The organism is Methanobacteriaceae archaeon, from assembly GCA_030656015.1.
Lineage (GTDB): Archaea > Methanobacteriota > Methanobacteria > Methanobacteriales > Methanobacteriaceae > UBA349.
Genome location: JAUSNX010000004.1, coordinates 115,344 through 173,014, shown reverse-complemented (window position 1 = coordinate 173,014; position 57,671 = coordinate 115,344). Strand labels below are relative to the sequence as shown.

Here is a 57,671-nt window from a genome sequence, read left to right as displayed (position 1 = left end):
CAGGAACTCCTAAAACAATGGTTTCTACTATTCCACCCACAGAATTTCCTTCTTTTTTTGTATCAAGTATAAGTTTTTCCATCTTTTGGGCCGCTGCATTATCTGCACAGCGAACAGGATTGGTTTGTGAATATTCTTCAATTAGATTTAAGTTAACAGTATCTGCGGTTATTTTTCCTACTTGAGTTACATGGCCCACAACTTTAATGTCCAGTGTCTCTAAAATCTTTTTGGCCACTGCACCACCAATTACATGGCCTATGGTGTTTCTACCACTTCCTCTGCCACCGCCTCGGTAATCATAAGTTCCATAACGACTAATCCAGCAGTAGTCGCCATGCCCTGGTCGTGGCTTATTTTTCAAATTGGCATAAGCAGATGAATCAGCGTCTTTATTATAAACTACAGCAGTAATCGGTGTTCCATCAGTTTTACCTTCAAATATGCCTGAAAGAACCTCTACTTTGTCAGTTTCCCCACGGGATGTGGTAAGCTGGCTTGTCCCGGGCCTTCTCTTGTTTAATTCAATTTGAATATCGTTTTCACTTAACTCCAGTCCTGCGGGGCATCCATCTACTACTGCACCCAGAGCCCGCCCATGGCTAGAACCAAATGTAGTAACAGCGAACATTTTTCCAGTGGTGTTTCCCATATACTCACGTCCATAATAGTTAATTGGTGATTTAGATTAATTTTACTCAATTAATACTTGTTAGTCATGTATTTTAAGTAATATGTTTTAATTTAAATAATTAAATTATTTTATATTTAATACAAGTTAGATTTTATTAATTAAGCTTTAATTAATTTATTGAATTTTTTGATTTGAATTAATTAGAGGAAATCTTGTATTTGAACAAATTCAGATTAAGAATAGTAAATTCATAAGCTAATCTTTAAAATAATCTTCCTTAATAATAGAATATAATGCTTTATTATAAATTTTACCAGATTTTATAACGCTATTTCGCATTATACCTTCTAAAATAAATCCATTTTTTTCTAAAACTTTTCTAGAAGCAATATTGTGGCCAAAAGGTGTGGAAAATATTCTTTCCAGCTTTAAATTATCGAACCCATATTTTAAAAGTCCTTTTAATGCAGAAGAAGTGATTCCCTGGCTCCAGTATTCCTCAGCTATCCAGTAACCTGCTTCGGCAGATATTCTCTCAATATCTCTTCCAACTTCTAGACCTACTCCTCCCACGACCTCATTATTTATTGTTATTGCAAAATTATGGGTTTTATTACTCATTTTGGAGAGTTTCAACCATTCTTCTCCTTTCTTCATGGTGTAAGGGTTGGGAAATGAATCACGCATATTATTGGATATTTTAGGATTATTGGCATACTTAACTAAATTCGGGAGATCAGAACGTTGCCATTTTCGCAATATGCATTTTTCACACTCAATTATCATTTCTAAAATTCCTCTTTTAATTTTTTTAATATTCTAATATTTTCTTAATAAATTAAATTATTTAGTAAATTCATTTATTTAATTAAATTTTATAAATGGATATAGTTTATATAATGTTTTTTAGAAGTTATATTATGATAAAAAGACCAGGTAGACAACTGATGGATATCTATGAGAAATTATTCTCTCTCTATGGTCCACAGGGTTGGTGGCCTTTAATGGGTTTTCAGGGCGATAATCCTACTAAAACTGGATCTATAAAAGGATATCATCCTGAAGATTATGATTTGCCTCAAACTGATAATCAGAGATTCGAAATCATGTTAGGTGCCATTTTGACCCAGAATACCGCATGGACTTCTGCAGAAAAGGCTCTAAAAAACCTCTATGAATTAAGAGCCATCAATCCAGAAAAAATAATTAATATTGATTTGAATGATCTAAAAGAGGCCATTCGATGTGCAGGATTTTTAAATCAAAAATCGGTTTATATTCAAGAAGTTGCAAAATTTTTCATAGGTCTAAATGGTGCTGTTCCAATTAGAAAAGAGATATTAACTGTAAAAGGGGTGGGGGAGGAAACAGCGGATTCAATTCTTCTCTATGCCTATAAACAACCTGAATTTGTGGTCGATGCCTACACAAAGAGAATATTTTATCATCTGGGCCTTATTGGGGAGAATGCCAAATATCATGAGGTCAAGAAATTATTTGAATCTAATTTGCCTTGTGATGTCCCGATTTTCCAGGAATATCATGCTCTTATTGTGGAGCATGCTAAAAGATATTATCAGAAAAAGCCTTATGGTGTGGATAATCCTTTAATGGAATTAAGGAAATAATTAATTAAATAAATTGAATATTTACTAATTAGTTTTTTTACTTAATTATAAATTGAATAAATTACTTAAAACATTTTATATCCAATTTTAATTAATTTGCTTTATTAATCAGGTGATTTAAAATGGAATTCCCCATTACTAGAATGCGTCGTTTGAGAAAAAGTCCACAGATAAGAAATATTCTACGAGAAACAACTCTTAGAAAAGAGAACTTCATTTATCCTATGTTTGTAAAGGAAGACCTCAAAAAAGGCCAAGTAGAGCCTATTAAAACTATGCCTGGGGAAAACAGATTTTCTTTAAGTAGTGCCGTACAGGAAGCCAAACTTCTGGAAGAGAAAGGCCTATCATCCATACTATTATTTGGAATGCCTTCTAAAAAGGACCAGTATGGGACATCGGCCTTTGAGGAGAATGGAATTGTTCAAAGAGCTGTAAGGGAGATTAAGGAAGAGACGAATCTAGTGGTTATGACTGATGTCTGTCTTTGCCAGTACACTACTCATGGGCACTGTGGAATTATTGAAAATGACCATATACTCAATGATGAATCTCTGGAAAACCTGGCCCGGACTGCCTTATCTCATGCAGAGGCAGGAGCTGATGTGGTGGCCCCTTCAGACATGATGGATGGTAGAGTGGAGGCTATAAGAGATTTACTTGATATTAACGAGTTTCAAGATACAATTATCATGTCTTATGCAGCCAAATACGCATCTGCTTTTTATGCACCATTTAGGGAAGCAGTTTCCTCTGCTCCATCATTCGGTGATAGAAAAACATATCAAATGGATCCATCAAATGCACTGGAAGCATTAAGGGAAGCTGAACTTGATTTAATGGAAGGGGCAGATATATTAATGGTTAAACCTGCTTTGTCCTATTTGGACATTATAAAATCAGTTAAAGACGAATTTAATGTTCCAACAGCAGCTTATAGTGTTAGTGGTGAGTATTCCATGCTTAAAGCAGGGATTGAAGCCGGATATCTAACTGAAGATGCAATATTTGAGTCCATACTCTCTATTAAGCGTGCGGGGGCTGATTTAATAATTTCTAACTTTACTCCACACTTTTTAGAAATTTTAAAAAAATAAGTACTAATAATAAATATATTATCAATTAATTAGTAATTTAAATTGATTTAATTGACGAATATTAAGGTGAATATTAATTATTTCAAAATAATTTATTAAATGGATTAATACATTTATAATAATCTTTAAATAACCAAAAAACGAGTGATAACTATGGATCCAGATTATATTGCTAAATCCGCCCAGATTGCTTCGGTTCTGGAAGTTAGTGGCCATCCTAAACCAGGTAATGTTCACCGAACCCAGGATTTCCATGACATGGTATTTGAAGATTTTCTTATTAGTGGTGTGGTTATTGGGGATGTAATGCGTAAAGCTGCTTTAAGAGGTCAAAAGGCCAATGAAAATCTTGATTTTTCCCATATAAAACTGGGGGAATTGATACTAGATGCTGTGAAGGAAACAAATAAATGGGTGGATAATAACACTAATTTGGGAATTATAATGATGTTAACACCACTATCTGCTGCTGCAGCCATGAATGATGATTTTTTCCATCTTAGAACCAATTTTACCAAAATAATGGCTTACACCACCCCTGAAGATGCAGTTAATCTATATAAATCAATAGCTCTGGCCGATGCTGGAGGTATGGGTGAGCGTGAGAATCTGGATGTTACCAGTGACCAGTCACAAATTGAATTGCTGGAAAATAAAATAAATATGTTTGATATTTTAAAAATTTCGGCTGGCTGGGATCTTTTGGCCAGTGAATTAACCACTTCTATGCCAGTCACATTCGAAACGGGTTTTCCAACTTTTAAACGGATACAAACTAATTATGGAATAAATTCTGCCACTGTACAAACATTTTTAACCATATTATCTCAATTTCCAGATACATTAATCTCTAGAAAATATGGCCACCAAAAAGCCCAGCAAGTATCTCGTGATGCTAAAAAAATATTGGACCTGGGAGGCATACTAACTCCTGATGGTGAGAATGCCCTTAGAACGTTTGATAAAGAACTATCCCTTAATAACTTAAACCCCGGAACAACGGCAGATATAACTGCGGCATCCATAATGGTTGCATTTTTAAGCGATTACCAGAATTATAATGATTAATCCCTAAAGAATTAATTTGCAAATTATTTCATGCTTATAAAAATTTATTAAAATTGAAATCATAAAATTATTAGAATTCATAAAACTATAATTTTAAAAAAAATATTTAATTAATTATATTTACTTAATAACTAAGATAATAACTTAAATTAGTTATTTTAATCCTAATTAAAATGGAGTCAATCACATGGAAGACATTGACAGAATTATCAATGAATTACACCTTTACGAAAAAAAGGTTTTAAAATCTTTAGAATCATCAAAAAAATCACTTACTCCTGAAGAGGTTGTAAATACTCAAAAATTGGATATAAAGTCTGTTATGAGTGCTGCCGGTTCTTTAGCCTCTAAAGACATTATTTATGTTAGAAAGGATATCGAAGAAACTTTGAGTCTCTCTGATGATGGTGAAAATTATGCCCAAGAGGGCTTACCTGAGAGAAAGCTTTTAAACCTTCTCCAACAGGAGGGTTCTGTACATATGAAAGATTTGGGAGTGAAATCTGGATTAAATCCTTCTGATGTTAAAATTGGTGTGGGTTGGTTAGTTAGAAAGCAGTGGGCTAAAATCAACCAGGGAGAAGTTACCATAACTGATAATGGTAAAGAAATGGCTGATAATTTACAGGAAGATGAAAAATTATTATCCTCTCTTTTAGAAAAAGGCCAGATGTCTCTGAATGTTCTTGATCATGATCTTCAGCAAGGTTTTAAATTACTAAAAAGCAGGAAAGGTCTGATTGATATTGATAAAAATACATCTCACACTTTTATTTTGACTGATAAAGGTCAAGATATTCTGGCCAAAGGGATTGTCATTCAGGAAGAGGCTACTCAACTCACCCACCAACAATTAAAATCAGGTGATTGGAAAAGCCTTAAATATAGGGGATATGATGTAAAAGCAGAATATCCAGAATTCAATCCTGGTAAAATGCATCCTTTAAGAAGGATAATTGAAGAAATACGGAATGTATTCCTTAATTTAGGCTTTGACGAATCAAAAGGACCTATTCTTGAATCTGCTTTCTGGAACTTTGATTGTTTATTCCAGCCTCAGGATCATGCTGCTCGGGAAATGCAGGACACATTTTATATTAAAAATCCTTCCCATTCTCAGCTTCCTGATGAAAATCTTGTTTCTAATGTGGCCCAGGCCCATCAAGACGGTGGTGGCACTGGTTCTGAAGGTTGGGGCTATTTATGGGATAAGGAAGTTGCCAAGCAATCTGTTTTAAGGACTCACACTACTGGTGTTTCTGCAAGATTTTTAGCAGAAAATGAACCACCTTTAAAGATGTTTTCAGTTGGAAAAGTATTTAGACGAGAAACTATTACTTACAAGCATCTTCCAGAGTTTCATCAAGTAGAAGGAATTGTAGCCGGGGATGAAATTAACTTTAGAAATCTTTTAGGTATACTGAAAGAGTTTTACAAAAAATTAGGATTTGAAGTTAGATTCCGGCCGGCATATTTCCCTTACACTTATCTTTCTACTGAATGTGAGATTTATCTGCCTGAAAAAGAGAGCTGGATTGAATTAGGGGGCGCGGGAATGTTCCGTCCTGAGGTTTTGGAACCACTAGGAATAGAAACGCCGGTAGCTGCCTTTGGCTTGGGTATTGAAAGACTAGCTATGATTAGGTTAGGTATAAAAGATATCAGAATGCTTTATAAGAGCGATATTGGATGGCTTAGAAAGCTGTCTATTACTCAAGGTGTTGATATTGAAGATTAATTTCTAATTAGTCTTTAAATAATTTCTTTAATTTAATTTTTAATACTTTTTATTAGAAATTGGAATTTAAAATTAATTTATTAAATAACTATAATTGTAAATTATTTTAAATCAATTCCAAAATTAAACTTCTGCAGTGACCTGATAATATTCTCCGTCACTTTTTTTAATTTTTTTCAAGATTCCTTTATTTTCAAGGGATATTATTATATGGTACATTCTAAAATTACTTACTTTTAGTTTTCCGTATAATAAATTTCCTTCTAAAATGTATCTGGAAACCAAACCATCTTCTTTAGATAAATTTCGGATTATATCTAGAGCATCTAATTCCATTTGATCTAATTCTGCAGTTTTTACTTCTTTACGGGTTTCAACCACAGAAATTTTTTTACTAACAGGTAAAGCTTTGATCTTCCCATTTTCACGAATAATGAGATTTTTCTGCTCTAAATCGTCTAAAACATCTTTGAAATGGTGTTCTGTAATATCAATTTCCATTTTAAGTATATTTTCAGATATACCACCAGTATATTCCATTTGAAGATATTTTATCTGGTTGAAAACCACGTTTTCTTTTTTGGTTATGGTTATCATGTCTGCACCGGTATTTAATCCATTAAATCTATTATATTCTCAAATCAAATTTAATCACGATATAAAAACTTTTATTTAGTTTTTTTTAGTAAACTAATTCTTTTTTTTCTTTTATTATTGCTTTGGTGATTATTTTTGTTTATCCAGTGCTATTTTCACTTTAGCATCTAAATTATCGGCGTAATGCAAAGCTGTGGCTTCTGGTAAAAATGGACTCACTGCTGAACCCCAACCATTACTCACATCTCCATGATGACTTAAAATAAGATGGATTACCTTTTTCACAGTTTCTTCACTAATTAAAATTTTATTTGCCCGTTCTTTAACCATCTGGGCTGAAATGTATATATGTTCCAGGAGAAGCCCATCTTCAGTGTATTCTATGCTGAATCCATTCTGTCGGTAAATTTTCATTTTGCCAATGTCATGCAAAATAGCTCCTGTAAAAAGGAGATCATTATCAAGTTCTGGATAATTTTGGCATATAGTTTTACATAATATTAAAACTTGAGATGTATGCTCTAAAAGGCCACCAATATAATTGTGATGCATTCGCACTGCTGCGGGGGCACTGCAAAATTCATTTTTAAATTTTTCATCATCAAAAAATAGTTTCAGAAGATTTTTCAGCTGTGGATTTTTCATTTGATTTATGGTGTCTGCAATGACTTCCATTAGCTTATCTGTGTTTTTCTCTGAGGAATGTAGAAAATCCTTTTTATCAAATTCTTCGGCAGAACATCCTATCATTTCTGAGATTTTTAAATTAAGTCGGCCCTGATATTCTTCAATATTTCCTCTTATAGTACAGATATCCCCATTTTCAATTTCCTGTATCATAGAATTTAATTTTCCATTGGAAAACATTCTGCCAGTTATTTTGCCTGTTTTATCAGAAAGTGTTACATCAAGATATTCATTTCCATGCTTGGTCAGCTTAATTGTTTTATTAGAAATGGCAAATTTTGAGAGTATTGAACCACCCTTTAAATTCTTTACAAATTCATCTTCTAATTTTTGGTTCATTCAAATTCTCCTTATTTAATTATCTTTATCTAGTTACAATTCTCATTTATCTAGTTTGGCAAGATAATATTTGTTTTGAAATTAGAATAAGTATAAAATTGAATAATATTAATTAAAAATAGATAAAATATAATTTGCATTTAAGAAGGAACTAAAAGTTCTGCAGCTACCATTCGACAAATATCCGTTTTTGTTATAACACCCACTGGATTTTCATCTTTTATTACTAGAAGACCAGAAATATCCGCCCTTAACATTAAATTGGCAGCGTCTTCTATAGCATCATCGGCAGATATGGTTATTACCTTTTCTACCATAATTTCAGATACCTTAATATCTTCTGCTTCTTGAGGTCCTGGTTTTATGGTTCCTAATACTCCAATAAGGTCAGTATAAGATACAACACCAATAGGTTTATTTTCATCATCCAATACAAATAGCCTTCTCACGCCATGTTTATACATTTTCTCAAATGCTTCCAGAGGCAGGGTATAAGGACTTATAGTAATAACTTCGTTATTCATTGCTTCTTTAACCTTCATTTTATCCCTCAGTTTTAATCTGTTTCATTTTACCTTTATATTTTGCTTTAATGGATTTTCCCTCAAAAATTTTCAATTGAAAAAGGTTTTATATGGGTTGATTTCTAAAATGGACTTATCTGATTATCGAATTTTTTCAATAAATCGAACGAATTATTTATATAGTACAACTATACACAAATATTATTACTACACACCAATATTCAAATTAATATTATACTATTGTTTGCTTTCAACAATATTGCTTCAGAAAAAAAGTATAAATATGATGATAGATTATTAATATAATAACCTACGGGGGAACATTATGATGAGAATAAGTATGTCACTACCCAAGAAACTGTTAAGTGAATTTGATGAAGTATTAAAAGATCGAGGATACCAATCAAGATCTAAAGGTATAAGAGACGCTTTAAAAGATTACATTGTCCGTTATCAATGGATGAATGAAATGGAAGGCGAACGTATTGGAATTATCGCAGTAATATATGACCACCACTATACTGGTGTTATGGAAGATTTAGCGGATATTCAGCATGATTACCGAGATTATATTAATGCTGTAATGCACGTGCACATGACTGACAAGTATTGTCTGGAAGTTGTTGTTGTTAAAGGAGATGTGGGATACATTAGAAACCTAACCGAAAAAATGATGAGGTTAAAAGGTGTAGACCATGTGAGATTAACCAGTACTGCAACTGGACAACATCTTGATCACGAATAATTTCAAATTGATTTTTTCTAAATTTAAACCAATAAAATCAATGAAATTTTTAACTACACCCTATCATTATGATCTCTTAAAAGATACTGAGAGATTATCGGCCTTTTATGAGGCTATCTTTGATAATAAGTGGGATGTAGTGTATGACCTTGGTACGGGGAGTGGAATTCTTTCTTATTTCGCTGCCCCTACCTCTAATTTTATTTTTGCATTAGAAAAGAATCCTAAATCATCAGAATGTGCCAAAAAAAATCTTGAAAAATGGCATAATGTCCAGGTGATTAATACGGATATAATGGATTTTGAATTTACCCAAAAAGCAGATTTGATTATCTGTGAAATGTTAGATACGGCTTTAATTGATGAAGAACAGATTCCTGTTTTAAATAAAGCTTTAAATTATCTAAAACCATCAGGCACTGTAATACCCTGCTGTGTTTTAAATGGGGCCGAACCTATATTTATGCAAAGCCCGAGAATTTGCTATCAGGATGTTGATGATATAAATTTTCCAAAGTATCAAAATAGGGGAAATTTAGTTATTTTTAATAAGATTATTTTTGAACCGTCTATTGAAGAACATGTTAATGTGGATATTGAATTTACAATTTCGATTCCGGGAAAAATAAATGCCATAAAACTCACATCTTTTACATTAATCGAGCCTAATTTGATTTGTGGCCCTACTCCCATGCTTAATCCACCTCTATTTGTACCCATAGAAGAAATAGATTTAAATAAGAATGAAAAACTTAAACTGAATTTATCTTATGTTATGGGAGGTGGTTTAGATACAATTAGAACCAAAATTAAAGATATTTCTTGAAAACTGCCAAAAGCTTCTAATTTTGACCATTGGGAATGAATTAAGAGGTGATGACGGTTTAGGTCCTTTATTTGCTAATAAATTTTCTAAAATAACTAAAAACGCCTCTAAAGTGATTGTAATTGATGGGGGAATTGTTCCAGAAAATTTTACAGGAACTATACGCAAGGAAAATCCATCCCATGTTATTTTAATTGATGCAGTGGAAATGAATGCTGCTCCGGGAGATATGGAAGTCATATCAAAGGAAAAAATCTCCCAATATAATGTATCTACTCATTCTATGCCTATTTCATTTTTAATTAAATATTTAGAGACGACTTCTTCTTTTAAAATCATTTTATTAGGGATACAACCTCAAAAAATGGAATTGGGTGAAGAAATAACAGAAAAAGTTCAAATAAGTGTTAATAAATTAGTAGATGTTTTTAAAAATATTTTTAATGATTTAAATCTAATATAAATTGTTAATATATGTTTTAATTATAAATTTCAATATCCACAATATTTAATTAAATCTAAGATATCAAACAATATATTAAAAAATTTTATATTGAATAAGCTATTAAGTTTATTAAGAATGGGATGGCTTAATTTAATAAAAATATCTTATAAAATATCTTCAGGACCAAATATTCTATTTTAATTTATTAATAATAGAAATTCAAATAATAGATAATTTTCTTTTAAAAGTGATATAATGAAGATTTTATTTATCGGAGCAAGATTATACCATGGAGTGGTAGATTATGTCCAGGAAAAGGGCATTAACAGCATAATGTCTGAATCAAATTCAGATTCACCTAATCTAAAACTTCCCGACAAAGTCCATATAGTGCCTCGAGGAATGGAAGCACCTATGGAGCTGGCCATTAAAGAAGATGTTGATGCGGTTCTACCTTTAATCGGGATAGATGGGCCTTTAATGGATCTAGGAAAAATGAAGAATGTGCTGGAAAAAGAGTATGGAATTCCAGTAGTTGCTTCTAATGAATCTGCAGCTTCTATGGCCACCAGTAAAATAAAAACCAAGGAATTTTTTGCTAAAAATAATATAAATACTCCCGATTATCAAATCATATATAATTCAGAAAATTCAGATAAAATACATAATTCTGATTTTTTAGCAAGTAAATCTTCTAAAATTAAATTTCCATGTGTATTAAAACAAAGTGAGGGCCAGGGTGGAGTAGGAATAATGGTGGCCAAAAATAAGGAAGATGTGGAAACTTACTTCCAAAAATATGATGGGGCCATTATAGAACAATTTATTGATGGATTTGAAATTTCGGTAGAGGTTTTAAGGTGGAATGGAAAATCAGTACCATTGGTTGTTGTCTGTAAGGGTAAAACTACTTTAGAATGCCTTCATCCCTTAGATAAGGTTAAATATGCACCAGCTGATATCCCTGGACTTTCCAATGAATTGGCCAGAGAATTGGCTCTAAAAATAACAAATTTAATGGGATCAGAAGGTAATACTGATGTTGATATGATATTCGAGCCATCATCTGGGAAATTATATGCTATAGAAATGAATACTCGCCCTAGTGGTACTAGATACCTTACTGCTGCCAGTTCTGATATTAATCCTCTTAATGAAATGGTGGATATGGCCTTAGGGAAATGGGATGTTAATGATGTTAAAAACAGAATGAAAAATTATTATTCCCTCGAAATTCCAGTAGGTGAATTTAAAGGTCCAAATTGTGATAATTCTTCTCAAAACTTCAGTGGCTTTGATTCATGGGTTGTACACGGCCCAAAAAATTATGAACGAGTCACTATTCGAGGTAAAGATCAAAAAAGTACTTATAAAACCGTAGAAATGCTTAAAATAGATTTAAATAAATTTTAATTTTATTATTCTAGTTTAATTGTTTTAATATCTTATTTTCATCTTATTTTATTTTTATAATTAATCTAATCAATAAAATCTAAATTGTCAAAACTTAAATAAATGATGAATAAAAGATTATCATAAAATATTTAAATTATTGTTTTATCAATTAGTTAATAGATGAAAATTACTTATGGAATCATAACTTCTTTAAAACATTAAGTTATTTAATAATATTAATCAAAATTTGGTCTTAATAATATTAATTGGTTATTAAGACTAGGTTAAATAAAATTTTAAATAGAAATAATCTCATATTTCAATTACAAACTGGATAATGATATCAGTTATCAATTGTATTTTATTTAATAAGGTGATAATTTGGATTCTCTTCAAAATGGATGGGTGGTGCTAGCATTAGCTCTATTAGCATCCCTCTTTTTCACAGCATTTATCAAAAAAATTCTTAAAAACGCTAATATATCGGACAGTCCTATTGTAACAGAACATCGCCACAAAGCAGGCACTCCTACCATGGGTGGTATTGGAATCCTCATGGCAGCACTTTTTGTATCTTGTATATATTTCAAAAACACTTATTTGATTATAACTTGTTTTATAATGATGACTGCAGGCTTAGTAGGATTACTTGATGATTTAATTGGCTTAAAAACCAAAGAACTGCAAAAAATTGTTAAAAACATCTCAAAATTTCCTGTTGAAATTGGTCAGCTATCTCTAAAACCTGGTGAAGAAGCCCGTGCTGCCACTGAAAAAGCAAAAAATGATTTAGAAGGACTTTTAAAAACTGGAAATGTTGAAGTTGTTGGGGAGGCCCCTATTAAAAGCGAGGTTAAGGAGAGCGAAAAAATTCTGGCTCAATTTATCATCGCACTATTCTTAGTAGGCACTGGTGCAGTAACAACAATTGGTGGATTTTCTCTGGGATTTTTGGTTATTCCTATTGTTATAATTGGAATCATTGGAGCAATCAATGCAGTTAACCTTATAGATGGTATGGATGGCCTGGCTGCAGGAATAATAACCATTGCCTCAGCTTCATGTGCTATTTTCCTGAATTTAAATGGTAATTTTGCCTTTTCCATCCCATTTATTGCTTTAACCGGATTAAGTTTAGGTTTTTTGGCCTTTAATCGCTATCCTGCAAGTATTTTCATGGGAGATACTGGATCTTTTGCTTTAGGTGGAGGATATGCGGCAGCAGTTATGCTCACCGATACGGCTTACTTTGGTGTTCTTGCCCTAGCAGTCCCTATTGTTTCAGTAATTATAAGTTTGATGCACAGAGCTCACATAATAAAACTCCCTGTAGAACCATTACACCATACTTTACATTATAAAGGACTTTCTGAAAAGAAAATTGTTCTAATCTACTGGGTTTTAACTCTAATAATATGTGCCATAGGTCTTTATTTTTATCAATCTTTCTCTAACTGAGGTAAAATTTCATGGAAACACGCCATATAAATTATAATTCAAATTTTTTAGCCTCCACCATTGCTGATAATATTTCAGGGAAATTATTTGGCCCAGATAATCTTTTCACTGGCATTTTCAATACCTTAGGTGATTCTAATTGTGGGGATATTATTATAAGGCACTGGATCAACGAGGAAGGAATTAGAATTGCTTTTAAAAAGGGAGTTTCTGGCATAATAACTCAAGATGCTCGAGAAGGAGCAACTGAGCTGGCCATAAAATATGGAATGTCTTTAATTCTAGTTGAAAAAATAGAAATTGCTAATGCGTTTGCTTTAAAATGGGCCATTAATGAATTTGCTCCGGAATCCCATAGGGTGGTAATTACTGGAACTAATGGTAAATCAACAACAACTCATATGATTTATCACATTCTTAAAACTGCTAAATGGAATATTTACACTAATACTGACTCTAAATCTGAATTTAACACATTAATAGATCCTATGGTATCTAAACAGATATCTGAATTTGCACAAAATCTAGAAAAATCCAGCTTAAAATGTCATGATAATCAGATTAATGGGCGTTCGGGTCCGGAAATAGATGCTTTAACAATTGAAGTTTCTGAAGTTCAGGGATGGTTAGATAATGTAATGAAAGACCATGCTTATTTTATGACTCAAGCTATAAATCCTGAGGTTTTAGTTATTACTAATGTGGCCATGGACCATATCGGTCTGGTTAATTCTATGGATGAGGTATTTGATGAGATTTATGGTGCGGTCAGGGCTATGGAATCTGGAGTGGTGGTCCTGAATTTCAATGATGCACTGGTTAGAAAAATGGGTGAGTCTTTAAATTCTCAGATAACTCCTTTTTATCATGGAACTGGCTGTGATCTGGAATTTGATGGTTCTGACATTAATTCTGGAGGTATTTTCTTTAAAGGAGAACTATTAATCGAAACTAAAGATTTACCATTTAAAAGCCAGCACTTTATTGAAAATACATTAGCTGCTATTTCAGCATGTATTTCTTTGAAAGTTCCTTTGGAGGATATTACTCATGGTATTATTTTATACCATGCTTTAAATAGGAGATTTTCGATAATTAACGAAAATCCACGAATAATTGATGATTTTGCCCACAATCCTGACGGAATAAAGGCCACTATTAAAAGTGCCGCCGATTTTGTATATGATCATAACTCATCTAATTCAAATACTACACCCCATGACGAATTTCCAGTATCTCCTGATATGAAAAGTAAATTATGGGTTGTTTGTTCTATTAGGGGATCTAGGGGTGATGAAATTAATCAAATTAATTCTCAAGCTTTAGCTGAATCTTTAAATGAATTAGATTTAGATTATGGTCTAATTGTTTCTGCTAGCAGTGATGTAGTTGACAATTTAAATACGGTAGAAGAACATGAAAAAAAAATCTTTTTGGAAACCCTAAAATCGCAGCAGATTGAGTACATTTTTGAGGAAACATTGAATGCATCATTAAAAAATGTATTGTCTATGGCGGATTTTCAGGATACTATTTTATTAATTGGTGCTCAGGGAATGGATCCTGCTTCAGATTTAATTAAGACTCAAATTAATTGACTTACGATTCTATTCAATTTAATATCCAATTAGTGTGATTCTTGATATTATTTTTAAACTATCCTACAATAACAAAATGAATAATGAATTACAAAAAATACTTATATGTTAAATAGATAATCATTTGCTATAATATATTTATATAGTATATCTATAATATTTAATTTATTATCATTTTTATCCTTAATTATCAGTTTATAGCATTATTTGATTAAAAAATTAAATCAAAAATCAATTAATAAATTGATTATAAATCTAAAAATTCTTCTATACTTGAAAAATCTTTAATTAAGCATATATCTTTAATAAAAGAATATTTAAATTTAAATAATTGAATAAATAGATAAAATTAAGAATAATTCTTAGATTATTAAATATAATTTAGAATTAATTAAATATAATTAATTATAATCTCAAATTTATATTAACACATTTTAAGGGTGAATATTGAATGTTTTTAAAAATTAGAAGGGATACATTAATAATATTATTATTGGCCTTCATGCTTATTGTATCTGGCCGTACTATGACTTATATGGCTTATGCTTCATCCACTGAAGATGCACAGGGGACACCAATAGCTGGCGTTATAATTAAAGGAAATGATATTGTTCCTTTGCTCTCCATAAAAAATAATATTGCTGCAGCGGGTTTTAGATCGGGTAGTTATATTAATGGCGATGTTCTAGTTACTACTAAGCGCCAAGTTCCTTTAAATGAGGCTATTCTAAATGCTGAGACATTTGTAAAACGAACTACTATTCCTGGAACACAAGTTTCTCCTATTGTGGCGGCTGACATAAAAGTTGATAAAAAAACTGGTATTGTCACGGTTAATGTAATTGAGGACTTTTCTACAGTCACTGTTAAAAATACGACTTCGGGGTGATTATGATGCGAAAATTAAAAATTGCCCTATTTTTTCTTACAATTATAATGCTAACTAGTACAGTTTCTGCAACTATGAACGTTATAGTTATCACGGATCCTAGTGGAAAAGATCCTAATGGTGCTGCCGCAGGTAGTATGTCTTTTGCAGAGAACATGTTTCAATCTACTTTTATAATGTCTAAGGATCAGCAGTTTGCAGTTCTATCTGGTGGGGAAGGTAATTCCTATCAAAGACTTTTAGCTATTGTAAAGGCCATATCTTTACTTGAAAATGGTGCTACAGCTTCAGAAGCTGCAGGATCTGCTAACTCATACAGTGGAATACGTGTTGTGGTGGGAGGACCTACCATTGGGGCTGCAGTCGGAGGATCTTTTGATGCATATATGGTTACTGTAGATGACAGCGGGGTTATAACAGCTTCTTTACGTTCGGGCGGGCTGGCTGTTTTACCCGCAGGCCAACGAGGAGCGATTATCCACCTGCGTAATACTCATGGGAATCCCCAATATGGTACAGCTACCAGGGTTAGGCAGGAGACCGCAATTAATATTGGTAAAATGATTCGAGATGGATACTCATCTACTTATATTGTTGGAAAAGTATTTGAAGAAGTATCAAAAGATTCTGGTGAAAAATACGGTGGAGGGGCGGTTAATCTAGTTTCAGGAATATCTTCCGGGGACATGTTCACTCCTGAAAAGCTGAATGAAACGGGTTTTCCAATGAATGAAGCATATACTAAGGTTTGCCCGGTTGATGGATGGAGTGTAGGTTATCCTGAAGCAGAAAATTATGAAAGGTGCCCTATAGATGGAAGTGCTTTAAAAACAGTTTATGCATATGAGGCATTAGCCAGTGCAATTACAGTAACTCAAAATACGGTTATGGTTTCAGTTTATGGAACTGATGAAACTGGAGTGGTGGAAACAACTCAAGAAATTGTAAAAGCTTCTGTTAAAAAGAATGGATATAGTGCTAATGCCATTGCGGGTTCAATTAATAAAGGAATTGGTAATGGATTGCTGGTAGGGGTAAATTATGTAGAACCTAAAGATATTAATATAAAACAAAATTCTAAGGCCGTAGGTGTTTATTTCACACCATTACCTAATTCAAGAACTTCACCAGCTTGGAATTTGCCGGTAAGTGCCGGATTACTGAATATTTTAGGGAATATTCAAACAGCCATTGGTTTTGTAATGGTTCTTCTGGTTCTATTTAGAAGTACTTTAATAACTTCATTTAAAAGGAAATAACAGAATAACAAATTCAATATATTAAATAATTAAATTATTAACTATTCCATATTTTATACGGAGAAAAAAATGTCATTAATTCTTTTAAGAGCCGATAGTCAGGCAAAACTTCTAAACTCACTTGCAGATATTGAAAGACATGCTGGATTGAAAATTAATGGAAAACCTAGATTGATTGAGAATGAATTTGCAGATAATCTTGCTGAAAGCATTTTAAAGAAGAAATTAAGGAAGAAAGCTGTTATTTCAGCTGTTATCACTGTTCAAGAAAACGCTACTAAAAGTATAATGCAGGCCAAAAAAATTCATCCTCCGGCCCACGTTATTATTGTAAGTGATGAATATCCAGAATTTAAAACTTTAAAAGCAGAATTCAGTCGTGCACCTGTATTAAAAGGTTATTATTCCCATAAATTGAATAAAGGTAAGAAATAGTTATTTTTAATACTATTCATTATATTAATAATTCATTTTTTTAACTAAAAAATATTTAAAATAAGATTTTTTTCTATTTTTATTTCTATTTTAAGAAAATTATAGAATTTTTAAACATATGAATTAAGCTCAAAGAAAAGGAATTAATTAATTTAAAATTTTATAATTATTAAATCTTTAATAAATTCACAAAAAATAAAAAAAATATTTAAAATAAGATTTTTTTAGTGCTTTTTAATTCGAGCTATATCTCCAATAGTCGATCCTTTTAAGGAATTCGCTTTAAATTCCTCACCAGTAGTATCTTCTATTTTTTCTAAAAGATCTATCTTGAGAATTTTCTCAATTTTCCGGGCTAGTTTTGTATCTGGTGCCATATGGGCAGTTTCTAGTCTAGAAACCACGGATACTTTTTCATTAATTTTTCTTCCTAAATCTTCACGAGACCAGCCTTTCTTTTCTCGGGCTTGTCTTATAATGGTATTATAATCTTCAAGTAACTCGTAAGTTGTTTCTCTTCTTCTCGGGCGGCTTTGAGGTATTCTTCTTCCTCGTGCTGTTCCTTGAGGCCCTCGAGCGTGGGCTGGTTTGGATGGTGGTCTCTGGATTTTACCGAATTTAGAGCAGTCTTTGCAAACTTTCATGGTAGATCCGTCGATTTTTGTAGTAATTGGTTCATCAATAATTTTTTTCCCGCAAATCTCGCATCTCATAAAGATCCCTTTGTTTTTATATTTATTTAATTCTTACCTCAATATTTAAATATTACTAAAACAAATGTAGTATCAATAAAATTTATATAGGAGTGTTCTAAGCTCATGGAAAATTCCTCTCAAAGCACACTAAAAAAGATTGAAGACCTTAAAAAAGAAATAAGAATACTTAAAGAAGATAATACGAAAACAAAGAGAAATCTGATGTGGAAAGTCAGAAAACTCGAAAAAGATAAGGTTTTAATCGAAAATGAAAAAATTCGACTGGACCGAGAAGTGAAATCCCTTCGAGGAGAAGTTGAAAGATTCAGATCACCCCCTTTAGTCATAGCCACAATTACTGAAGTGTTGGACGACCATAGAATTGCTGTTAAAAGTAGTACTGGCCCACACTTTGTTATTAATTACTCAAGATTCCTTGATGATAAATTACTCGAACCTGGCTCTCGTGTAGCACTAAATCAACAGACTTTCAGCATTGTAGATGTTTTACCATCTGAAAAAGATCCAGTTGTTACTGGTATGGAAGTTGATGAGAAACCTAATGTTTCCTATGAACAAATTGGTGGTTTAGAAGATCAAGTTGTTGAAGTAAAGGAAACTGTGGAATTACCCCTTAAAAAACCAGAATTATTTAAGAAGATCGGAATCGAACCTCCTAAAGGAGTTCTGTTTTACGGTCCTCCGGGCACTGGAAAGACTTTGCTGGCCAAAGCAGTTGCTCACGAGACTAATGCTACTTTTATAAAAATAGTAGCCTCTGAATTCGTTCGAAAATATATTGGTGAAGGTGCTCGTCTGGTAAGGGGAGTATTTGAACTGGCCAAAGAAAAATCTCCAAGTATAATATTTATTGACGAAATTGATGCTGTGGCTGCCAAAAGACTTAAAAGTTCAACCAGTGGGGACAGAGAAGTTCAAAGAACTCTCATGCAACTCCTAGCAGAACTTGATGGGTTTGAAGACCGTGGAAACGTGGGAATAATTGCTGCAACCAACCGTCCAGATATTTTGGACCCTGCACTACTACGTCCTGGTCGTTTTGACAGATTTATAGAGGTCCCCATACCAAATGAAGACGCTCGTCGTGCAATTTTAAAAATCCACACTAAACCAATGGCTTTAGCTGAAGAAGTTGATGTAGAACTTTTATCCAATCTAACTGATGGTACTTCTGGTGCGGATCTTAAGGCAATTTGTACTGAAGCCGGTATGTTTGCCATAAGAGAAGAACGAGATGAAGTAACCATGAATGATTTTATGGATGCGGTTGATAAAATTATTGGTGTGGAAAACGAAGAAGGTTATAATAAAGAAGCGGGAATAATGTTTGGTTAATTTAACCAATAATCTATTTTTTTATTATGACATTTAATTTATCAATTGATTAATGAAATATTAATGAAAATAATTTTTAGCCAGTGATGAACCCTATGAGCTCTGAACTGTGATGAATGATGGGCGATCTGAGGCTAATCTTTAATTATTTTTAAAATTCTATTTTTGATATAATTCAGTTGATTAAAAAAATAATTTTTATATTATTTCACCATTTATGGAAATAGTATAATCTTTGATGATTATATTCTTTTTAGCTTTTTCTAAGGCCCTTTTGACAATTATTTCAATTCCTGAACAGCATGGAACTTCCATGTGTACAATAGATATGGATTTTATATCCTGGGTTTCAAAGATTGTTGCTAATTTATCTATGTATTGATCTATGGTTTTATCCAGTTTAGGACAGAAAATAATCAGAACTTTTTCCTTTAAGAATCTCTGGTGAAAATTAGGATAAGCAAATGGTGCACAATCTGCAGCAATTAATAAATCCGCATTCTTTAAATAAGGTGCATGAGGATGTAAAAGTTGCATTTGTATGGGCCAATTTCGTAGCTCAGCACTTAGAATAGTTGATTCACTTTTATCATTTCCAGAACTACTTGAACAAATTTCTTGTGTTATGGATCCGGGACAGCCACAGGCCAAGGGTTTTTCTTCATAATCTGGGATACCAATATTTCTTTCCTTTAAAAACTCAAGGGCTTCATTTAGAAATTTATCTTCGCCGTGTTCCTGTAGGTGTTGTAAATGGGCCTTTATAACATTGGGTCCGCCTGTGATAATATTTTCCATGGTTTTAGACTCATCATATGTTTCGGCTTCTCTTTGTTCGATTTCTATGGCTCCCTGAGGGCATGTTCCAATACAAGCCCCTAAACCATCACAGAAAAGGTCGCTGATAAGTCTGGCCTTACCATCAATTACTTGTAATGCTCCTTCTGGACATCCGGTGATACAGTCGCCACATCCAGTACATTTTTCTTCATTAATTTTGATAATGTCCCTTTTCATAGTATCCCTGCATTTGAATTTATTATCAACTTAAATTTTTAGTTAATATATAAACCGATATAATCTAATATGATTTTTATATTTAAAATAATTTAAGATTAAATTTCAAATAAATCACCTAAAACGGCTTTTTTATCAGTTTTTACTATTTGTGGTATTTTACCTATAGTCCCTGCATTTTCTCCCACAACGACCATTACGCCTTTGAATTGCTCTTTAAAATCATCAGCCCTATCCAGGCAATTTTGAACTGCATCATGATCATTGATTCCTTGGGCAGCATTGGCAATTGATGTGGCCAGAGCATCTGCAGTACTGGCCTCGGAAGCAAATACTGTCACTGAATCGGACCTTCCAAAACTGAGGGAATGGCCCACGGTTCCTGAAGAAGTGCATATGCCTAGTGGCGTTTTATTTGCCTTGATTTTAAATCCAATACCTCCTGAAAGTGATGATGTTCCAGCATAAAGGCCAGTATTAATATCTTTATTTACTTTAAGGGCAATATCTCCCCCATTATCGATAATACTATAATTTGATCCTTTTTCTAATAAAAAAGAAAGTGAAAGCTGGGAAATGGTCCCGGCCACTGCAGCCATAGGCCCTACTTCTGCTTTTCTACCAGCACGAGCCATTAATTTCACAACTAAAGGCCCATCATTAATTATTAGTGGTTCGAGTGATGTCAAAAATTCAGGATTTCTGCGAGAGAAGTTTATAATTTCCATTCTTTGTTTTAAAATAAATCCAGAAAGCTGGTGATTAGTTAAGTCAGTCACCAGGTTTATCTGGGTTTCCTGAATGTTTATTTTTTCTTTGAACATATACTTCACTTTAATAATTGCTTAAAAACTTTTTTAAAACAATTCTTGATTTTTTATTTATAATTTTTATTAATTTTTTACTAGTTCTAACTTAACCTTCATTTGAATATTCAATAATATTTTATTAATATTTTCTTATTTGAATATTAATATCCAGTTATTACATTAAAATGTTTTAGTAAAAACTCTATTTTAATATTAGGGAGATAATAAGGTTTATAAAGATATAAATCATATAAAAATAAATTTATTTAAAGATAATTATGAGTTTTTAAAATTCAAGTTTTTAATATTATAAATCTGGAAAAGTTAATTAAATATATTTTTCATAATTAAAGTGATACAATGTTTGGTAGAAGTAGAAAATCTTATCACGCCGGGGAGAGAGTTCTTTCAAGATGCAGACCCCGGATATTTTTACATAGTAAATCTGCTATTATTAAAATAATCTTTTTTCTGATTTTAATATACTTCTTTCGGCCAATTGTAAATTTAGCAGTAATTATCCAAAATGAAATAATTAACACGGTTAAGGTACCTTTAGTTGAAACTACAGTCATAATGCTGTTTGGTTTAATGTTCTTACTCATTTTATGGGCCATTATGGACATTGTGTCCTGGAAATATACGGAATATCAACTTACCACTCTAAGAATTATCACTAAACGAGGAATATTCAGTAAAAAAAGGGCCTATGTTTATTACGATAAAATCGAGGATATTAGTATTTACCAAAGTTTTCTGGAGAGAATGCTTTCTTCAGGTGATATTGAAGTATTTAGTGGTCATGAGAACACCCATGTAGTTCTGACTAATGTGCCTCACCCAGAAATTGTTGAAGACAAGATAAATCAGATTATGGAGGGTGATTGGAAGTCTTTCAGATCGAAAAACAGCCGTAAGAATTACTATAATTCTGAAAAAAGTTTTAAGAAAAAACTATCCTTTAGTGACCCAGAATTTTGGGAAACTGAAAAAAGTTCAGATAAGCCTGAAATAAAACCTGAACAAAAAAAAGATGATATTTCACCTAAAAAGGAAAAACACGTTATGGAAAGACATTCTGAAAGATTTAAAAGAAGATGAATACTATAATTCTATTTTTATATGAATAGATTAAAATTTTTATTCATTAATTCAAAAAATTAAATTATAAAATTTAAATTAGTAAAAAAGGTTTTCATTGTAATTAGCATATATTTTATTTATCTATAGTTTCATACTAATACTAATACTAAAATTTTTATTTAGAGATTGCATTGAGTTTAAACATAGATTCTATTCTTCATATTTTAAATATAAGACTTGAATATTTATCCAATAAACAAATTGTTAATTAAAGAGATTCCATCTAATAGTTCACAATATAAATAGTTACAATATAATTTTATAGTTTATAATTTCAATGGATTTTTTAATTGTTATTTAAATAATATCTGGAAAAGATAAAATGAGTGATTATGATATTTTAGTAGTTGGGGCAGGTCCGGCAGGATCTACTTTTGCCAGATACATGGCTGAAAAAGGTTATAAAGTAGGTATTCTTGAAAAGAAGAAAGAGGTTGGTTTACCTTTACAGTGTGCTGGTCTTTTAGGGAAAAAAATAAAAAATTTAAATAACCTTCCTGAAGAATTTATTTTAAATGAGGTTAATGGTGCTTATCTTCACTCGCCTTCAAATCACATTATGAAAGTGTCTAAAAAAGATACTCAGGCATATGTTTTAGATAGGATTGGATATGACAAGTATTTGGCAGAAATAGCTGCTGTTGAGGGCGCTGAAATTTTATTAAAGCATAATGTAAAGTCTGTTAATTCTGAAATGGGAACTGTTAAACTGGCTAACCAGGGTCAAAAAGAGATATCTGCAAGGGTTATTGTTGGTGCTGACGGTCATTCATCTTCAATTTCCAATTCTTTTAATAAAAGATCTAATACTGTTAAAGCTTCACAATATCTGGTTGAAACTTCAAAACCACTGGAAACTGATTTTGTTAATCTTCATGTGAATTCTGCTCTGTCACCTGGTTTTATTTGGTCCATTCCTTTATCTAAAAATCAGACCAGAATTGGATTATTTGGTGATCACGATTATCCGTCTTTAAAACAGATTTTATCAAAATTTATGCAATCTCAAAATTATTTAAATGATATAAAAATTTTAAAGAAGTATCATGGTGAGATACCAGTCTTTGATTCTAAAAAAACTCTGGTAAATAAAAAAGCTATTCTTTTAGGTGATGCTGCATCTCAGGTAAAACCAACTACTGGTGGTGGATTGCTTATTGGATTTGCATGTGCTAAAATTGCGGCAGATGTGGTTACTAAAGCTTTGGATGAGGATAAAACTTCCATTTTAAAAGAATATGAAATTCAATACCGGAAAGAATTTGAAAAAGAGCTTAAAACTCAGCTAATGGTCCAAAAAACTTTTGAATTACTGAGTGACAAAGATCTGGATGAAATGTTTATTAAACTAAAAGAAAAGGGCGCAGAAGATATTATTTCAACATATGGGGACATGGACTCACAGTCGCCTCTGGTGAAAGAACTTTTAAAGAGGGGATTGATCTTTTCTGTGCTACCTAAGGTTTTATACAGGAGTGTGTCCCAAATATGGAAATTTTTCTAATTTTATCACGAGAACATGAAACATTGCCTTTAGCCGAGCTCAGGGCTATTTTAGATGCTGAAAATATTGACTATGATTTAAAAGAAGTCGAAATGGGAGTTGTAAAGCTTAAAACGGATAATGGGGATGCTGCGGATATTATCGCCAAAAGAATTGCATATGGTCATGAAATTTGTAGCTTAATTAAAGATACAGCTATAGATAACTTGGAAAATGATATTTTATCAATTGATTGGAAAGAAATCATCAATGAAAACTTTGCTTTACGGGTTAAAAAGATAGAATCTCCGGAAAATGATTCTCAAATAATGGAAAAAAAATTCGGAGCTTTAATAAAAGCCCAGGCTGGCGAAGAAATTAAGGTAAAATTGGAAAAACCCCAAACATTTATTAGAGTACTGGTTGTCGGGTCACGTGTTTTAATTGGAAAAAGGGAAACAAAAATAGATAAAAAACACTTCTTTAATCTTAAACCCCATAAAAGGCCTTTTTTTTACCCGGGATCCATGAGTCCTAAGCTGGCTAGGTGTATGATTAATTTATCCCGGGCAAAAACCGGAGATTTATTACTAGATCCCTTTTGTGGGACTGGGGGAATCCTCATTGAGGCCGGAATTATAGGAACTCGTATATTAGGCACGGATATTGATGAAAAAATGGTGAGAGGAACTGCCAAAAACCTTGAATATTGTGGGGCCAAGGATTTCCACATTTTTCAAGCAGATGCTCGAAAATTGGATCTGGAAGAAAAAGTTAATGCTGTAGTAACTGATCCTCCCTATGGTATTTCTGCTTCAACTGCCGGTGAAGAGAGCAGTACCATTTTCAGGGACTTTTTAAAATCAATCAGTAAAAATTTGCTGGAAAATGGCCTGATATGTCTGGCCAGTCCACACTATGTGAGTGTTAATGACCTAATTCAAGGCACGGAGTTTAAAATATTGGAAAGGCATGAAATTAGGATGCACAAAAGCCTGACTCGTGTGATTTCTGTTCTGGGAAGAGCAGGATAAAATATTTTTATCAACATCTTTTGTAATTCAATTATATTTTGGAATTATGGCAAGAATCAAGGTATAATAAAATTCTATTATTAAATATCTATTATAATCTCATTATTGTCAATCCATTTAATATTGTAAAATATAATAGGATTGAATGCACATATTAAAATGATATCAATTTAAATGGATTAAATAATTATTAAATCATTAAAATATCTTGATTATACTTAAAACAGATTCAATATTACTAAATTAAGAAGGGGATATAATTGAAGGTCAATGTACTAGATACAACACTTAGGGATGGGGAACAGACTCCTGGGGTTTCATTAACTCCTGATGAAAAACTAAGAATAGCTTTAAAGTTGGATTCAATGGGAGTTAACATTATTGAGGCCGGTTCGGCTATAACTTCTCCTGGTGAAAAATTAGGAATAAAAAAAATTACCAGTGAGGGTCTTTCCGCAGAAATCTGCAGTTTTGCCCGTGCTGTAAAAGTGGACATTGATGCTGCCCTGGAATGTGATGTGGATAGTGTGCATTTGGTAGTTCCTACTTCTGATCTCCATATCGAACATAAACTCAGGAAAACTCGAGAAGAAGTCCTGGAGCAGGCCATAGAATCTACCCAATATGCGGTGGATCACGGGCTTCTGGTAGAACTTTCTGCAGAGGATTCCACTAGAAGTGACATGGAATTTTTAACTAAAATCTTTGAAGAAGGAATTAAAACAGGTGCAAAGCGAATCTGTGCTTGTGACACGGTGGGAATGCTCACTCCTGAAAAATCAATGGAATTTTATGGCCAGTTAAGCAAAATCGGGGCACCTTTAAGTGTCCACTGCCACAATGACTTTGGATTGGCCGTAGCCAATTCATTATCTGCCCTCAGGGCCGGTGCAACTGAAGTTCATGCTACAATTAATGGTATAGGTGAGCGAGCAGGTAATGCTTCCCTGGAAGAGATAGCTGTGGCTCTATATTCATTATATGATGTGAAAACGGATATAAACATTCAGATGCTATATGAAACCTCTCGGATGGTTGCCCGTCTCACTGGTGTTTATCTGCAGCCTAATAAGGCCATTGTAGGGGAAAATGCATTTGCTCATGAATCGGGAATACATGCGGATGGAGTAATTAAGAAAGCAGAAACTTATGAACCTATTACTCCAGAACTGGTAGGCCATCAGCGTAGATTTGTCATGGGGAAACACATCGGCACCAAACTTCTACAAAAACGTGTGGATGAGCTAGGATTAAAGGTAAACCATGATCAATTAATGCAAATATTCAATCGGGTTAAATCTTTAGGAGATATGGGTAAATGTGTCACTGATGTCGATTTACAGGCCATAACTGAGGATGTAATGGGTATTGTCCAGGAAAAAGTGGTTGATTTAGAAGAAGTTACCATTGTCTCAGGTAATAAAGTAATCCCTACCGCTTCAGTTAAGCTTAAAATTAATGATAAAGATATTTTAGAGGCTGGAGTGGGATTGGGTCCTGTGGATGCAGCAATAGTGGCTATAAAGAAAAGTATCTCTGATTTTGCTGACATTGAACTGGAAGAATATCACGTAGATGCTATCACGGGAGGTACTGATGCACTTATTGATGTTGTGGTAAAGCTAAGACACGAAGATAAACTTATAAGTGCTCGAAGTACTCACCCAGATATTATCATGGCCAGTGTAGAAGCTTATATAAGTGGAGTAAATAGACTTTTAGCAGATAAAAAGGAAAGAGAAGCTTTAGAATAATTTTTATTTAATAGGTAAATAAAAATTGAATATTCATGAATTTGAATTATTTATTCTAAAACTTCTAAATTTTTATTAATATTCTTTTATTGGTGTATCTAAATTATTTCAAATAATAAATAAATAAAAATCAAATAATTTATTAAACTAGGACATTTCCTGTGATTTCATGATTTTAAATGATAATATTCCTCAAATTAAGGTTATAGGATTCAAATCCGAAATTAAAGATGTAGCTACAACTTTAAAATTAATTAATGAATTAAATGATAATGATTCTAATTTTACAGTTCAACTTTTAGATGCTCGAGGTATAGCTGGTGAAAAACACATTTTAAATGCTACTATTCATGCTATCAATGCTTTTAAGAGAAAAAACAACATTGCAAAAGATTTGGGAATGGAAATATGTCTTCGTGCATCTGCTCAACGGCAAATTTCACGGGCCATAGAAATTTTAGGACTTAAAGTGGGGCCCATGGATATTTGTGCTGTTTTAGTGGGTTGCAATTCTGATGAAACTGATGAATCTAATGAATGCAGTTCTTCTATTGATATTGCACAGAGAATTGAAAATAAATTAAATGAGATGTTTACTCGGGATGATAGTGTATTAAAAGCAAATGAACAAGTTCTTAAGGAAATTTATAATATTGAAAATGAAGAAATGGAAGTTTTGGGAAGTGTCACCTACACACTCATAGAAAGAACTACCATTTTAATTTTGGATGCATAGCATATTCATTATTACTCGTGTTAAATACTGTAGTTTCAATATGTTCCTTAATTTCTGAAAGGTTTCCTCTATTTAAACAATCAGTATCCAGATTCTTAATTTCTATACAAACAGCTTTTTCCATCAGACGATCATAAAGGGGACAAGTTGTTATAATACTACGACCATCAAGGTTTATTTTTTCTCTTAGAATTCTGGAATGGGCCTTAGGGTCATTTGATGGGACAATTACATTAATTCCTCTTTTATCTTCATGAAAAGTGTTTTGAATATTCTTTTTAAGAATCTTACAAGCATGCATAGTTTCAAATAGATTAAAAGGAGCCTTCTTTATTTCTGTGGAAATTCCTGCGGCAGTAATAGGGTCCGCCTTAAGTGTTTTCAATAGAAAACGGGAATTATCCAATATTCTCTTTTCATTGGTGGAAATAAAGCCTCCATTACCTACATTAACAATTTTAGGAGAGCCTGTAGATGCAATTATTATATGGGCATGGTTACCATTACAGAGCCTTTTTTCAGGATCCCCTACACTGCCTGAAGCGTCTTCCACTAAAATGATGTTATTTTCACAACAAACTTCAAATAATTCTTTAACTGGTTGTTCTGCGGTGTATCCTGCGAAACTAGTAATAAATAGGGCAGAAGGATTTGTTTTTAGTTGTTTTAAGTATTCTTCAAGCAAATCTGGGTAAATTATTCCCTTTTCAGTGGGGATGAAATAAACTTCTCTTTTTAGAAATTCAGCGATTTTTTTCAAGCCAATCCATCCGCCTTGATCTGGAAGAATAAATGGGCCTTTTAGAGCATTCATGGTGGATATTATGGTTGAATTTCCACTATTAACTAATTTAACATGTTCATGCCCTGTCAGTTCTTTTACACTTTCTTCTGCGGATTTAATTTCTGGATTAATTCCTCTTCCAGTAAATGGATTTAAAGCAGCATGACTCATGGCCTTTTGAGTTTCAATAGTGGGTTTTTTGAAGATCAGTTTCAATATTATCCTTCCTTAAGTCGTTATTTTCCTAAATCTATATTTAATAAATTTCATTAAAATTTAAATTCACTAATTAGTTATTTATTTCATCTTTATAAGATTCCATCTTAATTCTAATTTAATGGCCATTATAAATTTAATATTATTTTTAAAAAATACTATTTCTTTAAAAAAGCATCCAAGGTGGTTTGTCTAGACTGTAAAATATCTTTTAAAAGGTCGCTTTTTCTAATGAATTTACTTATAGGGATTTTTAATTTGCTGCCAACATAAGCTAAAGAAGATTTCAAATCTTCAAATTCTTTATATGGTTGTTCCAGAGCATATTTAACATTTTCTCTCACATTGAAAACGCCTAATGGCACATAACCGGAATAAGCTTCCCTTAATACAATGGCCCCGGCCTGTTTTTGTTCTCTATTAAGGGCATCCAGCACTCCCATTTTACAAGTGTAATAGCATCCTCCCACACGAGAATATTCTTTTTTACCGGCATTGGTTTCATAATCAGAGAAAATAAGCTCTTCTTTACCTAAAACTCTGATAAATGCTTCCATCCATTCGTATTGCCACTCAGTTGGTATTAAAATAACAGCATAATAATTATTCAGACTGGAAAATTCATAAACACGGTGGGTGCCAATAATTTCATAGTTTCTAACACTTTTAAGCAAATCATCGGCCAGTGTACTATCACAGGCAGTTATAGACCATCGAGTAGGCACCAATTTTCTTCGCTTTCCAGTGCCAATGGCTCCTACTGAAAATGCCTTTTGAACATTAGAAAATGGAACGCCTTTGTTGTGTAGATCTGTTAGAGCATCTCGAGCTCTTAAATCGCTGTCATAAAAAACTTTTTCCAGCTCCCGATCCCATTTAACCGCATCTATGTTAAATTTTTCTATCAGTGCACTGGGCCCATGTGGAGTTGTTTCTTCACTAAAAGATAATCCTCGGGGTCTTTTATTGAAAGTAGCTTCACTGTCAATAGATGTTGATGCTAAAGAGATTTCTTGTAGTTTTTCAACAAATGAATTATTAATATCCTCAATACTCACTGTTTGTTTTCCACGCACCAGTGATAAACGGTAACCAATTATATCTTCCTGAGTCTTTTCACCGGGAATCCATGATTCTGGAGAATCCATTATGGCAGTATCTCCCTGCATGGGAACCATCATCGGCCCGGCATAAACTTTGGGATAATTCCAGCTTCCAATAAAAACAGACGGTGGTGTACTTCCATCTAATTCCTGGCCAATTTTAATGGATTTCATTTTCATATGGGCCGTTAATTTTTGGAGATAAGCATTTTTACTTCTAATCATGGCTTTAAAACCTTCATTAATTTAGAATTTTAATTAGCTGAAATATTAATATATAATAAATTATTTTTAAAGGGGTTTTTATATAGATTTATATTTCTTTACGAAGAACAAACTTTAAGGAAGCTGAATTCATGCAGTAACGCTTGAAGGTAGGTTTTGGACCATCATCAAAGACGTGTCCCAGATGAGCATCGCAGCGGGTACATAAAACCTCAGTCCTAACCATGAAAAGACTTTTATCTGTGATGAAATTTACATTTTCTGGAGCAATGGCATCCCAGAAGCTGGGCCAACCAGTCCCTGAATCGAACTTGGTCTTGGAATCAAATAAATCGGTTCCACAACAAACGCACTGGTAGATACCATCTTCATGTTGGTCATGATATTTTCCGGTGAAGGCCAGCTCAGTACCTTTCTTTCGAGCTACTTTATATGCTTCACTTTCAAGAATAGATTTCCACTCTCCATCACTTTTCTGGATATGATCTACTAGCTTTACCTTATCTTTTTTAAAAAAATAGATTGGTATTTTTTTATTTCCATTTTTAGATTTTTCAGAAGACATAATTCTAATATTAAATATGGTTTTAATTTCATATATTTTTAAGGATTATCACAAACTGTTTTATGAAAATAAAAAATAATTCTTTGGTTATGTTTGTCGGATATTAGTCCTTGAATTGATTGCTTTTATTATATTAATTCTTTTTTTATTAATAGCATATTATTTTAAGTAATCTATAACATTAATTATGTATAATTGATGTAAATTTAGTATCATGATTTAATTATAGGTGTTTGAATGAAAACGATTTTATGTTTTGGGGATTCTAATACATGGGGATATAATCCGGTAACTGGTGAACGTCTTGGTCCGTGTATACGCTGGCCTGGGGTTTTAAAAAATGAATTGGATGATCTTTACATAGTCATTGAAGAGGGATTGAATGGACGCACCACTCTTTGGGATGATCCATTACATGGGGGATTTAAAAATGGAAAAGAATATTTGATTCCATGTTTAGCCTCTCATAAACCACTGGACCTAGTTATATTATTTTTAGGGACTAATGATCTTAAATCTCGATTCTCATTAACTGCTTCTGAAATTACCAACGGAATTAGAGTTTTACTGGATTTAATTGTTAAAAGCGGTTCTGGAATAGATGAAAATCCTCCAAAAATACTTTTAGTATCTCCACCATTGATTGGTGAATTATCCCCTTCTTCCAGATTTTCAGAGGAATTTGAAGGATCTAATGAGAAATCAGAAAAATTAGGGTCTTATTTTAAACAGGCGGCTGAAGAATATAATTGTGAATTTTTAGATTCCTCTAAAGTTGTCCGGGCTAGTGATGTGGATGGTATTCATCTGGAGGCCGATGAACACCTTAAATTAGGCCGGGCTATGAAAAATAAAGTTCTGGAAATACTTTAAAATAATAATTAATATTTCAATTAATTAGAATAAATTAAAATAAATTTTCAAGCCATTACTTTTCCAAAAATTCTTCCCAAAGATCGCCACGTTTTATGGGAACTCCATGGGCCGGACATATCCATTTAAAAGATAATTTATCTATTTTTGCAATGGATTCATGTATTAGGGAATCATTCCAGTTCATAATGGACATCATGGGCTTTATTTTATCTGGTGATGTTCTTAACAAGTCACCAGCAAAAAGTACATCTTCAAAAAGGATACACACATGGCCCGGTGTATGTCCGGGAGATGGTATAATTTCCATATGGTTGTTGATTATTCCATTTTCAGGGTATGGATTTATCTTTTCAGGTAATTTTGGCTTCATAAATATTGATAGTATTCTCTTTATTCCGGGGCGTGGTTTTTCACCATAGATATAAGGAATATCTTCTTTAGAGACCCATACTTTGGCCCCAGTGGCCTTTTCTAATAAGGCCACATTTCCAATGTGGTCTATATCATGATGGGTTAGCATGATGTGTTCAATATCACTTAATTCCATATTAAATGATTCTAATTCTTTTAAAAGGGCCGTTCCCTGACGGGGCATTCCAGTATCAATTACTGTGATTTCTTCATCAAAAACAAGATAAGCATAATTCCCTTTTGTCGATTCTAAAGCATGAACTTTTTCAGCTATTTTCATATTAAAACCCATAAATGTTATAAATATATAATAATTAATATTTTCTAGAATTTTAAAATATATTAATTTAAACTATTTTCTAATAATATAATAAAAAGAATACATATTAAATTAGATTATTAAATATAAATTAGGAATTAAGATGTCAAAAAGTGAAGATAAAAAGAAAATAGGCCGAAAAAAGAGGGGAGAAATTAATAAAGCAGATTTGACTCCCTATCTAAATTTCTCCACCACTCAATTGATTGAAATGCTGGAAAGCCCTGAGGCCCAGAAGAGAACAATCGCGGCCACGATTTTAGGGGATAAAAGAGACACAAATGCTATCGTGTTGCTTGCTCACGCCTTAAAAATTGAAAAAGCTCTATATTCTAGAATCGCTATTTCTGAAGCTCTGGGAGAAATGGGAGAATCTGCAGTTGTCCCTGTTGCAGATTTACTGGGCCAAATAGGAAATAACCAGGAAAAAGAATTACCTAAAAAATATTTTAATAAGAAAAGTTATCCTCTGGTGCGGGACATGGCGGCCAGAACCTTAGTTAAAATTGGAAAACCCACCACACCTTATTTGATTCAATTATTAGAAAGTGAAAAAGACATTTATATCAAGCAACATGCCATTGATGCTTTAGGTGCTATTGCCGCTAAAACTGGTGATTATAGTTCTTTAATGCCAATGATTAACTGCTTTGATAATATTGCGGGAATTAATCAAGAGGATATTAATTCAGATGAAAATTTGGATAAAGTTACCTTGTGGAAAATAATCCGGTCTTTAAGTGCTTTTAAAAATTCTAAAGAAGCTGTAGAATTCTTAATTATAGTTTTAAATAATTTTTCTGATCCACAACTGCAATGGGAATCGGCCCGAAGTTTAGGTCAGATTGGTGTATCATCTCCAGAAGTCTTGGAAATCCTGAGTAAAATGGGAGAATCTGATGACATTGAGATAAAAAAATCTGCTAAAAATGCCATGATATCTTTAGAAAAAGATTTATAAAAATTTATTACCTTACAAGTAGATATTAATTATAGACATGGGCTATAAGTTTTTAGAAGTTTCAGAACTCAAATAAATTCTCATAAGGAGTGGATTTAATGAAAAAAGCTTTACTGGTAATAGATGTGCAAAATGAATATTTTGATGGTAAATTACCAATTGAATATCCAGAAAATAGTTTTGAAAACATAATACTGGCTATAGATTCAGCCAATCAAAAAAATATTCCTGTAATTCTTATTCAACACACCAGTTCTGATGAATATTCTTTTACTTTTAAAAAAGGATCCAAAGAATGGGAAATTCACGAAGATGTCCTTAAAAGAGACCATGATATTATAATTGAGAAAACTTTACCTGGAAGCTTCACCGGAACTCAATTAGAAGCATATTTAAAAGAAAATAATGTAGAAAACGTGGCCATTTGTGGATACATGACTCACCTGTGCTGCGATACCACGGCCCGACAGGCCATGCATCTGGGTTTTGATGTGGAATTTATAGATGATGCCACTGGAACTCTTGATTTATCAAATTATGCCGGAGATATTAATGCTGAGGAACTCCATAAGGCCATTTTAATTGTTCAGGCCATGAAATTCAGTGATGTAATTTCTACTGAGGATTGGATTAGGAGTTTAGAGTTGTGAAGGGTCTTTAAAATTAAATTTATTCATATTTATTTTTTTAATTTACCCATATAATAAAATCCATTTGATTTATTACCATTCATGGTATCATAAATAGTTTTTTCAAATATTAATTCTTCAAAATCTTTTGTTAGATTTGATATATATTCTGGTGAATGATGTCTTAAAACAGCACCTTCTAGGAGTTCAAAAACACCATATATTCCATATTTGTTTTCATATTTTTCATATCGTTCCAGATTACGCTGGTCATTATTCAAGGAATAATCATTAATGTATAAGATTCCGCCTTTTTTTAAAACCCTTGAAATCTCTGAAATTAAGTTTTCCTGCATTTTCTGATCTGCAGTGCAGGTTAAAACTCCAATAAGGAGCACGGCATCAAATTCATTATCAGAAAATGGTAATCTTTCACCATTATGCTTAGAAAGATTCAGGTGGGGATGTAATTTCAATCCACGATCTATCATGGCCTGGGAGAAATCTATGCCCCTTAAATTCTTAAATCCATTCTCATGGAGTTCATTCAATGTCCGGCCATAACCACAGCCCACATCCAGGATTTTCATATCTTGTGAGACGTATTTTTCAAACTCTTTTAATTGAAAAGGAGTGGGGAATTCTTTTTTCTCGGCTACTTCGTCCCAGTATGGTTCTTGATTAGGAATCTTAGTCATATAATTATTTTTTAGATTCATTATTATCACTTGAGATAAATATTTCATTTAAAAGATATTATAATTCATGTTTAATTTTAAAATAAGATAATTATATGCTTGTAGTTGAATTGAATAAAACTAATAATTAAAATAATAATCGGGTTACAAAATGAATCAGAAAGCTGAAATAAAAAATATTTGTATTTATGGAACTGGGGGCGTGGGGGGATTTTTCGGTGGCCAAATGGCACATAATCTGGAAAAATTGGGTGATGAATCATTAAAAATAAGTTTCATAGCTCGGGGCGAGCATTTAATAAAAATTCAAGAAGATGGGTTAATTTTAAAAACACCTAAAAAAGAGATCACTACCCATCCAAACATAGCCGTAGATAATTTTAAAGAACTGGAATCTCCAGATTTAATTTTAATCTCTGTAAAAGGTTATGATTTGGATGAAGTCTTGGATGAAATTTCTAAAAATATTAATGAGGATACTATAATACTTCCTTTATTAAATGGAATTGATATATACCACAGAATTAGAGAAAAAATATCTAAATGCCTAATTTTGCCTGCATGTGTATATGTGGGGACTCATATTGAAAAACCAGGAGTGGTTACCCAAAGTGGAGGGGATGGAAAAATAATATTTGGCCAAGATCCAGAATTTCCAGACTGTTCTGTTAATTCCGTGGTTAATTTGTTTGATCATCTCAATATTAATTACGAATACCAGGAAAATGCCCTACCTGCAATTTGGGAAAAATATATGTTCATAGCATCATTTGGATTAGTTTCTGCAGCCTATAACAAAACTTTAGGAGAAATAATGGAAAATAACGAACTTAAAGATTCTGTTAAAATTATAATGGAAGAAATTGTCGCTATTGCAGAATTTGAGGGTGTAAACTTGCGTAAAACTATTATAGAAGACTCTTTGGAAAAAGGAAATAATTTCCCCTATGAAACCACTACTTCTTATCATAAGGATCTAATGAAAGGTAAAAATAATGAAGGAGATCTTTTTGGAGGGACCATTATTAGATTGGCCAATAAATATGATGTTAAAACTCCAGTTACTGAAAAAATGTACTCTAAAATTAAAAATAAATGATTAATAAATAGATATTAGAATATTATTTTAGAAAACTATTAAATATTTTTTAAAAAAAGAACATTTTGATCAAACTTTTTTAAAAAGTTTGATTTAAGCAAACTCAATAGTGCTTGGTGGTTTATCACTAACCGACAATGAAACATGAGTTACTTCTGGAATCTCAGCGGTTATTCTCCGTGAAATGGTCTTAACCATGTCCCAAGGAAGTTCGGGCACGTGAGCAGTCATGGCGTCCATGGAGGCCACCATTCTAAGCACTACCAAGTAACCATAATCTCTAATGTCTCCTTTAACACCGGTAACCTTGGTATCGGTTAAAACGGCGAAATATTGCCATAGTTCTTTATCTACACCGACCTTTTGAACTTCTTCTTCCACAATAGCATTGGCCTTTCTGCAAATAGATATTTTCTCATGGGATAATTTACCAGTAACTCTTACGGCCAGGCCAGGCCCGGGATAAGGCTGACGATTTACCAGTTCATCTGGAATCCCCAGTTCAGTACCTACTATCCTTACTTCGTCTTTGTAGAGTTCTCTTATTGGTTCAACTATTTCTAAAACCAGTCCGTGGGGTAAGGCCACATTATGGTGGGATTTAATTTTCCCTTCACTTTCAATCCAGTCGGGAGCGATGGTTCCCTGAACCAGGAATTTGGCCCCTACCTCTTCGGCCACTCTTTCAAAGACGTCAATAAATATTTTTCCGATTATTTTTCGCTTTTCTTCAGGATCGCTTACACCTTCCAGGGCATCTAAAAACTCTTCAGAAGCATCTACGCACCTGAAATTTAAGCGGGGTTCAAATGTTTTTTGAACGTATTCTGCTTCTCCTTCTCTTAAAAGTCCGTGGTCAACAAAAACAGCAATCAAATTATCTCCCAAGGCTTCTTTAGTCAGAACTGATGCAACAGAACTGTCAACGCCTCCAGAAAGTCCTATTACTGCAGTTTCGTCCCCAACAGTTTTCTTTATTTCTTCAATAGATTCTTTAATAAAATCAGATGGATTCAACATATTTTCACCAAAAAAGTAGATTTAAATAATTTTGAAAAATACTTCCGTATTATTTCATATTATAATGAATTTGTAAAATTACATTAGTTCTTTAAATATATTATTTTAACTTATTCTTAATTTGTAATCAGGATATTTAAATATATTATAAAGCCATTAGAAGAAATTTGATATAACCTTTAGATTAATGGATAAAAATTAATAAAAAATATGATAAAAATAGTAAAAATAGATTTAATTTAGATTATTGAAAAGTATTTTTAAACTTTTTTACAAACTTCGTAAAAGTTTTCAAATACTTTAGGCCCGTTTTCAGTGTGTTGAACTTCGGGGTGGAATTGAATACCGTAAATTGGTTTGTTATGGTGTTTCATAGCTTCCACATCACATAGGGTGGATTGGGCCAGCACATCAAAGTTTTCAGGCATTTTTTTAATCTCATCCTGGTGAGATGCCCACACATTCATTTTGGGGCCTAATCCCTGGAATATATCATTTTCATTCAGAATTTCCAGTTCTATTTGGGCGTAACTTTGAGCGTCTGCCGTAGCCACTTCTCCGCCGAATGCTTTGGCAATTAATTGATGGCCTAAACAAATTCCCAGAACCGGAAGATCCAATTCTTCAATGAATTCTATACAATTTCCCACACGATCTATAGATGGGCCTCCACCTAGAACCAGGCCAGCAGGCTCTTTTTCTTTTATTTCATCTAAAGAAAGTTCATTAGATACTAGTTCAGATGGAATCTTTAAATAATGAAGTGTTCTATGAATTCGGTGATTATATTGGCCGTGATTATTTACAACCAGGATTTTCATGTCTCATTCTCCTTTTTATTTTAATTTTATCCTATTTATTATATGATTAGTTAAATTTTTTGAGTATTAATTAATTAGAATTACATATTTAGAATTTTATTCCCGAAATTATTTATATTGAAATATTCAAACTTCTTATTATGGAACTTATAGATTTAGTATACATAATAATTGCCCTTTTAGTAGCGGCGGCACTGGTTTATGTATTCTTCTGGCTGCTACCAATAATTATAGTGCTGATAATAGCCTATGCAATATATGTGTACTTAAAAGGCCGGTCCTTAGATCTTTAAATTAATTATTAAACAATTTTTTATTAATATTTAATTTAATGGGCAGGTTATTGATTTTTTATATACTAATTTTATTATTAATTAATTTGTTATCAAAATTCTAATTGAGGTTTTTTCAATTAATTTAAATTATATATTTTATTTTAATTCATTTAATTTTATAGGATGGAATAGTTTTTAATAAATCTATTTGATTTATAATAAGTAAATTTGAAAAAAGAGCTTGAGATTAATTAAAAATAAAAAATTAAATTTAATTCACTTAATTCACATTTTCTGTAAATCTTCAAAAGCAGCTGTTGCCGCAACTGCACCTTCACTACAGGCCACAATCCACTGATTCACACCACCAGTAATGTCTCCCGCGGCATAAACACGTTCCAAGTTAGTTCTCTGAAACTTATCAGTTATTATGTAACCATTGTGATCAATGTCTAAGCCTAAATCCTTAGCCAGTTGATTAATAGGTTCATCACCAATGGCAATGAAAACACCACTAACTGAAACCTCAGTTTTTTGGGAAGTCTTTTTATTATTTAAAACCACGGTTTCCACAAAGACATTTCCTTTTATTTCTTCTACATCAGAATCCCAAATTATTGGTATTTCATGTTCTTCCAGTTTTTCCTTTAGATATTTATCTGCTCGAAGCTGATCCCTTCTGTGGACAATAGTTACATTGCACCCAATATTTTTAAGAAATAGGGCCTCTTGGGCTGCACTGTTGCCACCACCTATCATTAAAACATCTTTTCCAGCGAATAATGGTCCATCACAAGTTGCACAGTAACAAACTCCCTTGCCTAAAAATTCTGTTTCTCCTGGAACATTTAGAGGCCGGTGACGACTACCGGTGGATAGAATAATAGAATTGGCATGATATTCCTGTTTGGTGGTTGAAATTTTATAAATTCGCCCCAAAGGTTCAATGGAGGTAACTTCTTCCATTTCATGTAGTTCAGCTAATTTTAAGGCCTGTTTTTTCTTTTGAGCTATTAAACTCACCCCAGCTATTATTTCGTAACCAGGATAGTTCTCCATCATAGGAACTTCCAGTCCCTGACCGCCAGCAGGCCCTTTATCCAGCATTAAAGTTTTGGTGCCCTGTCTGCCTCCATATATTCCTGCAGTAAGGCCACCGGGCCCGGATCCAATGATTATTAAGTCGTATTTTTCCATTTTGTTTCCTCTGATTTTATAATAAGATTAAATTAAGATATTATAGAATATTATATATTTTTTGGAGTATATATTTGTAGAATATTCTTGTTTTTATTCTGAATTATTGATTCTTGTAAGATTTAATAGATGAATTCCATCCAGTTGATTTTAACAAGTGAACATTCCAAAAGTAATTGGAAAAACATATAAGAAAAATAACCAAATAATAACTCAATTTCAGTTAAAATTTTTTGTAAGGTGATTTAATCCATGGATTATAAAGAACTAAAAAAAGATTTGTTAATAGTGGGAATTTTAGTTTCATTTCTTACACCATTTGTTAGATCATCAATTAATCTGGCACTACCTGCTTTAGCCAATGAATTTGCTTTATCTGCTGTATTTTTAACCTGGATATCAACAATTTATCTGCTTGTTAATGCCATACTTTACATTCCATTTGGTAGGATTGGTGATATCTATGGGCGTAAACGTATCTTTCAATATGGATTAATTATTTTCACTATAAGCTCATTTATATCAGCTTTCTCTATTTCTGGAGAAATGTTCCTATTTTTCAGGATTTTACAAGCTATAGGAAACGCAATGGTATTCGCCAATTTAAATGCTATGATATCATCAGCATTTCCAGTAAATGAAAGAGGCCGGGCCTTTGGACTTACATCGATGGGTGTATTTGTAGGGCTAATAGTTGGACCAATACTTGGAGGGGCTATCACAGAAATTGTAGGATGGAGAACCTTATTCTATTTAGACACTATAATAGGAATAATGGCAGTTTATGCTATCACACGTTTTAAATACGACTGGGTAGATACAAAAGGAGAGAAATTAGACATTTTAGGGTCATTTCTGCTAGGTATGTCTCTTATATTCATAATTTATGCTTTTTCAGATTTAACCCAAAAGTACGGCCTATTTCTTTTAATTGCGGGAATAATTGGACTTTCATTATTTTATTTAGTGGAAAAAAGAGTTGATTTTCCTTTGATTAATTTAGGTTTATTTAATAGTAAAAGTTTTACCTTTGGAAACATCACTGCATTTATAAATTACGGTGCATTTGTATCGGTAGGGTTTATTCTAAGCCTATATTTACAATATTTAAAAGGTTATAGTCCTCTTACGGCAGGCCTAATAGTTTCTATTCAATCAATTATGATGGTCATTGTATCTCCTTTTGCAGGAAGATTATCAGATAAAATCGATCCGGGAAGTGTTTCAACTGTCGGGATGGTGTTAACAACCATTGGTGTAGCACTTATGACATTAATTAATTTTGAAAATGCTCCATATCTAGGAGGAGTATCGCTTATTATTTTTGGAGCAGGTATAGGTTTATTCTATTCTTCAAATACCAAGGTGGTTATGAGTGCGGTAGATAAAAAATATTTTGGAGTTGCAAGCGCTACATTAAGTGATATTAGATCCATTGGACAGATATTTGGGATGGGCATAGTAATGTTAATTATTTCTGCTATTTTAGGAAATGTGCAAATTTTGCCTTCTAATTATCCAGAACTAATTATAAGCCTTAGAATTTCATTAGTTGCTATCGCTGTTTTAAGTGCTATTGGAATTTTCACATCAATATTTAAAGATTAAAAAATAATTTTCTTATACATACTTCTTGTTTTTTTGATTCTAATTATTATTATTATTATTATTAATTTCCAATTTTTAATTATTCAAATGCCCTAGGAATTAATTATTTTCTTAAGTATGCTTTCAATGACCATTTTTTATTATGAACTGTAATTATAATTGTAATAATAAAAAATAATAATTATTATATCAAAAAAAGAAAATTATAAAAATTTCCCTATATTCTCTCTCAAAAGTTTATTCACCAACTTACCATCGGCCTTACCCTTCAGCTCTTTCATGGCCATGCCCATTAATGGGCCCATGGCGCCCATGCCTCTTTCTTTTATCATGTTTTCATTTTTAGCAACTATATTTTCTATTATTTTAGCTGCATCGTCTTCAGAGAGCATGATTAGGTTTAGAGATTGGGCAGCTTTTAGGGGTGTAACATGCTTATCTGCTACATAGCCTATTATGTCGGAGAGAGCATCTTTAGATACTTTATCTTCTTCTAAAAGTTTTAGAACCTCTTTAATTACTTCCAAATCGAGATTGTCAATGTCATGACCATCTCTTTTAAGTTCTTTTAGTGAATAAGCCAGTAGTGATGCCACCACGATTTTATCCACATCCATTTCACTTAAAATCTCTTCAAAATCATCTGCCTGATTTCTTCTGACTAATTGGCCAGCTAGATCTTCACTAAGGCTATATTCTTTAATTATCCTTTCTTTTTTCTCTTGGGGGAGTTCTGGAAGATTTGATTTGATTTTTTTGACATAGTCTCGTTCTATAGGAAATAGTGGAATGTCAGTTTCCAGATACATTCTGCTGGAGGTAGGCAGTGGCCTTAAGAATTCAGAATTACCATCAGGAAGTGCTTTCCGGGTCTCTTCTACTACACCATCTAAGGCCATTTTAGCTCTTCTTTGCACTTCTTCTAAAGCAGCAATAGCAATGTAATTTTCATGAGCCACGATAATTACTGCATCATCTGCTCCGGCTTGGGTGAATTCTCTCAGTTTACTAACTTCTTCTGCGGTTATTCCATATGCTGGAAGCTCATCGGTGTGGAATATCCCTGAAACTCCTAATTTTTTAGCATAACTGGAGAATTCTGTTCCGAGTCTCCGGCCAGGCTGTAATTCCACTCCCACCAGACCATTGAATCCTTTCAATTTTATGGCCATTACACTTGGTGCGCTGGCAATGATTTTGGAAGTAGTATCCTTGAATAATTCATTAATATCATATATGGTGTCTGGAACATTAGCACTGCGCTTTTTAAGTTCTTCTCTAATTTCTACCAGTTTTATCTGACGTTTAACTTCTCTTTCCACCATTTCTGGCATTAAATCCAGGTCCTGCACACCTTTTATTTCTACTCGAGCCCCTTCTTTAATGGAAATATTCAAGTCTTGTCTGATAGTTCCCAGGCCTCTTTTTACTCGAGTACTCCTTAAAACCTGACCTAATTGGTAGGCTACTTCTTTTACCTGGTCTGGATGGTGGATGGATGGGTCGGTGGTGATTTCTACTAAAGGAATTCCTAAACGGTCTAATCTGAATGTTACACCGTCTGCTGTGTTTTCTATTCTTCGGGCAGCATCTTCTTCTAGACAGAGGTTTTCTATTTTTACTTTTCCATAGGGGGTTTCTAGTAAACCATCGGTGGCCACCAATCCGGTTCTTTGAAATCCTCCGGTGTTACTACCATCAATTACCTGTTTTCGCATGGTATGGAATTCATCCACAATTCTCATGTTTAAAAGAGAGGCAATGATGGAGGCCAGCTCTAAAGCTTCTTCATTTAGGGGATGTGGTGGTTCTTCATCAGCTTCTACCAGGCAAGTCTCCTGTGAATAAGCCTGATACTTAAATCTCAATTTCCGGCGGGCCTCTTCAAAGGCAGCCCTATCAATTTTTCCCAGTTCACTTTGTGTGGGTCTTAAGTTCCGGAATATTTCATATTCTGATTCTTTATCAGTTAAATTGCAACTGCATGGGCAGAATAGTTTGCTTTTACTGTCTAGCTGTTGATGTATTTCTAACCCCATTTTAAGTCCAAGTTTGTCCCAGTCCATTAAATCACCGTGTAAAAATTGTTTTTAAGTGAATCAATTTATAATATTGATTTTATTTAATATAGAATTCAAAGAGAATAATTTAAATTCTATAAATATTTTTTAAGTATTTTTTCAAATTATTTTATCATCTAGACCAAAAAATAATCCAGAGAAGATTTCTCTTCCATTTCTCCAGCTATATTGGTAGTCATTATTTTTTTGACTTCTTTTAGATCATCACTTTGACCTAAGGCCCATATTAACTTCACAAAAGCTGTCTCAGGCAACATATCTCCACCAGGAATTACACCTGCATTTAAAAGTCTCCGGCCAGTACTGTAAACATTCATATTTACTTTTCCATAAATGCACTGGGAGGTCATGACTACGGGGACATCCTTATCCGCGGCTCTTTCCATAGCCGGTACCATGTGGTCGGGACAGTGGCCTAGGCCAGTTCCTTCAATCAGAATTCCCTTAACTCCTTTATCAAGATGATAATCAATAATATCAGTTTCTATTCCGGGAAAACTCTTAATAAATGCCACATTAGGTTCTATATTATCATTTATTTTTAATTCCTGCTCGCCCCTCTTTTTATAGCTTTTTTCCACATCTAATATTTGGAGGGCCCCTTCTTCTATCTGGGCTAGGGGTTTTGTATTTATACTGCGGAAAGTGTCCCGTCGAGAGGTGTGCATTTTCCGGACCTTGGTTCCGCGGTGCAAATAACAAGCAGAATCATCGCTGGTGGCATGCATACAAACAGTTACTTCGGCCAGGTCAGATCGAGCTGCGGCTACTGAGTTTATAAGATTTAAAAAGGCATCGGAGGATGGACGGTCCGAACTACGTTGTGCTCCGGTTAATACAATAGGTACTGGTGTTTCTAATATAAAACTCAATGCTGAAGCAGTATAATGCATGGTGTCAGTCCCATGGGCCACTACTACTCCATCGGAACCATCATTTATTTCATCGGCAATAGAATGGGCGGCTTTTACCCAATATTCGGGCTTCATATTCTCACTTAGAATATTGAATATGGCACTTCCTTTAATATTGGCCTGCTCTAAAAGTTCAGGATTTGCTCTTAAAAGATCATCTGCAGTAAATGCAGGGTGAACCGCACCGGTTTTATAATCAATTATAGAAGCAACAGTTCCACCAGTGGATATAATTGAAATATCTTTTTTATTTTGATCTTTTTCAACATCTAATGATGGTAATTCTATTTTAGGCCGGTTACCTTTTTCTAATATTTCAATTTCTACTTGAGATATTTCTACTCCCATATTGTAACCGCTGTCCATTTTTAGAACGATATGCTGGTCATCAGAGTCATCTGTACGGTCTAAAATCATTCCTTGGTATGAAATGTCGGGTTTTGTTATTTTTACGATGTCTCCTACAGAAACACCAGATGAATCCAGTAATTTTTTGGCCGATCCTTTATAATTCATAAAATTCCTCTTTATTATTCTATATGTTTATAATCCATGATGATTTTAAAATATTAAGATTTAAATATAAGATTATTTTTACAATTTAGAATTTTCTATTAGTAAAACTATCTATTGTAAGTTTATAATTCTTTTTACATAACCAATAGCAAATTTATTAAAAATGGTGGATTAATCAAAATAAAATAAAATAAAAATATAAAAATTAGAAAATAATTCTGACATAATATAGACAAATACCTATCTCGTTAATATATCAAAATTATTCCAATTTAATGTTCTCTTCAGCCCATCTGGCCCCGGCTTCCAGTATTTCCAGGTTTATATCTACCAATTTTGGTTTTCCTGAGAATGTGTGGGCCACAGCCGCTTTAAATGATTCTTTATCTAGTTCAGTGTATCCCAGATGCATTAGAACTCCCAGCATAACGGTATTGGCTGCTCTTTTAACTCCCATACTTTTTGCTATTCTCATAGCAGGTACTGGAATTGTTTTAACGCCTTTTGAGCCTTCATATTCTCCAGATGCCGATTCATAGATTATGGTTCCTCCCGGGAGTATATCTGGCCCAAATTCGTCCAGCGATGGCTTATTAAAGGCTACCATTATTTCATTCCTTTTAACTGCCGGCGAACCAATAATATCGCCTGAAATAACCACCACGCAACTAGATGTCCCTCCTCTCTGTTCTGGTCCATAAGAAGGATACCAGGAAACATGGCGCTGTTCAGTACAGGCGGCCTGGGCTAAGGTAAGGCCCATACTTAGAACACCTTGTCCTCCAAATCCTGCTATTTTAATGAACTTCTCTTTGAATTCAGGATCATCAACAGGGTCCGGGTTACTGTCATCAGCCAGATGGAAGATTTCATCCAGTGATTCTTTAGAAAAGTCACTTTCATCCCGGTGTAGTGTAATTGCTTCTTTGCTTTTGTCCCGGAATTTATTCAGAGGAAACTCTTTTTCCATTTCTTCATTTATGAATTTCTCAGCAGCGACAGCATCCTGTCTGAGATTGGTAGGGCACGGGGATAAGACTTCTACAAAGGCATAGCCTTTACCATCTCTTTGAATTTCCAGTGCTTTTTTAACTGCAGTTTTTGCTTTTCTTATATGCTTAATATCTGAAACTGAGACTCTTTCAATATATACTGGGGCCTGAAGATTATCTAAAAGCTCACACATGTGTAAAGGATATCCTGTATAAAGGGGATCTCTTCCTTGAGGACAAGTTACTGTCACTTCACCTAAAAGAGTAGTAGGGGCCATTTGACCTCCAGTCATCCCATAAACGCTGTTATTTACAAAGAAAACTGCCAGTTTTTCTCCACGATTCGCGGCCTGTATGGTTTCATTCAGACCGATGGAAGCTAAATCTCCGTCTCCTTGATAAAGCATGACTATGGCATCATCTTCTGCTCTAGAAATACCGGTTCCCACAGCAGGTGCTCTTCCATGAGCCACCTGAACATTTCCACAGTCAAAATAATAATAGGCAAAAACCGCACAACCTACGGGACTGATCATAACTGCTCTTTCTTGGATGCCTAATTCATCCATAGCCTCTCCAATAAGTTTATGAAGAATACCGTGGCCACATCCGGCACAGTAATGGGTTGCGGTGGGTGCACTTCCTCCCTTTCGCTCAAAAACGTCATAAAGGGAATCTGGTTTTTTTAATATTTTCTCATCCATTTCTTCTTTTATTTCTTCCATATTGGAATTTATTTTTGAATTAGCAGGTTTAGGGTTCATTTAGATACCTCCTGCAATTTCTCTTATCTTGGCCACTAAATCATCCAGTTCTATGAGATTTCCGCCCATTCGATTAACCAGTTCCACGTCATGGCACTTTATGGCCATTTTTATGTCTTCTATCATCTGACCATTGCTCATTTCCACAGATACAAATTTACACCCGTTTTCCTGGTCCAGCTGAGCTAATCTTTCATCAGGGAATGGGAATAATGTAATGGGCCTTAGAAGACCGACCTTTATTCCCTCTGAACGTGCAATTTCCACAGCACTTCTACAAATTCTACTACTTATTCCATAGGATATCAGGACAATTTCTGCATCTTCCGTGTAATATTCTTCGTATTCCACTTCATTTTCCTTTATTTTCTGGTATTTTTCCTGCAAATAGAAGTTAAATTCTTCTAATTGATTAAAATCAAGGAATATGGAAGTTGCCAAGTTGTTCATAGTTTCTTTATTCCCACAGACTGCTCGGGAGGTATCTATGGTGGGTTTAAATGCATTTTCTGGATAATGCAATGGTTCTGCCATCTGACCTAGCACACCGTCGGCCATTACTACCACTGGATTCAGGTACTTATCTGCCAGTTCAAAGGCTTTTATAGTAAGGTCACACATTTCCTGAACACTATTAGGGGCCACCACTATGTTCTGATAGTTACCATGGCCTCCTCCTTTAACGATTTGATTATAATCTCCTTGTTCTGGTCCAATATTACCTAAACCTGGCCCAGCCCTCATAACATTGACAATAACTGCAGGCAGTTCAGTTCCAGCTAAGAATGATATTCCTTCTTGTTTAAGACTTATCCCTGGTCCTGAAGAGGCGGTCATTACTCGGTGACCAGCAGCTGCTCCACCATAAACCATATTTATGGCGGCTTCTTCTGATTCAGCCTGTACAAATTTTCTCCCAACCATAGGAAAATATTTAGATGCTTCATGCAAGATTTCACTGGCGGGAGTAATTGGGTATCCAAAATAACAATCGCAACCAGCATACATGGCCCCTATAATCACAGCAGTATTTCCCTTTACCATTTGAGTGGCCATTTATTCTGCCTCCGTTAGATTCGATTCATTTGATTTTTCTAAGCTTTTAGACTTGCTCTGCTTTTTTGGAATATGTACTTCCACAGCTAATGGCTCAGGACAAGTGTAATAACAGTTTCCACATGCATTACATCCTTCTCCTTTATAAAATGCATAATGATATCCTCTTTTATTAATATCATGACTCATTTCGATTACTTCTCGTGGACAAGCCAGTATACATCTTTCACAGGCCTTACACTCATCTATATTTATTACGGGATAAGCTTCTTTTCTTTTTGCAGTCTCAGACATTTTTAATCCTTCTATTGAAACTGATTTATTATAAATAATCTTAATAAATCTTTTAATTCAGTTATTTTTATTTAGATTCTTTTTTAAATTCAATATTTTTTGATTTTTATTAACTAAAAAATATAAAATGTTTTAATAATAAATGAAATTAATGAATTTTAATCATTTTGATCTTCACTTCTAATCTCGACCCTTCTAATTTTACCACTTATTGTTTTTGGGAGTTCTTCTACAAATTCCACAATTCGGGGGTATTTATATGGGGCAGTAACATTTTTAACGTGGGTTTGAATTTCTTTTTTTAGCTCTTCAGATGCTTCATAACCTTTGGTAAGTACCACAGTAGCTTTTACTACTTGGCCACGAACTGGATCAGGATACCCGGTTATTGCACATTCTAGGACTGATGGGTGAGATATAACAGCACTTTCTACTTCAAAAGGCCCAATTCTATACCCTGAACTTTTTATCATGTCATCTGTTCGACCAATGAACCAGAAATAGTCATCTTCGTCCATCCAGGCAGTATCTCCAGTATGATAGTGGTCCCCATACCAGACTTCGCTAGTTTTTTCAGGGTTTAGATAATAACCTCCAAAAAGACCAATTGGTTTTCCCTGGCTGGTGTTCATTACCAATTCTCCTTCTTCACCAATATCTACTAAATTTCCTTCTTTATCTAAAAGCTCCAGATCATATCCTGGAGAGGGTTTTCCCATTGATCCAGGGCGCGGTTCCATCCAGGGGAAATTAGCCAGACAAACTACACATTCGGTCTGCCCAAAACCTTCCATAAGTTTTAAACCAGTTAATTCATAGAATTTATTGAATACTTCTGGGTTTAATGGTTCTCCAGCGGTTACTACGTATTTTATAGAAGATAAATCGAATTTTGACAAGTCTTCCTTGATTAAGAATCGGTAAATTGTTGGCGGGGCACAGTAAGTTGTCACTTTATACTTTGCTGCATTTTCCAGCATTTTTCCAGCGTCAAATCTTTCATAATCGTACACAAATACCGCACTTCCAGATATCCATTGGCCGTAAATCTGCCCCCACATGGCCTTGGCCCAGCCGGTATCAGCTACGGTGTAGTGTAATCCATCTTCACACACGTTCTGCCAGTATTTGGCAGTTATTATATGTCCTAAGGGATAGGTAAAATCGTGCTGCACCATTTTAGGAAGGCCTGTTGTTCCTGATGAGAAGTAAACTAATCCAATGTCTTCATTCCGGGTATTTTCTTCTCCTTGAGGCCTTTCAAATTCTTCTGAGGAGTTTTCTATTTCTTTCTTGAAACTGAGCCAACCTTCTCTATCTTCGTCCCCTACAATGGCCTTAACTAGTTTAATACTGGTTAAATTTTTTTCTGCTTCATCAAAGCTTTGAGGCACTCCATTTTCACCTATACAGACCACCATTTTTATATTGGCCTTTTCAATTCTATATACAATGTCTTTGGCCTTTAGCATGTGGGTGGCAGGTATGGTAATGGCTCCAATCTTGTGAAGTGCCAGTATTGAAAACCAGAATTCGTAACGGCTTTTTAAAGTTAACATTACGGTGTCGCCTTTCTTTATTCCACACTTTTTAAAGAAATTAGCTGCTTTATCACTGTATTTTTTTAAATCAGCGAAGGTGAATATTTTCTCTTGACCATTATCATCACACCATACTAGTGCGGTTTTTTCTGGATTTTCTTTAGCATATCGATCCACCACATCATATGCAAAGTTGAAGTTTTCTGGTGTTAAAATTTTGAAATTATCTCTAAAATCTTGATAAGAGTCGTAATCAATTTGATTTACAAAGTTCTTTAGTAATGAAGACATATTCCTACCTCTGGAAATAATAGTTACCTATTGAATAAATTTGAATAAAATATTTGAATATTTAATATTTGCTTTATCTTTTTAATTTAGACCATATATTGGTCATATAAACTGAATTAAATAATATAATTATTATATAACATTTAATTACATTACTATGGCCATAAACTTGGCATTTTTTCCATTCAAAGCTTCCATAGCATGTTCATAGGTGGAATCAAAGAATATGGAATCTCCTTCATTGAGAATTATTTCATGATGGTGAATGTAAAGTTTCATGCTCCCTTCCAGGACATAATTGAATTCTTGCCCAGGATGAGTATTTTTTGATGGTTCTTTACCATTTGGCTCTACCGTAACTATGAATGGCTCTGCTTTTTTATGAATGAATTTTTCAGCCAGATTTTCGTACTTGTACTGTTTTTGTCTTTCAACTGCAGCACCTTTCCCTTTACGAGTAACTGTGAAAATATGCATCCTGGTTTCTTCTCCAGTAAGTAAAAGCCCTAAATCTACTTTTAATTTGTTTGCAATTTCATATAGGGCGCTGGCCGGGATTTCTTCATCTCCGGATTCATATTTTTGATAAGCTTCTGCAGGTATTTCTAGATCTTGAGCCATCTCATCAATAGTGATATCTGATAATTCTCTAAGCTCCATTACTCTGGAACCAATCTCTTTGCTTTTTTCTTGCATATCCACACCTCAATATAATAGGAAATTGTTTATTATGATTTAAAAATCTTATTCAACACATTATTATAATTATTATGGTCGTAAAATTTTTATTTATAATGTAAAAAAATATTTTATACTAATTATTTAATGAATGTTTTTAAAATTTCCTAATGATAATGATAATATGTAATGATTATTAATGATAAATTTTTTTACACTTATAAATATTTGTATTTAAATTAATCTTTTGTTATGCTTCAATTTTCAACTGCTTTTGCTTTTTAAGGAAATTGAAAAAATTTTAGTTATAGATGATATATAATTATTATAATTAAATAAAGTCGTCGATTTCAGGATATAAAATAAAAAATCGAACAATATTATTTTGAATTTAGCCATGAGGTTTGGGGTGAAGTAAATGGAAATTAAAAAAGTTAAAATTGAGGTTCCTGAAGGATACAATATTATTTTGGGCCAGGGCCATTTTATAAAAACTGTTGAAGATCTTTATGAGGCTATGGTAAATACAGTTCCTAATGCTCGCTTTGGAATTGCTTTTAGTGAAGCTTCAGGGGATTGTTTAATCAGGTATGGTGGGAATGATCACGAGATAGAAATCATGGCCCGAGAAAAACTATTTGAGATCGGTGCCGGCCATTCTTTTTTGATTATTATGCGAGATGCTTTTCCTCTTAACGTTTTAGGAAGAATAAAAGATGTTCCAGAGGTGGTTAACATATTCTGTGCCACTGCAAATCCTGTTGAAGTTTTAATTGCTGAAAGTGATCAAGGTAATGGAATCATGGGAGTAATTGATGGATTTAGGCCAAAAAGAATAGAAACGGAAGCAGATATTTACACCAGAAAGAAATTTCTCCGAGATATTGGTTATAAGCTTTAATTAGTGCATTAATCCCATTAAAAGTGTATTTATCATTTTTAATATTATAAATTCAAAATAAATTATTTTATATATTTTTAAAAACATAGTTAATAATTACACATAGGGATTGATTATTGAATCACTGATTCAGGGGGAATTTAATTGGGTGAATTAGAAGGAAATATAATTTTTGCTAAAAGTACGAGTGTGAATAAAGTCGGTGAAAATTTGGAAGTTCCACAGGAAATGGTTGCCTTAAAAATCAGACAGACCGGAACAATTACTGTAGAATTCAGGGGTCTTCAAGAAGAAATTTCCAGAGTGATGGGTTTTTTTGAAACCATGGTTGATATGGAGCCGCTTTCTATGAATATTTCATCTACTGGTTTAACTGAAGGCTATTTCAAAGGAACAAATGCTTTTGTAGAAGAAGTAGGGCCGGATGGAAATTCTATTTGGGGATATGGGGTAGTTTTCCAAGAACTTAAATAAAATCAGCATTTTTTAACTAAATATTTCATTATTTTATTCATCATTTTTATTTAATTAATTTCCTTACTAAATTATTTACACTATTTTTATTTAGTTAATTCCTAATACCCAAATTCTGAAAAAAAGAATATTTAATATATTTTATATTAAAATAGCTAGTCTGAATAGCTTTAAATGAATTATTTATTTATCAGATTCTAACTAATTTTTCAAATATGTCATAGATATATTCGGGATGTTCAAATACATGGGTATTATTCATACTGGCCAATTTTTCAACGTGTTCCACATCTTCTTTAGTTATAGTAAGTTCTAAATCTTTCCCATTTGGAAGCTTAGTTATTACAGTCCCTTCTTTGAAATCTGAGGGCATGATATAAAGTGGAACACCAGCTTTTTGCCCCATAATTGCGGCATTAGTCAACAGAGTGTCTGCTATTCTAAGGGATATTTTGGCAACAGTATTGGATGTTGCTGGTGAAATTAGCATGAAGTCAAATTTACCTAATTGGATTTGTCCGGCCAGGAATGGCGAATTTGCATTTATTTCTACCCATACATTATCAAAACTGGTTTCCAAATCACGATATATTCCATAATATTTGACTACTTGATCTCCTGATTTAGAAATAAATACTCTAATTTCTACTTCGTCCTGATATCTTTTTTTAATGTCTCTCATTATGGCATAAGTCTCTGGAAGTTTTTCCCCAGCTCCAGTAATTCCCCAAGCAATTCTTTTTTTAGCACCAGTCATGTAAAATAGTTATATTGATTATTATTAATTTATTTTTCTAATTTGAATCAATTTCAGATTTAATTAACATAATAAATACTATATTTTCACAATAAACATTCAAAACTAATTATGCCCATATCTAAAAATTCTTATGATACAAAAAATATAATTAATTATTGGTGATTAGTATGATTCTAGTTCAATGGGTATTAATATTCCTTGAGGAGGCCATGTCCGACGGTTATAATATGTCTAATCGTCTTAATTATAAGGAAGGCGGTAGTATTAGTGAAATGGGTGTCATAACTCAAATTATGATTGAAGATAGTAAAATAACTGTTTGTTGTAAGTTTCCACCAGGTGATCCAAATAGTGAGTATATTGTAATCCCCCTAAATTCTAATGTTATTAAGTTCCATTATGGTGGTATAAAACAAATTGAGGATTGAATAACATTTTTAATATTTAATTTTAATTCGATTTTAATTTTTAGATAATCTAATTTAGCTAAAATCTGTTTTTGACTTTTTTAAATAAATTTAAAAATAACATTTTAAAGCAAAAATAATAAAAAAAATAAAAAATTAGTTCTGAACTTGTCCGTCCAGAACTTCTATGGTCCTATCTGCCAGTGAGGCCACATTCATGTCGTGAGTGACCATAATAAGAGTCACATTTTCCTTCTCATGTAACTCTTTTAGCCTTTGTAAGATCACCTGACCTGTTTTTGAATCCAGTGATCCGGTTGGTTCATCGGCCAATATTATGGAAGGTTTATTAGCTAAAGCTCTGGCAATGGCCACTCGTTGCCTTTCTCCTCCGGAAAGTTCAGTTGGTTTTCTTTTTATTTTATCAGAAAGTTCAACATAATCCAGAAGCTCCAAGGCCCGTTTTCGCATGTCTTTTCCAGAAATTTTACTCTCAAACATGGGAACTTCTACATTTTCCAGTACACTTAAATTCGGAATTAGATTATGCAACTGGAAGATAAATCCGATTTCTTGAGATCTAAAATCACTTAAATCCTTCTTTCGAATTAGATCAATTCCTGAAACAGTAATATCTCCGACATCTGCTTTATCAAGTGCCCCAATCATGTTTAAAAGAGTAGATTTGCCGGAACCAGATGGTCCAATTATGGATACAAATTCTCCTTCTTTTATTTCAAGGTTAAGGCCATTTAATGCAGTTATTTTACCATGATCAAAACTTTTTTTGAGATTTTTTATTTCAACAATATTTTTACCCGCTTTTTCATCACTTGATTTATTATTGGAAATAATTTCTGCATTCTGATCTGCATTCTGATTATTCATAGCGCAGTGCCTCCGTTGGTGGTAATTTGCTGGCTCGATAGGCCGGATAAAATCCTCCAATTAGTCCTACAATAAGGGCTACTATAAATCCTCTAATAAAGACATCGCTACTGTAAACTGGCTTAATAAATCCTTCCATTCCCAGTGGCAGTAAAATTTGAATGGCCAGAACTCCCATGATGGAACCTACTATTCCTGCTACTAGGGTCAATACGATGGATTCTCCAAGTATCATTCCTAATATTCGTCTATTTTTCCATCCAACTGCTTTTAATACTCCAATTTCCCTGGTTCTCTCATATACAGACATTATCATGGTATTTATTACACCTATGCCTCCAATAACAATGGCTAAAATAGATATGGCCCATGAAGCTGTATCAATAGTGTTTAAACCCTGGTCTACACTTTGAAGATCTTCTAAGGATGCAATGGTGGTAACATCATTGCCATATTTATCCTCAATGGCCTTGGTCACTTCATCAACATTGGCATCTTTTTTTATTTTTACATAGATCATGGTGACCTTGTCAGGTTTATCCTCAATGTCTTGAAGATTGCTCAGTGATAAAAAGGCCCCACCATCTTGTTGAAGATCACCAGTTTCAAATATTCCAGTTATCTTATATTTTTTCTGGCTAAGAGTTAAAGTATCTCCGACGGTTTTATTTAGTTTTTCTGAGGCTACTTTTCCAATTATTACCTCTTTAGCGTCTCCACTGGAGAATGCTTTTCCTTTGGTAATTTTTATATTACTTATGTCTAATTTATTGGGATCTATTCCAATCAAAACAAAATAAGGATTTCCTCCAATAGGTTGAATGGCAGTTAAAACTCCAACAGCATCTTCAACCCCATTAACTGATTTTATTTTGTTAATATAACTTTCATCTATCTTACTGAGGAACATATCTGATACATTAGATTCTACAACTGAAAAATCAGATCCTCCAGCTTTTAATGTTTCTTCAGTAGAAGTTTTCAGTCCATCTGTAATTATTCCCAGTGCTACAATGGTGGCTATTCCAATGGCTATGCCTACAATTGCTAGTGCGCTTCTGGTTTTATTTCTAAATGGATTTTTTAGAATTAACGAGAAAAACGACATTTTTTCACTCCAAATGTAAAGTTTTATAACTTTATTCTTGAATTTTTTTTATGTAAATATGGTTTTAAATTTTATCAACCACATATGATTAACTGTTCATATGAGGTTTATATTTTTCGTATTTTAATTAAAATTGAATAAAATTCTACTAAAATTGCTTTATTCAAAATTTACTTTCAAAAAAGATATTTATTGGAATTAATAATAAATTAAACTATGAATCGTAGGCTAGGCCTGTTACTTGAAATATTATACCTAATTGTTATTTTAATCGATGGTTTTCTTTTATTAACCAGTAGTTTACTGCCATTTAAAATGGCCAATTATCAAAATATAGCTTATTTTGATTTAATTACCAGTATGCTTTTATTAGTTGGATATTTAGTTCAAATGCGAAAAAATGAGCCTAAAGCTTATTTGAAAAGAAATTGGAACTTAGTTATTATTGTTATTCCCTTTTCTTTCATTGCTATAAACATACTGGGCATTGATGGCCCATTCATTGTTTTAAAAATTCTTAATCTCATTAAAGTAGTGGCCTTAATGTTCGCAGTCAGGCAGGTAGGGCGATCTGTTGATGAGTTTGTTGAAAAAAGTCGACTTATTTATGGTGTGGCCTTTTTTCTGGCTGTTCTTTTGATTTCATCTATCTCTTTTTTTATAGTGGAAAATGGAATCAATCCTAATGTAACTAATTATGAAGACTCATTGTGGTATGTTATTCAGACTATAACGACGGTAGGTTATGGGGATGTTGTCCCTTATACTTCATTGGGACGTGTTGTTGGAGTTATAGCTATGTTGAGTGCTATTGGAATATCCAGTCTATTGACTGCTGCAACCACTTCTTCATTAATGGATAAATTTCGCCATGAAAGTGATAAATTATCTAAAAGAAATTCAAAATATGTCCAAAATCTCGAAAAAAAGATTGATACATTAAATTCAGAGATTCCGAAAAAAGAGAGTATGGATAATCTCCATAAAGAGTTAAAAGATCTTAAATCTGAAATTCAAGAATTAAAAAATTTGCTTGAGAAAAAATAGCTAATTAATTTCCAATTTGTATCTAAAATTATTTATTTTAATTAATAACCTAGATTTAGAATATTATTATAATCTAATTAAATCTTTTTAAACTATTTTTCTTTTATTTCCCTTTTAATTAGATCAATAATGGCTTCTTCTAGTTGTTGGTAGTTTTTTGAGAGTGCATACTCTTTAAAATCTGCCAATAATTCATTTGAAATTTTAAATGAAATTCTTGTAAATTCCTCTGACTTTTTAGGATACATATCTACACCAATTCTATATTCAATTATAAATAATTTTTTCAATAATTCTTATTATTTTAACAACTACTACAATTATTTATATTTCAAAATATTTTAAGTTTCTGTAATAAAATTATAATTAAGAAAATAATATGAAAATAAATCAATAATTCTTATGAGATGCCATTCTACTGGTAACTACTCTTTTTGCCCTTAGAGAAGTTTCATTATCTTTATTTTCTTTTAAATTAATTTCTATTTCATTTAGCAAAGAACTTAAATCGTCTAATTTACAATTATAAGCATAATTTAGCAGTTTCTTTGATTTTTCATTATCATTTTTGTTTTTCAAAATTTCACCTATTTGTATCTATAAATTAGATTATCACACAATAGAACATTCCATATATTTATTCAAATATTTAAATACATCAAAAAAACCACTTTGAAAATAAAATCTAGATGTATTTTTCATTTACTTGCTCTTGGATTCAGTTGCCAGGGATTTGATATATAATAAATCTATTTATGGGCAAAATTATGGTTATAGTCAAAAATTATGGTCAAAAATTTAAATAAGATAGAATACATACAAAAGTATAGTATAGAAAAATAGGAGGGATTCCATGAAAGAAGATGTTTTTTATGGTAAAGGAATGGCTCATGTTAAAAAGGATTATCCAGACATATATGATGCAGTAGTTAAATTAAATGAAGCAGCATACACTGGGAAGGCGCTGGACTATAAAACACAGAAACTAATTGCATTAGGAATCACTGCATCAAATTCTGATGATAGAGCTATGAAAAAACAAATGATGAGTGCTATTAGAGAATTTGGAGCAACAAAGGATGAAATTGTTGATGTTTTACGTGTAGTTCTTTTGACTGCAGGTAATCCTCCGTTTGTTAAAGCAATGAAAATATTATATGAAATAAATGAATAAATTAGTTAAAGAGTTAACTTATTCACAGTTCTAGAATTTAAATCTAGAATTTAATATTTCTTAATTAGAACTGTGTTTACTATTTTCCAAATATTATTAATGAGTTATTTTGTATTCAAGATATTAAATACGATTAATATGGGTGTATAATTTTCTCTTTATTTAATTAACTTACATTTAAGTCACATTACTAAAAAAATCATGAATTAAAATTTTAAAATCTGCTGGTGGTCGTTATATGTCTCAAGATTATGAAGAAAATGCTGGAGGAATGAGTTATCGAACTTTAAAAGGTGTCGATAAATCCCAGATCATGGGTTATCTTAAAGGTCATGATGGAACTGGGGCAGCAGAAATACATGAAAAAAATACAGAATATTATTTGGCAAGTATTGAAAAAACTATCTCAAGGTTGGAATTAGCTAGAGTACGCTCAGAATACGCTAATTTACCTGATGAGGATTTCCAAACCATTGATGATAAATTGAATGAAGGTTCTAAATGGCTCAATGATCTAAAAAAGAATCTTAAAAAGACAAAGGATGCATCTGAGTGTTTGGATAACATTTCCTATAAGAAATGGCATGCGGTAAAACTTATCCCTTCTTCGGTAGAAGGTTATGTGATTACTAAATCTATCCAAATAAAGATTAACCGGATAAAAGGTAATTTATCTGCATCAGGGCATCGAATGCATCTTAGGAATGCTGAAAAGCATAATGAATCTTCTAAAAAGATATTTTTAGAATTGATGCAACTGAATGAAACTTCGGACCTGGATAATGCTGAAATTTTACGTATAAAAGCTTTCAATGATGCTTCAACGGCTCAGGATATTTTAAAAACTAAATTTAATCAATATCCTCGCTAATTTTATTTTATTTATATTACTTATTTATTTTTACGGATCAATCATGATTTTTCAATATTCTTTAGATGGCCTTATATTGATGATCAGTGCGATTTTAGTTTTTTTCTTAGCAATTAGGAATTGTTCCTATACCTGGATTAGACGTAATGCCATTTTTTCTGATTTATATGAACTTATACATAATTAAAATTCATCTTTAATTTTAACTTAAAAAAATCATTTTAAAATCTATTTTAAACCAAACCTTTTTAAGTACTCTTAACTAATATTTATCACCGTCAATTTTGACGAGAAAAGACTCTTTTTGGGACAATGTCCCATGGATGTGGCGCAAGCTGAACAAGAGGTGTTTATTAATGTATAAATATGTACGAGATGCATGGAAAAATCCAGACAATTCCTATGTAAGGGAACTTATGTGGGAAAGAGCTCCTCAATGGAGGAGAGAAAGCGTAATTCAAAGAATAGACCGGCCAACCCGTATCGACAGAGCTCGATCCTTAGGTTACAAGGCCAAAAGAGGTTACGTTGTTGTCCGAACTCGCGTTAGGCGTGGTGGACGAAGAAAAAGCCGATTCAAAGCAGGTCGTAAGCCTAAAAGAATGGGTATTAAAAAGATTACTCCTAAAAAGTCCATACAAAGGATTGCTGAAGAGAGAGTCGCCAGAAAATTCCCAAATATGGAAGTGTTAAATTCTTACTGGGTATGGGCAGATGG

General features: G+C 32.9%; 60 protein-coding genes (2 of these 60 cut by a window edge). 32 read left to right on the top strand and 28 right to left on the bottom strand.

Annotation, left to right across the window (positions count from 1 at the left end):
* A protein-coding gene (gene aroC / locus Q7I96_04030) for a chorismate synthase (GenBank protein MDO9626782.1) crosses the window boundary here: on the bottom strand, window positions 1-652 show its 5' portion. It extends 437 nt beyond the left edge of the window; only the first 652 of its 1,089 coding nucleotides appear in the window; it begins with the start codon at window positions 650-652; its stop codon lies beyond the left edge, outside the window.
* Window positions 653-889: 237 nt separating this feature from the next.
* Complete coding sequence (locus Q7I96_04025) at window positions 890-1,420, bottom strand: GNAT family N-acetyltransferase (GenBank protein MDO9626781.1); 531 nt, start codon at window positions 1,418-1,420, stop codon at window positions 890-892.
* A gap of 134 nt (window positions 1,421-1,554) precedes the next feature.
* Between Q7I96_04025 and Q7I96_04020 the strand changes: the two genes are divergently transcribed.
* The 4 genes from Q7I96_04020 to Q7I96_04005 all read left to right on the top strand — a co-directional run bounded on the left by Q7I96_04020 (window position 1,555) and on the right by Q7I96_04005 (window position 6,165).
* Window positions 1,555-2,262 (top strand): endonuclease III domain-containing protein, encoded by a 708-nt coding sequence (locus Q7I96_04020; protein ID MDO9626780.1) that lies wholly within the window; start codon window positions 1,555-1,557, stop codon window positions 2,260-2,262.
* A gap of 122 nt (window positions 2,263-2,384) precedes the next feature.
* A complete protein-coding gene (gene hemB, locus Q7I96_04015) occupies window positions 2,385-3,359 on the top strand; it encodes a porphobilinogen synthase (GenBank protein MDO9626779.1) in 975 nt (324 codons plus the stop codon).
* Between the two features lie 153 nt (window positions 3,360-3,512).
* Complete coding sequence (locus Q7I96_04010; protein ID MDO9626778.1) at window positions 3,513-4,427, top strand: triphosphoribosyl-dephospho-CoA synthase; 915 nt, start codon at window positions 3,513-3,515, stop codon at window positions 4,425-4,427.
* A gap of 187 nt (window positions 4,428-4,614) precedes the next feature.
* Window positions 4,615-6,165 (top strand): phenylalanine--tRNA ligase subunit alpha, encoded by a 1,551-nt coding sequence (locus Q7I96_04005; GenBank protein MDO9626777.1) that lies wholly within the window; start codon window positions 4,615-4,617, stop codon window positions 6,163-6,165.
* A gap of 123 nt (window positions 6,166-6,288) precedes the next feature.
* On the opposite strand, the gene Q7I96_04000 is transcribed toward Q7I96_04005, so the two are convergent.
* The 3 genes from Q7I96_04000 to Q7I96_03990 all read right to left on the bottom strand — a co-directional run bounded on the left by Q7I96_04000 (window position 6,289) and on the right by Q7I96_03990 (window position 8,330).
* Entirely contained in the window at window positions 6,289-6,762 is a 474-nt protein-coding gene (locus Q7I96_04000) for a hypothetical protein (GenBank protein ID MDO9626776.1), read from the bottom strand.
* A 129-nt stretch (window positions 6,763-6,891) separates the two neighbouring features.
* Entirely contained in the window at window positions 6,892-7,788 is an 897-nt protein-coding gene (locus Q7I96_03995; GenBank protein ID MDO9626775.1) for an HD domain-containing protein, read from the bottom strand.
* Window positions 7,789-7,928: 140 nt separating this feature from the next.
* Window positions 7,929-8,330, bottom strand: a complete 402-nt coding sequence (locus Q7I96_03990) for a CBS domain-containing protein (GenBank protein MDO9626774.1) — start codon at window positions 8,328-8,330, stop codon at window positions 7,929-7,931.
* A 307-nt stretch (window positions 8,331-8,637) separates the two neighbouring features.
* On the opposite strand from Q7I96_03990, the gene nikR reads away from it, so the two are divergent.
* The 9 genes from nikR to Q7I96_03945 all read left to right on the top strand — a co-directional run bounded on the left by nikR (window position 8,638) and on the right by Q7I96_03945 (window position 17,362).
* Complete coding sequence (gene nikR / locus Q7I96_03985) at window positions 8,638-9,057, top strand: nickel-responsive transcriptional regulator NikR (protein ID MDO9626773.1); 420 nt, start codon at window positions 8,638-8,640, stop codon at window positions 9,055-9,057.
* Between the two features lie 40 nt (window positions 9,058-9,097).
* Window positions 9,098-9,883 (top strand): methyltransferase domain-containing protein, encoded by a 786-nt coding sequence (locus tag Q7I96_03980; GenBank protein MDO9626772.1) that lies wholly within the window; start codon window positions 9,098-9,100, stop codon window positions 9,881-9,883.
* Between the two features lie 22 nt (window positions 9,884-9,905).
* Complete coding sequence (gene hycI, locus Q7I96_03975; protein MDO9626771.1) at window positions 9,906-10,346, top strand: hydrogenase maturation peptidase HycI; 441 nt, start codon at window positions 9,906-9,908, stop codon at window positions 10,344-10,346.
* A gap of 237 nt (window positions 10,347-10,583) precedes the next feature.
* Complete coding sequence (locus tag Q7I96_03970; protein ID MDO9626770.1) at window positions 10,584-11,741, top strand: ATP-grasp domain-containing protein; 1,158 nt, start codon at window positions 10,584-10,586, stop codon at window positions 11,739-11,741.
* Between the two features lie 387 nt (window positions 11,742-12,128).
* Window positions 12,129-13,181 (top strand): phospho-N-acetylmuramoyl-pentapeptide-transferase, encoded by a 1,053-nt coding sequence (locus tag Q7I96_03965; GenBank protein MDO9626769.1) that lies wholly within the window; start codon window positions 12,129-12,131, stop codon window positions 13,179-13,181.
* An 11-nt stretch (window positions 13,182-13,192) separates the two neighbouring features.
* On the top strand, window positions 13,193-14,779 hold the full coding sequence (locus Q7I96_03960; GenBank protein MDO9626768.1) for a Mur ligase family protein: 1,587 nt from the start codon (window positions 13,193-13,195) through the stop codon (window positions 14,777-14,779).
* A gap of 451 nt (window positions 14,780-15,230) precedes the next feature.
* On the top strand, window positions 15,231-15,668 hold the full coding sequence (locus Q7I96_03955; protein ID MDO9626767.1) for a hypothetical protein: 438 nt from the start codon (window positions 15,231-15,233) through the stop codon (window positions 15,666-15,668).
* A 44-nt stretch (window positions 15,669-15,712) separates the two neighbouring features.
* Window positions 15,713-16,927 (top strand): hypothetical protein, encoded by a 1,215-nt coding sequence (locus tag Q7I96_03950; protein ID MDO9626766.1) that lies wholly within the window; start codon window positions 15,713-15,715, stop codon window positions 16,925-16,927.
* 69 nt (window positions 16,928-16,996) lie between these two features.
* Complete coding sequence (locus tag Q7I96_03945; protein ID MDO9626765.1) at window positions 16,997-17,362, top strand: DUF356 domain-containing protein; 366 nt, start codon at window positions 16,997-16,999, stop codon at window positions 17,360-17,362.
* Between the two features lie 224 nt (window positions 17,363-17,586).
* Here Q7I96_03945 and Q7I96_03940 read toward each other — a convergent pair whose 3' ends face one another.
* A complete protein-coding gene (locus tag Q7I96_03940; GenBank protein ID MDO9626764.1) occupies window positions 17,587-18,075 on the bottom strand; it encodes a multiprotein bridging factor aMBF1 in 489 nt (162 codons plus the stop codon).
* Window positions 18,076-18,180: 105 nt separating this feature from the next.
* Between Q7I96_03940 and Q7I96_03935 the strand changes: the two genes are divergently transcribed.
* Entirely contained in the window at window positions 18,181-19,413 is a 1,233-nt protein-coding gene (locus Q7I96_03935) for a proteasome-activating nucleotidase (protein MDO9626763.1), read from the top strand.
* A gap of 198 nt (window positions 19,414-19,611) precedes the next feature.
* Here the strand turns inward: Q7I96_03935 and Q7I96_03930 are convergent, their stop codons facing one another.
* Complete coding sequence (locus tag Q7I96_03930) at window positions 19,612-20,430, bottom strand: 4Fe-4S binding protein (GenBank protein MDO9626762.1); 819 nt, start codon at window positions 20,428-20,430, stop codon at window positions 19,612-19,614.
* A 98-nt stretch (window positions 20,431-20,528) separates the two neighbouring features.
* The gene (locus Q7I96_03925) at window positions 20,529-21,254 is read right to left on the bottom strand and encodes a UPF0280 family protein (GenBank protein MDO9626761.1); all 726 of its coding nucleotides are present in this window, start codon (window positions 21,252-21,254) and stop codon (window positions 20,529-20,531) included.
* A 345-nt stretch (window positions 21,255-21,599) separates the two neighbouring features.
* Between Q7I96_03925 and Q7I96_03920 the strand changes: the two genes are divergently transcribed.
* The 5 genes from Q7I96_03920 (at window position 21,600) to cgi121 (ending at window position 27,389) form a co-directional block, all read left to right on the top strand.
* Window positions 21,600-22,340: a PH domain-containing protein gene (locus Q7I96_03920; protein MDO9626760.1), complete on the top strand. Its 741-nt coding sequence runs from the start codon at window positions 21,600-21,602 to the stop codon at window positions 22,338-22,340.
* Window positions 22,341-22,704: 364 nt separating this feature from the next.
* Entirely contained in the window at window positions 22,705-23,886 is a 1,182-nt protein-coding gene (locus Q7I96_03915) for an NAD(P)/FAD-dependent oxidoreductase (GenBank protein ID MDO9626759.1), read from the top strand.
* Window positions 23,871-24,899 (top strand): TIGR01177 family methyltransferase, encoded by a 1,029-nt coding sequence (locus Q7I96_03910; GenBank protein MDO9626758.1) that lies wholly within the window; start codon window positions 23,871-23,873, stop codon window positions 24,897-24,899. Before Q7I96_03915 ends, Q7I96_03910 begins: the two co-directional genes overlap by 16 nt.
* 260 nt (window positions 24,900-25,159) lie before the next feature.
* On the top strand, window positions 25,160-26,653 hold the full coding sequence (locus Q7I96_03905) for a 2-isopropylmalate synthase (GenBank protein MDO9626757.1): 1,494 nt from the start codon (window positions 25,160-25,162) through the stop codon (window positions 26,651-26,653).
* A gap of 169 nt (window positions 26,654-26,822) precedes the next feature.
* The gene (cgi121, locus tag Q7I96_03900) at window positions 26,823-27,389 is read left to right on the top strand and encodes a KEOPS complex subunit Cgi121 (protein MDO9626756.1); all 567 of its coding nucleotides are present in this window, start codon (window positions 26,823-26,825) and stop codon (window positions 27,387-27,389) included.
* On the opposite strand, the gene Q7I96_03895 is transcribed toward cgi121, so the two are convergent.
* The 3 genes from Q7I96_03895 to msrB form a co-directional block, all read right to left on the bottom strand.
* Window positions 27,364-28,389, bottom strand: coding sequence for a DegT/DnrJ/EryC1/StrS family aminotransferase (locus Q7I96_03895; GenBank protein ID MDO9626755.1), 1,026 nt, complete (start codon window positions 28,387-28,389; stop codon window positions 27,364-27,366). The genes cgi121 and Q7I96_03895 overlap by 26 nt on opposite strands.
* Before the next feature lie 158 nt (window positions 28,390-28,547).
* The gene (locus Q7I96_03890) at window positions 28,548-29,717 is read right to left on the bottom strand and encodes an Nre family DNA repair protein (protein ID MDO9626754.1); all 1,170 of its coding nucleotides are present in this window, start codon (window positions 29,715-29,717) and stop codon (window positions 28,548-28,550) included.
* Between the two features lie 88 nt (window positions 29,718-29,805).
* Window positions 29,806-30,282, bottom strand: a complete 477-nt coding sequence (msrB, locus tag Q7I96_03885; protein MDO9626753.1) for a peptide-methionine (R)-S-oxide reductase MsrB — start codon at window positions 30,280-30,282, stop codon at window positions 29,806-29,808.
* Between the two features lie 237 nt (window positions 30,283-30,519).
* Here msrB and Q7I96_03880 point away from each other — a divergent pair, with 237 nt between their 5' ends.
* Window positions 30,520-31,155 (top strand): SGNH/GDSL hydrolase family protein, encoded by a 636-nt coding sequence (locus tag Q7I96_03880; protein MDO9626752.1) that lies wholly within the window; start codon window positions 30,520-30,522, stop codon window positions 31,153-31,155.
* A gap of 55 nt (window positions 31,156-31,210) precedes the next feature.
* Here Q7I96_03880 and Q7I96_03875 read toward each other — a convergent pair whose 3' ends face one another.
* Window positions 31,211-31,849: an MBL fold metallo-hydrolase gene (locus Q7I96_03875; GenBank protein ID MDO9626751.1), complete on the bottom strand. Its 639-nt coding sequence runs from the start codon at window positions 31,847-31,849 to the stop codon at window positions 31,211-31,213.
* Window positions 31,850-31,991: 142 nt separating this feature from the next.
* Here Q7I96_03875 and Q7I96_03870 point away from each other — a divergent pair, with 142 nt between their 5' ends.
* The gene (locus tag Q7I96_03870; GenBank protein MDO9626750.1) at window positions 31,992-32,849 is read left to right on the top strand and encodes a HEAT repeat domain-containing protein; all 858 of its coding nucleotides are present in this window, start codon (window positions 31,992-31,994) and stop codon (window positions 32,847-32,849) included.
* A gap of 98 nt (window positions 32,850-32,947) precedes the next feature.
* A complete protein-coding gene (locus Q7I96_03865; protein ID MDO9626749.1) occupies window positions 32,948-33,499 on the top strand; it encodes a cysteine hydrolase family protein in 552 nt (183 codons plus the stop codon).
* Between the two features lie 29 nt (window positions 33,500-33,528).
* On the opposite strand, the gene Q7I96_03860 is transcribed toward Q7I96_03865, so the two are convergent.
* The gene (locus Q7I96_03860) at window positions 33,529-34,197 is read right to left on the bottom strand and encodes a class I SAM-dependent methyltransferase (protein MDO9626748.1); all 669 of its coding nucleotides are present in this window, start codon (window positions 34,195-34,197) and stop codon (window positions 33,529-33,531) included.
* 130 nt (window positions 34,198-34,327) lie between these two features.
* Here Q7I96_03860 and Q7I96_03855 point away from each other — a divergent pair, with 130 nt between their 5' ends.
* The gene (locus Q7I96_03855; protein MDO9626747.1) at window positions 34,328-35,275 is read left to right on the top strand and encodes a 2-dehydropantoate 2-reductase; all 948 of its coding nucleotides are present in this window, start codon (window positions 34,328-34,330) and stop codon (window positions 35,273-35,275) included.
* Between the two features lie 93 nt (window positions 35,276-35,368).
* On the opposite strand, the gene guaA is transcribed toward Q7I96_03855, so the two are convergent.
* Both guaA and Q7I96_03845 read right to left on the bottom strand, forming a co-directional pair.
* Window positions 35,369-36,295 carry a glutamine-hydrolyzing GMP synthase gene (gene guaA, locus Q7I96_03850; protein ID MDO9626746.1) on the bottom strand — a complete coding sequence of 309 codons (927 nt, stop codon included), beginning with the start codon at window positions 36,293-36,295 and terminating at the stop codon, window positions 35,369-35,371.
* A gap of 260 nt (window positions 36,296-36,555) precedes the next feature.
* Window positions 36,556-37,116, bottom strand: a complete 561-nt coding sequence (locus Q7I96_03845) for a GMP synthase subunit A (protein ID MDO9626745.1) — start codon at window positions 37,114-37,116, stop codon at window positions 36,556-36,558.
* Window positions 37,117-37,256: 140 nt separating this feature from the next.
* On the opposite strand from Q7I96_03845, the gene Q7I96_03840 reads away from it, so the two are divergent.
* Complete coding sequence (locus tag Q7I96_03840; GenBank protein ID MDO9626744.1) at window positions 37,257-37,409, top strand: hypothetical protein; 153 nt, start codon at window positions 37,257-37,259, stop codon at window positions 37,407-37,409.
* Window positions 37,410-37,676: 267 nt separating this feature from the next.
* Here the strand turns inward: Q7I96_03840 and trxB are convergent, their stop codons facing one another.
* A complete protein-coding gene (gene trxB / locus Q7I96_03835) occupies window positions 37,677-38,588 on the bottom strand; it encodes a thioredoxin-disulfide reductase (GenBank protein MDO9626743.1) in 912 nt (303 codons plus the stop codon).
* 252 nt (window positions 38,589-38,840) lie between these two features.
* Here trxB and Q7I96_03830 point away from each other — a divergent pair, with 252 nt between their 5' ends.
* Window positions 38,841-40,196 (top strand): MFS transporter, encoded by a 1,356-nt coding sequence (locus tag Q7I96_03830; protein MDO9626742.1) that lies wholly within the window; start codon window positions 38,841-38,843, stop codon window positions 40,194-40,196.
* 203 nt (window positions 40,197-40,399) lie between these two features.
* Here Q7I96_03830 and gatE read toward each other — a convergent pair whose 3' ends face one another.
* The 7 genes from gatE to Q7I96_03795 all read right to left on the bottom strand — a co-directional run bounded on the left by gatE (window position 40,400) and on the right by Q7I96_03795 (window position 49,341).
* Window positions 40,400-42,262 carry a Glu-tRNA(Gln) amidotransferase subunit GatE gene (gatE, locus tag Q7I96_03825; protein ID MDO9626741.1) on the bottom strand — a complete coding sequence of 621 codons (1,863 nt, stop codon included), beginning with the start codon at window positions 42,260-42,262 and terminating at the stop codon, window positions 40,400-40,402.
* A gap of 131 nt (window positions 42,263-42,393) precedes the next feature.
* Window positions 42,394-43,707 carry a Glu-tRNA(Gln) amidotransferase subunit GatD gene (gene gatD, locus Q7I96_03820; protein ID MDO9626740.1) on the bottom strand — a complete coding sequence of 438 codons (1,314 nt, stop codon included), beginning with the start codon at window positions 43,705-43,707 and terminating at the stop codon, window positions 42,394-42,396.
* Window positions 43,708-43,969: 262 nt separating this feature from the next.
* The gene (locus Q7I96_03815) at window positions 43,970-45,463 is read right to left on the bottom strand and encodes a 2-oxoacid:acceptor oxidoreductase family protein (GenBank protein MDO9626739.1); all 1,494 of its coding nucleotides are present in this window, start codon (window positions 45,461-45,463) and stop codon (window positions 43,970-43,972) included.
* Window positions 45,464-46,519: a 3-methyl-2-oxobutanoate dehydrogenase subunit VorB gene (gene vorB / locus Q7I96_03810; protein MDO9626738.1), complete on the bottom strand. Its 1,056-nt coding sequence runs from the start codon at window positions 46,517-46,519 to the stop codon at window positions 45,464-45,466.
* Window positions 46,520-46,813, bottom strand: coding sequence for a ferredoxin family protein (locus tag Q7I96_03805; GenBank protein MDO9626737.1), 294 nt, complete (start codon window positions 46,811-46,813; stop codon window positions 46,520-46,522).
* Between the two features lie 158 nt (window positions 46,814-46,971).
* Window positions 46,972-48,645 carry an AMP-binding protein gene (locus Q7I96_03800; protein MDO9626736.1) on the bottom strand — a complete coding sequence of 558 codons (1,674 nt, stop codon included), beginning with the start codon at window positions 48,643-48,645 and terminating at the stop codon, window positions 46,972-46,974.
* 147 nt (window positions 48,646-48,792) lie between these two features.
* On the bottom strand, window positions 48,793-49,341 hold the full coding sequence (locus Q7I96_03795; GenBank protein ID MDO9626735.1) for a cupin domain-containing protein: 549 nt from the start codon (window positions 49,339-49,341) through the stop codon (window positions 48,793-48,795).
* 400 nt (window positions 49,342-49,741) lie between these two features.
* On the opposite strand from Q7I96_03795, the gene Q7I96_03790 reads away from it, so the two are divergent.
* Together Q7I96_03790 and Q7I96_03785 are read left to right on the top strand one after the other, a co-directional pair.
* A complete protein-coding gene (locus Q7I96_03790) occupies window positions 49,742-50,224 on the top strand; it encodes an adenosine-specific kinase (GenBank protein ID MDO9626734.1) in 483 nt (160 codons plus the stop codon).
* A 144-nt stretch (window positions 50,225-50,368) separates the two neighbouring features.
* Window positions 50,369-50,698, top strand: a complete 330-nt coding sequence (locus Q7I96_03785) for a hypothetical protein (protein MDO9626733.1) — start codon at window positions 50,369-50,371, stop codon at window positions 50,696-50,698.
* A 190-nt stretch (window positions 50,699-50,888) separates the two neighbouring features.
* On the opposite strand, the gene afpA is transcribed toward Q7I96_03785, so the two are convergent.
* Window positions 50,889-51,455, bottom strand: coding sequence for an archaeoflavoprotein AfpA (gene afpA / locus Q7I96_03780; protein MDO9626732.1), 567 nt, complete (start codon window positions 51,453-51,455; stop codon window positions 50,889-50,891).
* A gap of 170 nt (window positions 51,456-51,625) precedes the next feature.
* Here afpA and Q7I96_03775 point away from each other — a divergent pair, with 170 nt between their 5' ends.
* A complete protein-coding gene (locus Q7I96_03775; protein ID MDO9626731.1) occupies window positions 51,626-51,886 on the top strand; it encodes a hypothetical protein in 261 nt (86 codons plus the stop codon).
* Between the two features lie 135 nt (window positions 51,887-52,021).
* Here Q7I96_03775 and Q7I96_03770 read toward each other — a convergent pair whose 3' ends face one another.
* Both Q7I96_03770 and Q7I96_03765 read right to left on the bottom strand, forming a co-directional pair.
* On the bottom strand, window positions 52,022-52,753 hold the full coding sequence (locus Q7I96_03770) for an ABC transporter ATP-binding protein (GenBank protein ID MDO9626730.1): 732 nt from the start codon (window positions 52,751-52,753) through the stop codon (window positions 52,022-52,024).
* Window positions 52,746-53,861: an ABC transporter permease gene (locus tag Q7I96_03765; GenBank protein ID MDO9626729.1), complete on the bottom strand. Its 1,116-nt coding sequence runs from the start codon at window positions 53,859-53,861 to the stop codon at window positions 52,746-52,748. The genes Q7I96_03770 and Q7I96_03765 overlap by 8 nt, the downstream gene beginning before the upstream one ends.
* A 216-nt stretch (window positions 53,862-54,077) precedes the next feature.
* Here Q7I96_03765 and Q7I96_03760 point away from each other — a divergent pair, with 216 nt between their 5' ends.
* Window positions 54,078-54,908 (top strand): ion channel, encoded by an 831-nt coding sequence (locus Q7I96_03760; protein MDO9626728.1) that lies wholly within the window; start codon window positions 54,078-54,080, stop codon window positions 54,906-54,908.
* 92 nt (window positions 54,909-55,000) lie between these two features.
* Here Q7I96_03760 and Q7I96_03755 read toward each other — a convergent pair whose 3' ends face one another.
* Window positions 55,001-55,156 (bottom strand): hypothetical protein, encoded by a 156-nt coding sequence (locus Q7I96_03755; protein ID MDO9626727.1) that lies wholly within the window; start codon window positions 55,154-55,156, stop codon window positions 55,001-55,003.
* A 142-nt stretch (window positions 55,157-55,298) separates the two neighbouring features.
* The gene (locus tag Q7I96_03750; protein MDO9626726.1) at window positions 55,299-55,487 is read right to left on the bottom strand and encodes a hypothetical protein; all 189 of its coding nucleotides are present in this window, start codon (window positions 55,485-55,487) and stop codon (window positions 55,299-55,301) included.
* Window positions 55,488-55,761: 274 nt separating this feature from the next.
* Here Q7I96_03750 and Q7I96_03745 point away from each other — a divergent pair, with 274 nt between their 5' ends.
* The 3 genes from Q7I96_03745 to Q7I96_03735 form a co-directional block, all read left to right on the top strand.
* Entirely contained in the window at window positions 55,762-56,082 is a 321-nt protein-coding gene (locus tag Q7I96_03745; GenBank protein MDO9626725.1) for a carboxymuconolactone decarboxylase family protein, read from the top strand.
* Window positions 56,083-56,320: 238 nt separating this feature from the next.
* Window positions 56,321-56,953, top strand: coding sequence for a hypothetical protein (locus tag Q7I96_03740; GenBank protein MDO9626724.1), 633 nt, complete (start codon window positions 56,321-56,323; stop codon window positions 56,951-56,953).
* A 356-nt stretch (window positions 56,954-57,309) separates the two neighbouring features.
* Window positions 57,310-57,671: the 5' portion of a 50S ribosomal protein L15e gene (locus tag Q7I96_03735; GenBank protein MDO9626723.1), read on the top strand. The gene runs 184 nt beyond the window's last position; only the first 362 of its 546 coding nucleotides appear in the window; its start codon is at window positions 57,310-57,312; its stop codon lies off the right edge, out of view.

What these genes read in the sequence shown, in the direction of transcription:
- Q7I96_03815 (MDO9626739.1), bottom strand. Translation starts at nt 45,463, where the DNA reads ATGAACCCTAAACCTGCTAATTCAAAAATAAATTCCAATATGGAAGAA.
- Q7I96_04020 (MDO9626780.1), top strand. Translation starts at nt 1,555, where the DNA reads ATGATAAAAAGACCAGGTAGACAACTGATGGATATCTATGAGAAATTA.
- gatD (MDO9626740.1), bottom strand. Translation starts at nt 43,707, where the DNA reads ATGAATTATAAAGGATCGGCCAAAAAATTACTGGATTCATCTGGTGTT.
- Q7I96_03765 (MDO9626729.1), bottom strand. Translation starts at nt 53,861, where the DNA reads ATGTCGTTTTTCTCGTTAATTCTAAAAAATCCATTTAGAAATAAAACC.
- Q7I96_03880 (MDO9626752.1), top strand. Translation starts at nt 30,520, where the DNA reads ATGAAAACGATTTTATGTTTTGGGGATTCTAATACATGGGGATATAAT.
- Q7I96_03760 (MDO9626728.1), top strand. Translation starts at nt 54,078, where the DNA reads ATGAATCGTAGGCTAGGCCTGTTACTTGAAATATTATACCTAATTGTT.
- Q7I96_03830 (MDO9626742.1), top strand. Translation starts at nt 38,841, where the DNA reads ATGGATTATAAAGAACTAAAAAAAGATTTGTTAATAGTGGGAATTTTA.
- Q7I96_03910 (MDO9626758.1), top strand. Translation starts at nt 23,871, where the DNA reads ATGGAAATTTTTCTAATTTTATCACGAGAACATGAAACATTGCCTTTA.
- Q7I96_03890 (MDO9626754.1), bottom strand. Translation starts at nt 29,717, where the DNA reads ATGATTAGAAGTAAAAATGCTTATCTCCAAAAATTAACGGCCCATATG.
- Q7I96_04025 (MDO9626781.1), bottom strand. Translation starts at nt 1,420, where the DNA reads ATGATAATTGAGTGTGAAAAATGCATATTGCGAAAATGGCAACGTTCT.
- trxB (MDO9626743.1), bottom strand. Translation starts at nt 38,588, where the DNA reads ATGGAAAAATACGACTTAATAATCATTGGATCCGGGCCCGGTGGCCTT.
- Q7I96_03980 (MDO9626772.1), top strand. Translation starts at nt 9,098, where the DNA reads ATGAAATTTTTAACTACACCCTATCATTATGATCTCTTAAAAGATACT.
- Q7I96_04000 (MDO9626776.1), bottom strand. Translation starts at nt 6,762, where the DNA reads ATGATAACCATAACCAAAAAAGAAAACGTGGTTTTCAACCAGATAAAA.
- Q7I96_03855 (MDO9626747.1), top strand. Translation starts at nt 34,328, where the DNA reads ATGAATCAGAAAGCTGAAATAAAAAATATTTGTATTTATGGAACTGGG.
- Q7I96_03970 (MDO9626770.1), top strand. Translation starts at nt 10,584, where the DNA reads ATGAAGATTTTATTTATCGGAGCAAGATTATACCATGGAGTGGTAGAT.
- Q7I96_03805 (MDO9626737.1), bottom strand. Translation starts at nt 46,813, where the DNA reads ATGTCTGAGACTGCAAAAAGAAAAGAAGCTTATCCCGTAATAAATATA.
- Q7I96_03840 (MDO9626744.1), top strand. Translation starts at nt 37,257, where the DNA reads ATGGAACTTATAGATTTAGTATACATAATAATTGCCCTTTTAGTAGCG.
- Q7I96_03770 (MDO9626730.1), bottom strand. Translation starts at nt 52,753, where the DNA reads ATGAATAATCAGAATGCAGATCAGAATGCAGAAATTATTTCCAATAAT.
- nikR (MDO9626773.1), top strand. Translation starts at nt 8,638, where the DNA reads ATGATGAGAATAAGTATGTCACTACCCAAGAAACTGTTAAGTGAATTT.
- cgi121 (MDO9626756.1), top strand. Translation starts at nt 26,823, where the DNA reads ATGATTTTAAATGATAATATTCCTCAAATTAAGGTTATAGGATTCAAA.
- Q7I96_03745 (MDO9626725.1), top strand. Translation starts at nt 55,762, where the DNA reads ATGAAAGAAGATGTTTTTTATGGTAAAGGAATGGCTCATGTTAAAAAG.
- Q7I96_03945 (MDO9626765.1), top strand. Translation starts at nt 16,997, where the DNA reads ATGTCATTAATTCTTTTAAGAGCCGATAGTCAGGCAAAACTTCTAAAC.
- Q7I96_03845 (MDO9626745.1), bottom strand. Translation starts at nt 37,116, where the DNA reads ATGAAAATCCTGGTTGTAAATAATCACGGCCAATATAATCACCGAATT.
- Q7I96_03860 (MDO9626748.1), bottom strand. Translation starts at nt 34,197, where the DNA reads ATGAATCTAAAAAATAATTATATGACTAAGATTCCTAATCAAGAACCA.
- msrB (MDO9626753.1), bottom strand. Translation starts at nt 30,282, where the DNA reads ATGTCTTCTGAAAAATCTAAAAATGGAAATAAAAAAATACCAATCTAT.
- afpA (MDO9626732.1), bottom strand. Translation starts at nt 51,455, where the DNA reads ATGACTGGTGCTAAAAAAAGAATTGCTTGGGGAATTACTGGAGCTGGG.
- Q7I96_03915 (MDO9626759.1), top strand. Translation starts at nt 22,705, where the DNA reads ATGAGTGATTATGATATTTTAGTAGTTGGGGCAGGTCCGGCAGGATCT.
- Q7I96_03935 (MDO9626763.1), top strand. Translation starts at nt 18,181, where the DNA reads ATGGAAAATTCCTCTCAAAGCACACTAAAAAAGATTGAAGACCTTAAA.
- Q7I96_03800 (MDO9626736.1), bottom strand. Translation starts at nt 48,645, where the DNA reads ATGTCTTCATTACTAAAGAACTTTGTAAATCAAATTGATTACGACTCT.
- Q7I96_03755 (MDO9626727.1), bottom strand. Translation starts at nt 55,156, where the DNA reads ATGTATCCTAAAAAGTCAGAGGAATTTACAAGAATTTCATTTAAAATT.
- Q7I96_03775 (MDO9626731.1), top strand. Translation starts at nt 51,626, where the DNA reads ATGATTCTAGTTCAATGGGTATTAATATTCCTTGAGGAGGCCATGTCC.
- Q7I96_03930 (MDO9626762.1), bottom strand. Translation starts at nt 20,430, where the DNA reads ATGAAAAGGGACATTATCAAAATTAATGAAGAAAAATGTACTGGATGT.
- Q7I96_03955 (MDO9626767.1), top strand. Translation starts at nt 15,231, where the DNA reads ATGTTTTTAAAAATTAGAAGGGATACATTAATAATATTATTATTGGCC.
- Q7I96_04005 (MDO9626777.1), top strand. Translation starts at nt 4,615, where the DNA reads ATGGAAGACATTGACAGAATTATCAATGAATTACACCTTTACGAAAAA.
- Q7I96_03870 (MDO9626750.1), top strand. Translation starts at nt 31,992, where the DNA reads ATGTCAAAAAGTGAAGATAAAAAGAAAATAGGCCGAAAAAAGAGGGGA.
- Q7I96_03795 (MDO9626735.1), bottom strand. Translation starts at nt 49,341, where the DNA reads ATGCAAGAAAAAAGCAAAGAGATTGGTTCCAGAGTAATGGAGCTTAGA.
- Q7I96_03740 (MDO9626724.1), top strand. Translation starts at nt 56,321, where the DNA reads ATGTCTCAAGATTATGAAGAAAATGCTGGAGGAATGAGTTATCGAACT.
- guaA (MDO9626746.1), bottom strand. Translation starts at nt 36,295, where the DNA reads ATGTTGAATCCATCTGATTTTATTAAAGAATCTATTGAAGAAATAAAG.
- gatE (MDO9626741.1), bottom strand. Translation starts at nt 42,262, where the DNA reads ATGGACTGGGACAAACTTGGACTTAAAATGGGGTTAGAAATACATCAA.
- Q7I96_04010 (MDO9626778.1), top strand. Translation starts at nt 3,513, where the DNA reads ATGGATCCAGATTATATTGCTAAATCCGCCCAGATTGCTTCGGTTCTG.
- Q7I96_03990 (MDO9626774.1), bottom strand. Translation starts at nt 8,330, where the DNA reads ATGAAGGTTAAAGAAGCAATGAATAACGAAGTTATTACTATAAGTCCT.
- Q7I96_03790 (MDO9626734.1), top strand. Translation starts at nt 49,742, where the DNA reads ATGGAAATTAAAAAAGTTAAAATTGAGGTTCCTGAAGGATACAATATT.
- Q7I96_03875 (MDO9626751.1), bottom strand. Translation starts at nt 31,849, where the DNA reads ATGAAAATAGCTGAAAAAGTTCATGCTTTAGAATCGACAAAAGGGAAT.
- Q7I96_03865 (MDO9626749.1), top strand. Translation starts at nt 32,948, where the DNA reads ATGAAAAAAGCTTTACTGGTAATAGATGTGCAAAATGAATATTTTGAT.
- vorB (MDO9626738.1), bottom strand. Translation starts at nt 46,519, where the DNA reads ATGGCCACTCAAATGGTAAAGGGAAATACTGCTGTGATTATAGGGGCC.
- Q7I96_03995 (MDO9626775.1), bottom strand. Translation starts at nt 7,788, where the DNA reads ATGAACCAAAAATTAGAAGATGAATTTGTAAAGAATTTAAAGGGTGGT.
- hemB (MDO9626779.1), top strand. Translation starts at nt 2,385, where the DNA reads ATGGAATTCCCCATTACTAGAATGCGTCGTTTGAGAAAAAGTCCACAG.
- Q7I96_03920 (MDO9626760.1), top strand. Translation starts at nt 21,600, where the DNA reads ATGTTTGGTAGAAGTAGAAAATCTTATCACGCCGGGGAGAGAGTTCTT.
- Q7I96_03960 (MDO9626768.1), top strand. Translation starts at nt 13,193, where the DNA reads ATGGAAACACGCCATATAAATTATAATTCAAATTTTTTAGCCTCCACC.
- Q7I96_03940 (MDO9626764.1), bottom strand. Translation starts at nt 18,075, where the DNA reads ATGAGATGCGAGATTTGCGGGAAAAAAATTATTGATGAACCAATTACT.
- Q7I96_03925 (MDO9626761.1), bottom strand. Translation starts at nt 21,254, where the DNA reads ATGTTCAAAGAAAAAATAAACATTCAGGAAACCCAGATAAACCTGGTG.